This is a genomic window from Actinomadura hibisca NBRC 15177, from assembly GCF_001552635.1.
In the GTDB taxonomy this organism is placed as follows: domain Bacteria; phylum Actinomycetota; class Actinomycetes; order Streptosporangiales; family Streptosporangiaceae; genus Spirillospora; species Spirillospora hibisca.
The window spans coordinates 1-53,996 of record NZ_BCRO01000092.1 but is presented as its reverse complement, the minus strand read 5'-3'; the positions used below and the strand labels follow the sequence as shown (position 1 = coordinate 53,996).

Below are 53,996 nucleotides of genomic sequence, written 5' to 3'. Positions count from 1 at the left end.
GAGCGCGGGCATGGCGCGGAGCGCGGGCATGGCGCGGAGCGCGGGCATGACGCGGAGCGCGGGCATGACGCGGAGCGCGGGCATGACGCGGAGCGTGCCCTTGCCCTTGCGCGGAGCGCCAATTGAGGCAGTTGCGCAGAGCGCGCCTCCAGCTACTCAACAACCAACTCAACCGGAATGTTGCCCCGCGTCGCGTTCGAGTAAGGGCAGACCCGGTGCGCCCGCTCCACCAACTCCCGCCCCGGCTCCCCCTCCAAGCCCTCAGGCAGCTCCACCCGCAGCACCACCGACAGCCCGAAACCCGACTCCACATCCCCGCCGATGCCGACCTCCGCCGTCACCGACACATCCCGCACGTCCTGCTTCGTCTGGCGGGCGACCGCGCCCAGCGCGCTGGCGAAGCACGCGGCGTATCCGGCGGCGAACAGCTGCTCCGGGTTGGTGCCCTCGCCGTTGCCGCCCATCTCGTGCGGCGGGGCCAGGGTCAGGTCGAGTCGGCCGTCGGAGCTGACGGCGCGGCCCTCGCGGCCGTTGGCGGTGGCGACGGCGGTGTACAGGGCGTCCATGGTGAACCCTCTCAATCGGTTGCGTACAACTCAATGTAACACAAGTCAGTTGCATGCAATTGAGTTGTAGGCTGGAACCATGGACAGCCCGACCCCCGACAGCGTTCCCGCCGACGAGCTGCTGCGCCTGGACCGCCAGGTCTGCTTCGCCGTGCACGGTGCCGCGCGCGCCTTCGACGCGGTCTATCGCCCGCTGCTGCGCGAGCTCGGCCTCACCTACCCGCAGTACCTGGTGATGCTGGCGCTCTGGGAGCACGGGACGCTGACGGTGAAGGAGTTGGGGCTCGCGCTCCGGCTGGACTCGGGAACCCTGTCCCCGCTGCTCAAGCGCCTGGAGGGGGCCGGGTTCGTGCGGCGCGAGCGCGATCGCCGCGACGAGCGCTCGGTCACGGTGTCGCCGACGGCGGCGGGCGAGCGGCTGCGCGAGCACGCTCTGGGCGTGCCCCGGGAGATCCTCGCGGCGACCGGGATGGACGGGGAGGGGCTCGCCGAGATGCGCGCGTCGCTGGCCCGGCTCACCGCCGCCCTGGACGCCGTCGCGCCGGGCGGCCGCTGACGCCGCGTCCGCGCCCGGAAACGGGCGGGCAAGTGCGGCGCCCTACAAGATCGGAACGGCCGCTTTTGTCCGGGCGCCCAGCGACCCCGTGATCTTGCGGAACCTAGCCTTCCGGTGCATGGACCCCGAACGCCTGATCTACCCGCTGACGAAGCACGTCGTGCTGGGCCCCGCGTTGCGCGTCACCTGCCGCCCGAAGGTGACCGGCCTGCACCACCTCCCCCGGACCGGTCCGGTGATCCTGGCCGCCAACCACCTGGCGTTCTGCGACTCGTTCGTGCTGCCGCTGGTGGTGCCGCGGCAGGTCTTCTTCCTCGGCAAGCACGAGTACTTCACCCGGCCGGGAAAGGCCGGGCGCGCGCTGGCCGCGCTCTTCCGGGGCCTGGGCGCGATCGCCGTGGACCGCTCGGGCGGGCGTGCCGCGCTCGCCGCGCTGGACGCCTCGGCGGCGGTCCTGGAGCGCGGCGAGGTCTTCGCCATCCACCCCGAGGGCACCCGCTCGCCGGACGGGCGGCTGTACCGGGGGCACACCGGCGTCGCCCGGCTCGCGCTGCGGACCGGCGCGCCCGTCGTGCCGGTGGGACTGATCGGGACCGACCGCATCCAGCCGCGCGGGCAGCGGCTGCCCAGGCCCGGCCGTATCGAGGTCCGCATCGGCGAGCCGTTGCGGTTCGCCGGGCGCGGCCGTGAGAGCCACCGGGACGTGACGCGCGGCGTCACCGACGAGGTCATGGCCGCCATCCGCGCGCTGTCGGGCCAGGAGTACGTGCCGTCCTACGCGCCCCGCCCGGAATCCTCTGCCCGGCCGGAATAACACCGTCAAAACGGGTATGCCGGTGTTGTGCCTCGGAGGAAGGACACCGCCATGCCCGTACGACCCGCAGCAGGCGGCCTGCTGCTCGGCCTCGTCTCGGCCTGCTGTTACGGCTTCTCGGGACCGCTCGCCAGGATGCTCATCGACGCCGGACTCGCCCCGCTCCAGGTGGCGTGGCTGCGCCTGGGCACCGCCGCCCTCGTCCTGGTGGCGGCGGGCCTGCTCGTCCGCCCCCGCTCGCTGGTGGTGCCACGCGGGCAGCGCCGGTTCGCGGCGCTCTACGCGCTGGTCGGCTTCGCCGCCGTCCAGGGGCTCTTCTACGCGACGGTCGCGCGGCTGCCGGTCGGGCTGGCCTCGCTGCTGGAGTACACCTCGCCGGTGATGGTGGTGTTGTGGCTGCGGGTGGCGCGCGGGGTGCGCGTCCCGGCCGTCGCCGCGGTGGGCGCGGTCTGCACGCTGGCCGGGCTGGCCTGCGTGGTCGAGGTGTGGCACGGGCTGCGCGCCGACGCGCTGGGCCTGCTGCTCGGCCTCGCCACGGCGGTGTGCGCGGCGGGCTACTTCCTGCTGACGCAGGACTCGGGCGGGCGGCTCGCGCCGTTCACCGCCATCACCTGGGGCCTGCTCGGCGCGTCCATCGCGCTGCTCCCGGCCGCCCGGCCGTGGGAGCTGCCGTGGGCGACGCTGACCCGGGACGTGACCGCCGCCGGGCACCAGGTTCCCGCGCTGGCGGTGCTCGCATGGCTGGCGCTGGTCGCCACGATCGCCGCCTACTTCGGGAACATGGCGGCGATCCAGCGGTTGTCGGCGGCGGTCGGCTCGTCGGTGTCGTCGGTGGAGGCGGTGGCCAGCGCGGTGCTGGCGTGGGTGCTGCTCGGGCAGGCGCTCGGCCCCGCGCAGATCGCCGGGGGCCTGGTGGTGCTGGCCGGGATCGTGCTGGCCCAGCGCGCCGTGGCCCGCCTGACGACGCCGGACGCGCCGCCGCGCGAGGACCCCGCGCCGGGAACCCGGACGGCGGTCCGGGCGTCCGATGGGTGACACCGGGAAACCGGCCCATCGCGGCGGCCGCGCGTGTACAAGTACCTCCACACGTGCGGGCCCGAGGTGCACAGTGGTCCCGGTGCGCACCCCGCTGACCGGGAGGTACGGTGCTCCGCATCCTGTTCACCCCCGAGGACCTGGCCGGAGTACGGGTCGCGGCCGAACCCGACTTCCTGTGGGAGGTCACCGGCAGCGTGCGGACGCTCCGGCGGCGCGACGGCGCGCGCGTGTTCGGCGAGTGGCGGCGGCAGGTGCGCCACCGGCTGCCCGCCGACGCCCGGTCCCCGCGCCCCCTGCTGGCGTCCGCCGTCCACTCCCCCGAGATCGTTGGGGCCGAGGCCCCGGTCGAGACGTTGACGGGCATCCCGAACGCGCGGCTGCCCGCCGACCTGGGACGTCCGCCGTGGCTGCGGCGGCTGGCCGACGGTGATCCGGACGCGCTGCGGCTGCTGGGCCACCCGATGCGCGCCTACCACGCGGCGGCGGTCGCGCCGTTCTGGGGCCAGGTGCGCTCGCACGTGCACGCCGACCGGACGGTGCGGATGCGCGCGCTGCTCGACGGCGGCGTGCACGGCCTGCTGGCGTCGCTGGGCCCCCGGATGCGCTGGCGGCCACCGGTGCTGGAGGCCGACCACCCGGCCGACCGGACGGTGCGGCTCGACGGCCGGGGCCTGCTGCTGCAACCGGCGTTCTTCTGCTGGCCGACGCCGGTGCCCCTCGCCGATCCCGAACGGCCGCCGGTGCTGGTGTACCCCGTCGAGCACGAGGAGGGCTGGGCGTCCGCCGCCGAGGCGCGGGCGCGGCGGGGCGGCCGAGCCGACCCGCTGGGCGCGCTCATCGGCGGCACCCGCGCGGCGCTGCTGCGCGCGGCCTACACCGGCTGCACCACCGGGGAGCTGGCGCGGCTGCTGGAGGTCACCGCCCCGGCGGTGAGCCAGCACGCGTCGGTGCTGCGCGACGCGGGCCTGCTGTCGACGGTGCGCCGCGCCGGATACTCCCTGCACACCACCACCGTGCAGGGCCGCGCGCTGCTACGCGATTGTGCTCATTGACGTCTAGTTCACGCCGGGCGGGCGTTCGCCGAACTGCCAGCCTTCCGCCAGCCGGTCCTTCACGACCGGAAAGCCTTCCATGTGCCTTCGCTGGGCGGGCGGCAGCCCGAACTTCGCCGGGACCAGCAGCACCACCACGGCCGCGACGATCGCCGCCACGGTCAGGAAGAACGGTCCGCCGTTCACCAGCAGGAGCACTTCGATGATCGCCAGTATCACCAGCAGGACGCCCCGGCCGCCGGTGGGGATGTGCGCGCGGTAGAGGTGCGACGAGCGGCACTCCTGGCAGCGCGGCACCTCGACCGTGCCGTGGTTCCAGGTGACGCGCGTGCTGCCCGCGTAGCCCGGCACGTACTGAACGTTGCCGAACATGTTCTGCTTGAACGTGTGGGCCTCCGACGGCGGGCGCTCCTGGCAGAACCAGCAGCGGCCGAAGGTGAGGTTGCCCTTGACGATCTCCAGGTTCTCCTCGACGCGCGAGCGCGTGGCGCTGGTGACCGCGATCTGGCGGGCGCGCTCGGCGAGCCGTTCGGCGGTGGTCCAGTCGCCGGTCTTGTTGCCGTAGGCGATCATGCAGTTGAGCACCTGGTTGGCGATGCCGTCGCGGGCCCCGGCGAGCGCGGGGTGGTCGGGCAGCAGGGCGGTCTCCAGCAGGCCCAGCGGCGCGGCGGTGTCGGTCAGCAGCCGGTCGGCCACCTGGTCGGCGGTCTCGGGCGCGGACCTCGCCTGCTGCTCGGCGGTCTCGCCGAGGCTGCGGATGCGCGCGGTCTCCGGTGCAAGGAGACGACGTAGGGCGTCCTCGAACAGGTCCGGCCCCAGCGTCGTCTGCTGGGCGCGCAGGACCGGCCGCAGGCTGCCCAGCAACTGGGCTGCGTCGGAGCGGCGGCCGTCGCGCAGCGCGCCCACCACCAGCCGCGCGTTGAGCGACAGCAGCGCGGCCGACAGCTCGGCGCGGAAGCGGCGGGCGGTGTCGAGCTGGAGGCGGGGGTCGTTCAGGCGGTGCGCGCGGCCCTCCAGCAGCCGCCAGACCCCGTCGTCGTTCAGCAGCGCGCGCCACCAGGTGAGGGAGCGCTGCCACGCCCTGCCGTCGAGCCCGTCGCCTTCGAGGGCGCGGGCGTGCAACAGCACCGCCATGTTGTGGGCGGAGGTCGGGGTGTCCTGCTCGGACCAGATCCGTTCGGCCTCGTCGACGTCGCCGCGTCGCAGCGCCGCTATCGCCGGGTCGGGGCCGCCCTCGGCGGTCGGCCAGAACCAGAAGAACTCGTCCACCAGCCGCCGCACCGGGTCGCGCAGCCGTTGGACGGCGGCCTGCCGCTCGGTCGGTTCGGGGCGGCGCAGGAACGGCAGGAGCGGCGCGGCGGCCCCGCCGTTCCCGGCCGCGCTGCCGCCGACCCGTTCCAGGACGCGCGCGCGTTCGTTGAGCCGCCGGATGTCGCGGGCGGTGGCGTCCACGCCCAGTCCGGTGACGGCGAAGGCGTTGTCCTGGTAGAGGTCGGGGCCCAGGTCCTCCAGGAGCCGGGGCAGGTCCATCGTCCCTCCTAGACGGCGGAGATCCGGATGCTGACCGTGCGGGCGGCGCGGCCCCGGTTCGGCGGGACCGCCGGGCCGAGGGCCGACACCGTGACGGCGGCGGTGGGGACGGCCGCGCGCTCGTGCAGGACCTCCCGGACGGTGGCGGCCCGCGCCTCGGCGAGCTCCATGTTCCCCGCGTAGGGGCCGCCCGCGCGGAGCGGCTGGTCGTCGGTGTGGCCGAGGACGGTGAGGCGGAGCCGTCCCGCCTGGGGTTTCAGGCGGTCGGCGAGGCGGGCGAGCAGCGCGCGGCCGTCCCGCGTCAGCGTGGTGTCCCCGGCGAACAGGCCGCGGTCGAAGGTGACGGTGATCTCGCCGGGCGTCCGGCGGGCGCGCACGCCCGGCATCGTCACGTCCAGCCCCGTCAGCACGTCCTCGGCCGAGGCGAGGGAGGGGGCGGGCGCGGACGGTGCGGCGGTCGCGGCGGCCGGGGGCTTCTCGTCGTCGCCGCCGGTCAGCAGCGCGGTGACGACCGCGCCCACCAGTAGACCGGCTATACCGGCGGCCAGGATCGGCGGCAGCCGCCGCCCGGTCCGCATCCGGGCGATGCGGCGGCGGGCCGCGGCGTACTCGGTGTTCTCCGGCGACAACCGCTGCGCCTGCGCCCAGCACTCGTCGGCGCGGGCAAGGTCGCCCTGCTGGGCGTGGACGCGGGCGCGCAGGTCGAGGTAGGCGGTGTCGGGCTCGGTGTCGTGGTACGCCTCGTCCAGCAGTTCCCCGGCCTCGGCGAGCCTGCCGCGCCGCGCCAGCTCGCGCGCCTGCGCGAGGGCCACCTCGCGGATCGCGGTGAGGGCCGCCATCAGTCGCGCCGCACCGTGCTGGACCGGTCGCCGAACGGGTCCGGCGGGGGCGGCGGCACCGGCAACATGTCGCGCAGCTGCGCGTTGATCTGCCGCAGCCGCATCTGGTCGCCGTTGCCCGCCGCGAGCCGTCCTTCGGCCATCAGCCGGTCGGCCTCGGCCGGGTCGCGCATCTCGCCGCGCATCGCGCTGAGGTCCTCGAAGGCGAGCTGCTGGAGCTGGCCGGTGGCCTCCAGCACGTCCAGGACCAGGTCGCGCAGGTTGCCGCCGCGCTGGCGCAGCAGGTCGGCGTCGTGCGCGGCGATCGCCAGCCGCACCGCCGACTCGGTGTCGGCCAGGGTGCGGCGGTGCTCGGCGGTGCCGCCGTGCACGACCAGCTCGGTGGTGAAGCGGAGCATCTCCTCCACCTCGCCGACCAGCTCGGGCCACTCCAGGGCGTCCTCCAGCTCGTCCACCGCGGCCTTGAGGTCCAGCAGGCGCTTGCCGCAGGTGGTGGCGGCGTCGGGGTCGACGCGGGAGGCGCCCAGCAGGCCGTCCACGTCGGCGACGATGCGCTCGCGGTCGACGCGGTCCAGCACCGCCAGCGCGGCCGGGTCGCCGGACTCCACGGCGCGGTCGCGCGCCCCGGCCAGCCGCCGCTTCTCGGTGGCGGCCTCGGCGGCGAGCTCGGCGTGCTCGGGGACGGTCTCGGTGCGCAGGGTGACCGCGTGCTCGAACTCCTCGTCCAGGATCGGCACGTAGGCGCGCGCGACCACCAGCCGCGACTCGTCGATCTCCAGGGTGAGGTCCACCTCGCTGCCCTCGGGCACGTCGCGCGGCACCTGCGCGGCGTCCACCTCCAGGCGGCCGATGCGCCGGTTGCGGTCGGCGTAGCGGTGCTCGCCCTCCAGCAGCGGGATGCGCAACATGCCCTGGCCCTGGCCCCGGCTGATGGCGACGGTGGTGCGCAGCAGCACGCGGCGGCGGGCGGGCAGCGGGGTGCCGCGCTCCAGCAGCCACTCCACCTCGTTGCCGTCCAGGCCGACGCCGACCGAGTGGGTCAGCGGCGGCTGGGTGTCCACGACGCCGACGGTGTAGGTGAGGGTGGCCGGTTCCACCGGGCGGCGGGTCCCGGCCGCGTCGGTCAGCTCGATGGCGAACACGTTGGCGCGGCCCTTATCGGCCCACAGCGTGGTGGCGAACGTGCCGTCGGGGCCCAGTTCGAGGCGGCCGCTGCGCCACGGCGGGCGGGACTGCTCGTTGACGAACTCGATCGCGTGGCCGGTGGTGTCGCCGCCGCCGACCCGGCCGCCGACGAACGGCTCGGTGTCGGGGCCGACCGGCTGGTACTCCAGCTCCACGGTGTAGCCGCCGGCGACCGACGGCACGGCGGGCGCGGTGTACTCCACGCGTTGGGTCCCGGCGAAGATGGCCGCGCCGCGCGCCACCACCGTCACCGGCTCCTGGCTGTGGTCGAGCGCGATGCCGAGGCCCTCGCGCGGGTCGGCCAGGCGTTCGCGCAGGTAGGGCGACAGGGTGGGGCCGCCGACCAGCAGCAGGCGTTCCACGTCGCCGGGCCCGAGGCCCGCCTCGGCCAGCGCCTTGCGGCACAGGTTGATCGAGCGCACCAGGTAGGGCTCGGTGAGGCGCTCCACGTCGGCGCGGCGCAGCTCGTACTCGAACTCGAACGACTGGCCGCGGTCGTCGGTGAGGTCCACCAGGATGTCGGCGCCGTCGTCGCGCGACAGCCGGATCTTGGCCTCCTCGGCGGCCAGCTTCAGCTTGTTGACCGCGCCGACCCAGCGCGGGTTGCCGCGCCCCAGGCCGGTGACCGGGCGCTGCGCGGCCACCGCCGGGATCAGCAGTTCCTCCACGATCTGCCAGTCGATGAGCTTGCCGCCCAGGAAGTTGTCGCCGCGGTGGTTGGCGACGGTGAACTCGCCGTCGCGGACGTTGACGACGGCGGCGTCGAAGGTGCCGCCGCCGAAGTCGTAGACCAGCCAGAACACGTTGTCGGCCTCGCTCTGGAAGCCGTAGGCGAGGGCGGCGGCGGTCGGCTCCTGGAGCAGCGGGGTCTGGGTGAGCCCGGCCAGCTCGGCGGCGCGGCGGGTGGCGTCGCAGGCGCTGAGGTCGAAGGCGGCGGGCACGGTGATCACCGCGGCGCGCAGCTCGTCGCCGGTGCGCTGCGCCACGTCGTTGCGCAGCGACTTCAGCACCTCGGCCGACAGTTCCTCGGGGCCCATCCGCCGCCCGGTGGCCTCGAAGATCTTGGGGGCGCCGGAGGTGCCCATGCGCAGCTTGAACTCCACGCAGGTGTTGCCGGGGTCGAGCTCGCTGCGCTCCTTGGCGGCGCGGCCGACGTAGCGGCGGTCGCGGCGGTCGATCCAGACCGCCGAGGGGGTGGTGTCGAAGCCGTCGTTGTTCTTGACGATCTCGGCGTCCACGCCGCTCAGCACGGCGATGGCGCTGTTGGTGGTGCCGAGGTCGATGCCGTAGTCGATGGTGGCCCTGCTCATGGACGCCCCCCTGTCGTGTCGCCGTGCACCGTCGTGTCACCGTGCGCGGGCGTCTCCCCGCGCGCGGTCGTGTCACCGTGCGCAGTCGTGCCGCCGTGCGCGGGCGCGTCCCCGTTCACCGGCGTGCCGACGATCACCTCGCCGGGGCGCAGCAGCCGCCCGTCCAGGTAGACCGTGGGCCGCACCGCCTCGACGACCTGCTCGCGGCCGAGGCCCGGCGTGGGCTGGAACGCCACCACCTTGATGCGCAGGCCCGGGTCGAACGGCTGGCCCAGGTGGTCCTGCACCTCCACGCCCGCCGCCCCGAGCGCGTCCCAGGCGGCCTCCAGGTGGCGGCTCAGCGCGCGGGAGCCGCCGGACGCGGTGTCGATGCGGTTGCCGAGCCGCCACAGGTGGACGGCGAGGTCGGCGAGCGCGCCCTCGGACGGGACGGCTCCGGGCGGGGCGGTGCCGCCGGGGGTTCCGGGTTTGTCCGCCGGGGCGGGCGCCTGGCCGGGGATCGTGTCGTCGGCCGGGTCCGGTGCCGTGTCGGTGAGGCCGGGCGCATCGCCGGGGCGGTCGTCGCGCGCCGCGGCGAGCGCGGCCAGGGCCTCGGCCGGCCAGTGCGGGGCCGCGATCCTGAACTCGCGCGGCTGCCGCCACTGCCGGAAGGCGGCGCCGATCTCCGTCAGCATCGTCGGTCCCGTCGTGTCACGCGGTGTTGCCCGCACGCGCATCCCCGCACCGGAAGAACTCCCCTGCCCGTCCCGACCAGCATCGGCAAGCGCGGCACGATCCGCAACGGTGCGAAGCAGGGCCTAAAACCCCCTGATCAAAGGGGTCGCGGGCGTGCGGCGCGGGCGGAAAACCGATCGCCCGCCGAAAGAATGATCAGTAGTGTCCCGGCCATGGAACCGCACGGACAGCTCCTCAACGTGGTCGACGTGGAGGCCACCTGCTGGACCGGGCAACCACCGCCCGGCCAGACGAGCGAGATCATCGAGATCGGGCTGTGCGTGGTGGACTTGGCGGCGCGCGAGCGGGTGGCCAAGCACCGCGTCCTGGTGCGGCCGCAACGCTCGGAGGTCAGCGCGTTCTGCACCGGGCTGACCGGCCTCACTCCGCAGGAGGTGGCACGTGGGGTCACCTTCGCCGAGGCGTGTGAGCTGCTGGTCGAGGCCCATGACGCGCGGAAGCGCGCCTGGGCGAGCTGGGGCGACTACGACCGCAAGCAGTTCGAGCGGCAGTGCGGCCCCGGCGGCCCCCGGTATCCCTTCGGCCGGCGGCACACCAACGCAAAGAAGATCTTCACCGAGGCCCACGGCCTGCGGCGGCGCCCCGGCATGGCCCAGGCGCTGGAGCACGCCGGGCTGCCCCTGGAGGGACGCCACCACAGCGGGCCCGACGACGCCTGGAACATCGGCGCGCTGGTGCTGGAACTGGCCGCCCGGGACGCCTGGCCGGGCTGAGCGCGAGCCACCTCACCAGGTCACCGAGGTTTGGCGCGCGTCGCGCGGGCAGTGATGACTCCAGAAGAGGACCATCTGAAGTCAGACGGTGCCCGGCTGCGACGTTGGAGTTGATGTGGAGCTCAATCTCGACCTTCGGCTGCCCCGCGACGCGGCGAGCGTGCCCGCCGTCCGGCAGCTTCTGGACTCCGCGCTGGAGACGCTGGGCGTCGAGGAGTCCATCCGCGGCGACATCGAGCTGATGCTCAGCGAGGCGTGCGGCAACGTGATCCGGCACGCCGAGGCGGGCGACGACTACACCGTGCGCGTCACGATCGTGGACGAGCGCTGCGTCATCAAGGTGATCGACTCCGGCCGCGGCTTCGACGTGGCGGCGGCCGACGGCGACGGGGCGGGCCCCGACAGCAACGCCGAGTCCGGCCGCGGCATGATGATCATGCGGGCGCTCGCCGACGACGTGCGGTTCCGCAGTTTCCCCGAGAGCGGCGCGCTGGTGGCGCTGGAGAAGCACCTGCGCTACGACGCGGGCTCGCTGGGCGGCAAGTTGTCGGAGGCGACCTCCGACCACCCCGGCTCCGACGGCGCGGGGAGCGTGCGGCCGCTGAGCGGCGCCGACCACGAGCTGGAGGAGTTCGCGACCCGGCTGTTCGACATGGCGCGCAACGGCCAGCACGAGCAGCTCGCCACCTATGTGGAGGCGGGCGTGCCCGCCAACCTCAACAACGAGAAGGGCGACACGCTGCTGATGCTGGCCGCCTACCACGGGCAGACCGCCACGGTGCGGGCGCTGGCGGCGGCCGGGGCCGACCTGGAGCGGCCCAACGACCGGGGGCAGCGGCCGCTGGCGGGCGCGGTGTTCAAGAAGGAGCCCGAGGTGGTGCGGGCCCTGCTGGAGCTGGGCGCCGACCCGTGGGCGGGCGAGCCGTCGGCCGCCGACACCGCCCGGATGTTCGGGCACACCGAGATGCTGGGCTGGTTCGAGGAGGCCAGGTCGGGCCAGCGGAGCTGACCCGACCGACCCGGTCGGTCAGCCCGGCCGACCCGGCTGACCAGCCGAGTCGGGACGCCCGCCCCGCACGGTGGGCGGGCGTCCCGCCCCTCAGCGGTCGAAGGCGATCTCGCTCGGCGGGGTGTTCCCCGTGCGGCCGTTCTCGTTGCGCACGCGCAGCACCGGCAGCGGGATGTCGATGCGCTCGGCGCGGAAGCGGCGGTGCAGCCGCTTCACGAACTCGTGCTTGATGCGGAACTGGTCGCCGAACTCGCCGGTCCGCAGGATGACGGTGAAGCCGATGCCCGAGTCGCCGAAGGTGTGGAAGCGCACCAGCACCTCGGCGTCGGCCACGCCGCCCTCGACCTCGGCCATGACCTCCTGGCCGACCTCGATCACGACCTTCTCCACCTGCTCCAGGTCGCTCTCGTAGGCGACGCTCGCCTGGAGGAGCAGGCCCATGTCCTGGGCGGGCCGGTGGTAGTTGGTGAGGATGGTGTCGGAGAAGCGCTGGTTCGGGATGACCTCGATGTTGTCCGACAACGTGCGGATGGAGGTGTTGCGCCAGTTGATGTCGACGACGTACCCCTCCTGGCCGCTGGACAGCCGGATGTAGTCGCCGGGCTCGATGGTCTTGGACGCCAGCACGTGCACGCCCGCGAACAGGTTGGCCAGGGTGTCCTGGAGGGCCAGCGCCACCGCCAGGCCGCCGACGCCCAGCGCGCCGAGCAGCGGCGTGATCGACACCCCGAGGCTCTGCAGCATGACCAGCAGGCCGATGCCGAGCACCAGCACGCGGGTGATGTTGGCGAAGATGGTGACGTTGGCCGCCACGCCCTGGCGCGCCATCGCCACCGAGGTGACGATGCCCGCGATCAGCCGGGCCAGCGCCAGCGACACGATGATGATCGTGATCGCGGTCAGCACCTTGCGGGTGTAGTTCAGCGCGTCGTGGTTGGGGATGAGGATCTCGGCGGCGATCCACGCCCCGCCCAGCAGCGACATCGGCACCGCGAGGTCGTGCAGCAGCTTGGCCGCCAGGTCGTCCCAGGCCCACCGGGTGTCGCCCGCGCGCCGGTTCAGCCGGCCCGCCAGCATCCGCGAGGCCACGGCGATGCCGATCGCGATCACCATGACGACGGACGCGGCGATCGCCTGGCCCCAGTTCCACCACACGGGCATGACGTCGAACACTCCTCGAAGGCAGGGGATTTGGTCCGGGTATCGGCCCGATCGTAGTGAACCGCCGCCCTCCCCGGGGCGCGAAGCGCACGCCCGGGACGAGGGGGGATACGATCAAGGGGATGGTAGGAACGGGGTTGGTGCGCCGGCTGGGGGTCACGGCGCTGGGACTGCGGAACGGCCCCCACCAGGTGACGGTGCGGCGCGATCTGGAGGTGCCCGCCGCCGACGGCGTCGTGCTGCTCGCCGACCACTACGCGCCGGTCGGCGTGGAGCGCGCCCCGACGATCCTGGTGCGCTCGCCGTACGGGCGGCGCGGGCCGTTCGGGCTGATGTGCGGGCAGGGGTTCGCCTCGCACGGGTTCCAGGCCGTGGTGCAGAGCGTGCGCGGCGGGTTCGGGTCCGGCGGGGTGTTCGAGCCGCTGGACGAGCGCGACGACGGCCTCGCCACCGTCGGGTGGCTGAAAGAGCAGCCGTGGTTCGGCGGCACGTTCGCGATGCACGGGCCGAGCTACCTGGGTTACGTGCAGTGGGCGGTCGCCGCCGAGGCCGGGCCGGAGCTGAAGGCGTTGTCGATGCAGGTCACCGCGTCGCAGTTCCGTGACGCGATCAACGTCGGCGGCACGTTCGCGCTGGAGTCCACGCTGATCTGGGTGGACCTGACCGCGCGCATGAAGCACCCGCTGTCGGGGCTGACGACCGGCATCATGTCGCCGCGCCGGGCCCGCCGGGCGGCGCTGTCGGGCAAACCGCTGGCCGAGCTGGACGTGCTGGCGACCGGGCAGCAGCAGAAGTTCTTCCAGGACCTGCTGGTCAGCGGGCCGGACACCCCGTTCTGGGACCGCCGCGACTTCAGCCCCACGGTGTCGGAGGTCTCCGCGCCGGTGAACATGACCGGCGGCTGGTACGACATCTTCCTGCCGTGGCAGCTCAAGGACTACGCGGCGCTGCGCGCGGCGGGCCACCGCCCCTACCTGACGATCGGCCCGTGGTTCCACGCCGACCAGCGGATGATGCGGGGCTCGATCGGCGAGGCGCTGTCGTGGTTCCGCGCGCATCTGCTGGACGACCCGTCCGGGCTGCGCGAGCAGCCGGTCCGGGTGTACGTGACGGGCGCCGAGGAGTGGCGGGAGTTCCCCGACTGGCCGGTGCCGGGAATGCGCGAGCAGCGCTGGAACCTGCAACCGGGCGGCGGCCTCTCCCCCGACGAGCCGCCGGAATCCGAGCCGGACCGCTACCGCTACGACCCGGCGCACCCGACGCCGTTCCTGGGCGGGCCGACGCTGCTGGGCGAGACCCATCCGTCCACCGACCAGCGCAGGCTGGAGCGCCGCCGGGACGTGCTGACCTTCACCTCCGCCGAGCTGGCCGGGCCGCTGGAGGCGATCGGGCCGGTGGCGGCGGAGCTGTTCGTGCGCTCCGACCGCGAGCACACCGACTTCGTGGTGCGGTTGTGCGACGTCGCGCCGGACGGCACGTCGCTGAACCTGTGCGAGGGGATGCGGCGCCTGGTTCCGGGCGTGGACGATCCGGACGAGGACGGGATTCGCCGGGTGGCGGTGGAACTGTGGCCCGCGGGACACCGTTTCCAGGCCGGTCACCGCATCCGGGTGCAGGTGTGCAGCGGGGCCTACCCGCGCGTCGCCCGCAACCCGGGCACCGGCGAGCCGATCGGCACCGCGACGCGGCTGCTCACCGCCGACCAGGAGGTCTTCCACGCGACGGGCCGGGCGTCGTCGATCTCCTTGCCGGTCGTCGAGGGCTGACCCCGGGTCCCGCTACTTCGCGCGGGCGCGCAGGGCCTCCAGCGCCTTGTCGGCGTGCGCGTTCATCCGCACCTCGCTCTTGACGATCTCCAGCACGCGGCGGTCGGTGCCGATGACGAACGTCTGCCGCTTGGTCGGCATGAGCGCGATGCCGCGCTTGACGCCGAACAGCGCGCGGACCGTCCCGTCGGGGTCCGACAGCAGCGGGTAGCCGAAGCCGTGCTTGTCGGCGAACTCCTTCTGCTTGTCCACCGCGTCGGCGCTGATCCCGACGGGGTGCGCGCCGACCTCGGCCAGCTCGGCGACCAGGTCGCGGAAGTGGCACGCCTCGGCCGTGCAGCCGGGCGTCATCGCGGCCGGGTAGAAGAAGAGCACGACCGGGCCCTTCTCCAGCAGGCCGCTCAGCGTGCGCGGCGTCCCGGTCTCGTCGGGCAGCTCGAAGTCCTGGACCACATCACCGACGTTCATGGGCCCGACGCTAGCAGCGCGGTGATCGCGCCCGTCGTCCAGGCTCCGCGCGCGCCGGGCCGGGCGGCGAGGTAGGCGGCGGCGCGGCCGGCGTCCCAGCCGTGCGCCTCGCGCAGCCCGTGGCCGAGCATGGCCAGGTAGGGGGCGGTGGGCGCGTTCAGGGCGGCCTCGGCGGCGGCCTCGGGGGCGGTGAAGGTCAGCATGGGGTGCCCGCCGCGCTCGCCGATCTTGAGGACGGTCTCGTAGCGGCCGGGGCCGAGGCGCTGGCGGCCGGTGCGCAGCACCTCCGACAGGTCGGGGTCGGTACCGGTCCCGCGCCGCATCTCCTGCGCCATGACGTCGCAGAACTGCTGGCGGGTGAGCAGGTAGGCGCGGGCGGCGGCGCGGCCCGGCAGCGCCGGGTCGTAGAACGCCATGCCGCCGCCCCAGGTGAGGGACTCCAGCGCGAAGTAGATCCCGCCCGGCAGGGTGACCGACCGTTCGGCGCGGGCCGGGCGGGTGTCGCGGCAGCCGGTGTAGCGGCGCGCGCCGCCCGCCGGGGTGCCGCCCGCCAGGTAGCAGGCGAACCGCTCCCGGTACAGGTTGGAGCCGTAGGCGACGTACCAGAGGTCCATGCGCGCGCCTGCCTCAGGAGCGCGACGGGTCGGCGACGGTGGCCAGGAACAGCGGCTCCCCGGTGCGCGTGTCGCGGACGACGAGCACGTAGGGCCGGTCGAACACGACCTTCACGCCCGGCGGCGGCGCGGCCAGCGCGCCCACGCCCGCGCCGGTCGCGGCGGCGGCCTCGGTGCCCTTCTCGTCCATGGTCAGCGACGCCGCGTGCCGCACGAACGCCAGCCGGGTCGCCTTGGGCGAGATGCCGGTCAGGTCGGCGTCGCCGGAGAACGCCGTGCCCATCCCGAGGCCGGTCAGCAGCGGTTTCAGGTCGGCGCGCGAGCGGAGTTCGACCTTGGGGACGGTCAGGTCGAGCAGGGTCGGCCTGAGCGCGCCGGTGATCTTGGCGAGGGCGGCGGCGTCCACGCGCGGGCAGGCGGCGGGCCTGTCGGGCAGCAGCGCCGTCATGGCGAGGGCGCCGCCCCGGTAGGGCATGTCGACCGCCGTCCAGCCGGGGACGCGGGCCAGGCCGTACTGCCCGGCCCGGTTCATCGTGGTGGCCTGGACGGTGCGCGCGTCGGCGGTGGTGAACGGGGTCCGGCCGGTGCCGCTCCGCTTGAACTCCGCCGCCCAGCGCGCCTTGAGGTAGACGGCGTCGGTGAGGATCCAGCCCACGTCCCTGGTCACCGCGCCCTCGGGCAGCAGGTCGCTGATCCGGCCCCGGGTGGACTTCTCGACAGCCTCGTTGACGGTGCGGCGCGCGCCGTCCGGGTCGCCCTGGATGTCGAGGAGGTTGAGGCCCGCGTCGTAGGCGGTCGCGACCCGGTTCAGGTAGTCCTGGCTGGGCGGGTTCTGCTTGTCGGACCACACCTGGTCGGTGATGTGCAGGGTGGTGTCGCCGCCGATCCCCTTCATCGCCCGGTTGCGCGCGTTAAGGCCGGGCAGCGGGTCCCCCTTCGGCAACGCGAGGGTGCGGGCCATCGCCTTGGCGGTCTCGCCCCGCGCGCCCAGATGCACCATTCCGAGCCCGCTCGCCACGCTGCTGGGCGACAGCACGACGTTCGCGCGGGGATCCTCCTGGCACCACGCGTGCATCAGGTTGAGCCCGAAAACGGTGTCGGCGCGGGCGAACGGGCGCGGATCGACCGGCGCGACCCGTGCGGACACGCCGCGCACAGTGCGAATTTTTTGCCCCGGCTCGGAGCCGCACGCGGCGAGCGTTCCGAGGGGAAGCGCCGCACCCAGGGAAGCGGCGAAAAGCCTGGTCATCGCAGGTTTCCCGGGCAGCAGAGGCATTCTGCTTGGACGCCGCCCACCGTGATCCGGTTCCCCGAAAAGGCTTGCCCGCACGGCATGTTGGGGTGACCTGCGCCACACGCATGTTTGCGGTGATCACCCATCGGGGATACGTTCAGAGCGACCGCCGCGCGAATCGGTGGGGACTGAACTCCCCCCGCCGCTTCCTTCCTCCTGGGAGGGATTCCCGCTGGCGGGCCACCACGAAGGTGTCTAAGACGCAGATACCTCCAGGTCACTCATGCCCTGAGCCCGGAGGATCACATCATGCGCCGCCCCCTGAACATCGCCTTCGTCTCCGCCGCCGACCTCGACGGCGACAGCGTGCAGGCCATCCACGTCCGGGAACTCGCCAAGGCCCTGGCCCGCCCCGCCACCGAGGGCGCCGAGGGCAACCAGGTCACCGTCTACACCCGCCGCGCCGACGCCGCCGCCCGCGGCCGGACCCGCCTCGCCCCCGGCGCCGCGCTGGTCCAGCTGGACGCCGGGCCCGCCCGCCCGCTGAGCGACGCCGAGGCGCTGGAGCACGTCCGCGACCTCGCCGACGCGCTGCGCCGCCGCTGGTCCGGCGCGCACCGCCCCGACGTCGTGCACGCCCACGGCTGGATCGGCGGCCTGGCCGCCTGCGCCGCCGCCCGCGAGCTGGACATCCCCTTCGTCGCCAGCTACCACGGCCTCGCCGCCGGCGAGCGCCGCCTCGGCCACGAGGTGCACCCGGCCCGGATGCGGCTGGAGCGCGCGATCGGCTGCGGCGCCGACCTGGTGCTGGCCGCCCACACCGGCGAGCGCAACGCGCTGGTCCGCATGGGCGTGCCGCGGCCGCACGTCGGCGTGCTGCCCTACGGCGTGGACGGCGACCTGTTCAGCCAGGTCGGCCCGGCCATGCCGCGCGGCGACCGGGCCCGCCTGGTCACCGTCAGCCGCGACCTGGAGGACGGCGGCGTCGCCACCGCGATCCGCGCCCTGGCCCACGTCCCCGACGCCGAGCTGGCCGTCGCGGGCGGCCCGGCGCGCGAGGAGCTGGAGAACGACCCGGCGGTGCACCGGCTGCGGATGCTGGCCAAGGAGCTGCACGTGGCCGACCGCGTGATCTTCCTGGGCCGGCTGCCCCGCAAGTCGCTGCCCAAGCTGCTGCGCACCGCCCGCCTGGTGTTGTCGCTGGCGCCCTACCAGCCGTCGTCGATGGTGCCGCTGGAGGCCATGGCCTGCGGCGTCCCGGTCGTGGCGACCCCGTCGGGCGGCAACGCCGACAGCGTGCTGGACGGCATCACCGGCCTGCACGTCCCGGCCGACCGGCCCACCATGATCGGCCGCACGCTGCGCAAGCTGCTGGCCGAGGAGACCACGCTGCACGGCTGGGCGATCGCCGCCGCCGACCGCGCCGGGTCGCGCTACTCCTGGACCCGGATCGCCGCCGAGACCCTGCGCTCCTACGACAAGGTGCTGCCGGTCCCGGTGGTCGAGGAGGAGCCCGCGGCCGAGGGCGCCGCCGAGGAGGCCCCGGCGGCCGTCGGGGCCGCCCAGGACAACGAGCTGGCCGCCGCCCTGGCGAGCTGACCCTCGGTCCCGGGACGCCCCCGGGCCGCGCACGGGCCCCCGATCCGTCAGGATCAGGGGGCCCATGCGCTTTCATGGCCTTTGTCCCTGTTGGTGGCCCCGAATGGCATACTCGGGGCGTGGGGGACGGGGAACGCGACCAGGTCGCACAGCAGGTCGCACAGGGCGCGCGGGTCGCACCGCGCGGCGCGCTGATCGGGCGGGCCGCCGAGTTCGGCATGCTCGCCGCCGCGCTGGACAAGGCCGACGGCGGCTCGGCCGGGGTGGCGCTGGTGAGCGGCGACGCCGGGGTGGGCAAGTCCCACCTGACCGGCGCGCTGGCCGCCGCCGCCCGGGAGCGCGGCTGGACCGTGCTGGCCGGGCAGTGCGCCGAGCTGGGCGAGAGCATCCCCTACCTGCCGCTCGCCGACGCGTTGTGGAGCGGCGTGCGCGACCCCGCCGCCGGGCGGGTGCGCGACGCGCTGGGGACGCGGCCGGTGCTGGGGCGGCTGCTGCCCGACGCGGGCGGCGGGCCCGACGGGGTGTCGGAGCTGGGCCAGCAGCAGCTGTTCGGCGCGGTCCTCGGCCTGCTGGGCGAGCTGGGCGCCGACCGGCCGGTGCTGCTGGTGCTGGAGGACCTGCACTGGGCCGACCGCTCGACCCGCCACCTGCTGACGTTCCTGTCCCGGGTGCTCCAGCGCGAGCGGGTCTGCCTGGTCGGCACCTACCGCTCCGACGACCTGCACCGGCGGCACCCGCTGCGGCCGGTGGTCGCCGAGCTGCTGCGGCTGCCGAACGTGGCGGCGGTGGACCTGCGGCCGTTCGGTCCGGGCGAGACCGCCGAGTACCTGGCGTTCCTGGACGGCGGCCGCGCGCCGTCGGCCGAGGAGGCCGCGCGGGTGCACCAGCGGTCGGAGGGCAACGCGTTCTACGCCGCCGAGCTGCACGCGGCCGCCCGCAGCGGCGAGGAGCTGCCCGCCGGGCTCGCCGACCTGCTGCTGGCGCGGATGGAGCGGTTGTCGGACCAGGGCCAGCGGGTGGTGCGGGTCGCGGCGGTCGCGGGCCGCCGCGTCAACGACGAGCTGGTGCGCCGGGTGTCGGGGCTGGACGAGCAGGCCGTGGGCGAGGCGCTGCGCGAGATCGTCTCGCACCAGCTGCTGGTGCCCGACGGCGCGGAGGGCTACCGGTTCCGGCACGCGCTGCTGGCCGAGGCGGTCTACGCCGACCTGCTGCCGGGCGAGCGCACCCGGCTGCACGCGGCGTTCGCGGCGCTGCTGGCCGAGCCGCCCGCGCGCGACCTGCCCCGGGCGGCCGCCGAGCGCGCCCACCACAGCATGGCCGCCCACGACCTGCCGGTGGCGTTCGCTGCGTCGGTGCGGGCCGGGCGCGAGGCCGACGAGATGGGCGCGCCCGACGAGGCCGTGGAGCACTACGACCGGGCGCTGGAGTTGTGGGAGGCGGTGCCCGGCGCCGCGGAGACCGCCGGGACCGACCGCGTCCGGCTGTCGCTGGCGGCGGCGCTGGCGACGGCGCGGGCGGGCGACCGGCGGCCCGCCGTGCACCGGCTGCGCCGCCTGCTGGAGCTCGCCGACCCGGCCGACGTGCGGCTGGGCGTGCGGATCCGGGAGAACCTGGCGTCGAGCCTGTCCGACATCGACGAGGAGGTCGAGGCGCTGGAGGTCGCGCGCGAGGCGGTCGCGATGTTGCCGGCCGATCCGCCCACGCCCGAGCGGGCCGCCGCGCTGGCCGCCTACGTCCGCATCCTCCACTTCCAGCCCGGCCACGAGGCCGTCCCCGAGCTGGCCGCCGAGGCGATGGCCGCCGCCCGCGCGACCGGCGCGGCCGACGCCGAGGCCAGCGCGCTGGTGACGCTGGCGCTCTACCGCGAGTCGCTGGAGGCCGACCCCGAGGCGGTCGGCCTGTTCGGGCGCGCCCGCGACCTGGCGATCGGCACGGGCAACCATCCGGTGGCGCTGCGCGCGGCCTTCCAGTACGCGCGCGCCCTGTTCGAGCGCGGCGACCTGGCCCGCGCGACCGCCGCGGCCGACGAGGGCGTGGCGTTCGCGCTGGCCAACGGCGTGGGCTGGAGCACCTACGGCACCACCATGCGCTGCCTCCAGTACCTGATCCACTACGCGTCCGGCGACTGGGCGCGGGCCGGGCGGCTGGCCGAGGACTTCGCCGTGCAGGCGGTGCGCACGCCCGAGGCGCAGGTGTCGGCGTACGCGCTGTTCACCGAGATCGCCCAGGGCGACCCCGTCGCCGACGAGCGGCTGCGCTGGATCGCGCCGCTGTGGTCGCAGGACACGTTCCTGGCGTTCGTGGCGCGCGGCCTGGCCGCCGAGCACGCGCTGTGGCGGGGCGACACCGGCGGCGGCCTGGCGCACGCGCGCGCGGCGCTGGACGCCCTCTACCCCTACGACGCCGGGGCCGTCCGGGTGGCCGCGACGGCTCTGTGGGCGCTGGCCGACCGCGTCGCGGCCGGTGAGCAGCCGGACCTGGAGGCGGCCGAGGTCCTGGTGAAGCGGGCCCGCGACGCCGCGTCCCTCTCCCCCAACGGCGCGCCGCGCGCCTGGTTCGGCATGGAGGGCAAGGCGTGGCTGGCGCGCGCCGAGGCCGACTATCTCCGCGCGGTCGGCCGCAACGATCCCGAGGCGTGGCGCAGGTCGGCCAAGGCGTTCACCTACGGCGACCCCGACGGCGGGTTCCGGTACGAGGTGGCGCGGTCGCGGTGGCGGCTGGCCGAGGCGCTGGTCGAGCACGGCGACCGCGAGGGGGCGGCCGAGGCGTGGCGGCCCGCCGTGGCGGCGGCCGAGCGGCTGGGGGCCGCGCCGCTGCTGGCGGCGCTGCGCGACCTGGGCACCCGCGCCCGGCTGGAGAACGGCCGCGGCGGCGGCGAGGGGGCGGGGCCGCTGGCCGCGCTCACCGCGCGCGAGCACGAGGTGCTGAAGCTGGTCGCCGAGGGCCTGGGCAACAAGGAGATCGCAGCGGCGCTGTACATCTCGCCCAAGACCGCCAGCGTGCACGTCTCCAACATCATGGGCAAGCTCGGCGTCACGGGCCGCACCCAGGCGGCGGCGATCGCGCACCGGGCGGGCCTGCTCAGCGCAGCAGACCCCGGCCCGGGACCAGGGGCAGGTCCAGGGCGGTGAGCAGCCCGGCGGGCGCTTCGACGACGGCGGGCACGGCGTTCACCAGGCGCATCGCGGTGGCCTTGAGCCCGGCGGTGTTGTGGTCGCCGTCCTCGCCGAGCAGTTGCAGGTCCAGGGTGTAGTTGGGCTCGCCGGTCACCGTGACGCGGTAGCACCCGGCCCCGGCGGGCTGCGGCCAGTCGGGGGCCAGGTCGTCGCGCAGCCGGGTGACGTGCTCCAGCACGACGGCGGGACGGCCGCCGAGCATCCCGCGCACCTCGAAGCGCAGCGCGGCGGCGGTGCCCTTCTCGATCGTGCCGGAGGCCACCTGGAAGGTCTCGGAGGCGGGCAGGCGGGTGTGGTGCTCCACGACCTCGTCCAGCTCGACGCCGAGCCCGGCGGCGATCTGGCGGACGACGCTGCCCCACGCCATGGTGAGCACGCCCGGTTGCAGCAGCATGGGCGTCTCGTCCAGGGGGCCGCCGAAACCCATGATGTCGAACAGCACGGTGCCCTGGTCGTAGGTGGCGTAGTTGAGGACCTCCATGCAGCGGACCTCGTCGATGCGCTCGCTGATGCCGGTCAGCGCCAGCGGCAGCACGTCGTTGGCGAAGCCGGGGTCGATGCCGTTGACGAAGATCGACGTGCCGCCCTCGGCGGCGGCGGCGCGCACCGGGTCGGCCATCTCCGGCGGGACCACGCCGTCGGGGAACTGGAGGAACACCGGGCTGCTGGACACCACGTTCGCGCCCGAGCGCAGGATGCGGCACAGATCGTCGATCGCCTCCATGATCCGCACGTCGGCCATGGCGGTGTAGACGACGCAGTCGGGGCGCAGCGCCAGCGCCTCGGCCTCGTCCCCGGTGGCGGCCACGCCGAGGGAGCGGCCGAGCCCGGCCAGCTCGCCCGCGTCCCGGCCTGCCTTGGCGGGGCTGGACACCCAGACCCCGGCCAGTTCGAGGTCGGGGTGGGCGTCGATCCCGGCCAGGGTGTTGCGGCCGACGTTGCCGGTGCTCCATTGGACGACGCGGTAGGTCATGCGGGGTCTCCTGCGGGCGGTGGGGCGGGCGACGGGTCGCGGGCTACAGGTCGGGCAGGCCGAGGTCGAGGTTGGGGGTGTCGATGCCGCCGTCCACGCGCAGGACCGCGCCGGTGGTGTAGGCGGCGGCCGGGGAGGCGAGGTAGAGGACGGCGGCGGCCACGTCCTCGGGGTCGCCGATGCGGCCGAGCGGGGTGCCGGACTCCATCTGGGTGCGCAGCTCGTCGCTGGACATGACGATGTCGAGCGCGGAGGTGGCGACCGAGCCGACCGCGATGGCGTTGACGCGGACGCGGGGCGCGAGGTCGGCGGCGGCCAGCCGGGTGTAGTGCGCGAGGGCGGCCTTGGCGCTGCCGTAGGCGGCGTAGCCGCGACCGGCGATCCGGCCCATCACCGAGGAGATGTTGACGACGGAGCCGCCGTGCTCCAGCAGGTGCGGGACGGCGGCGCGGGTCAGGGCGTGCGCGTTGCTCACGTTGAACTGGAACGCGTTCTCAAGATGGCGCGGCTCGGTGTCCATGAGGGGCCGGGGCAGCGCGCCGCCGACGTTGTTGACCACGATGTCCAGGCGGCCGAAGCCCTCGGCGGCGCGTCCGGCGAGCGCGGCGGCGGCGTCGGGGTCCGACAGGTCGGCCGGAACGACCAGGGCGCGCCGCCCGGCGGCCTCCACCTCGGCCGCCACCTTGTGCAACTGCTCCTCGGTGCGCGCCGACAGCACCACGTCGGCGCCCGCCTGGGCCAGCGCCACGGCGGTCGCGGCGCCGATGCCCCGGCCCGCGCCGGTGACGACGGCCGCCCGGCCGTCGATGCGGAACCGTTCCCAGATCATCGGCCCACCTCCGTCGTGCCGCCAGCGTAGACGTAAGTAGAACGTGTTTCAATGACCTGGCACGGGCGGCGCCTTGCGCGCGGCGGCGGGCGCTGTCAACCCCCGGGGCCGGTCCCGGGCAACGTTCCCGGAGAGGAGGCCCGGACGCGGGACACGGGGCGCGTCCTGAGGTACACCGGAGGAACGCACCCTGACGCGCCGGAGGTGGTGCCGCGATGTCCCGTCGTCGAGCCCGGCCGCGCGGCCCGCGCCGCGCCTCGTGCCCCAGCGGCAAGGTGCGGTTCCGCGACCGCATCGCCGCGACCCTCGCGCTGGCCACGATCCAGCACGACGACCGTCCCGGCCGCCCCAAGGTGGAGGCGCGCGTCTACCGCTGCCCCTCCTGCGCGGGCTGGCACCTGACCTCCAGCCGCCCGCTCCGGCGCTGAGCCGTCCCGTCCGGCGCTGATACGTCAGGCCGACCCGGGGCCAGGCCGGCCCGGAGGCAGGCTTGGGCGGGGGGTCAGGCCAGCAGGTCGAACTCGGTGCCGACGCCCGCCTCGGCGGCGGCGCGGTAGGCGGTCCAGGCCAGCGCCAGGTCCTGCCAGGGCAGGCCGACCGGCGCGTAGACGGTGATCTCGCGCTCGCGGACGCGGCCGGGCACCTGGCCGCGCAGCAGGTCGCGCAGGGTCCCGGCGGCGTGCTTGACGTCCAGCCCGGCGGCGGCCAGCACGCCCATCTCCACCGACAGCGCCACGTCGTCCACCACCACGCGCGCGGCCTGCACGAGGTCGGGGGCCAGCTCGCACTTGCCGGGCTCGTCGGCGCCCAGCGAGGTGAGGTGCGCGCCGGGGACGACGTCGGCGGCGTGCAGCAGCGGGCGGCGCGCCCACGTCGCGACGACGATGATGTCGGCGCCCTGCGCGGCCACGCGCGGCTCGGCGGCGACCGAGGCGGGCACGTTGAGGCGCGCGCCGTGCCGCTCGGCGAAGTCGGTGGCGCGGCGGGGGTCCAGGTCGCAGACCGTCAGCTCGCGGGCGGCGCGGAGCTGCGACAGGCCCAGCATGACCAGCTCGGCCTGCGCGCCCGCGCCGATCACCGCGACCTTGGCGGCGGCGCGGCGGGCCAGCGCGTGGGTGCCGAGCGCGGCGGCGAGGCCGGTGCGCCAGGCGGTCACCGTGCCCGAGTCCAGCAGCGCCAGCAGCTCGCCGGTCTCCAGGTCGTGCAGGCACACCACGCCGCGCAGCGCGGGCCGCGCGCCGGGGAACTTGGCGTTGACCTTGACGGTGTAGGCGGGCACGCCCTCGATCAGGCCGGGGATCAGCGCGGTGGCGCTGCCCTGGCCGGGCAGGGGGGTGACGACGCGCCGCGCCGCCACCTCCCCGGGCTCGGCGGTGAAGCCGCGGCGCAGCGCGGCCAGGCAGTCGGCCGGGTCCAGCAGCGACTGGAGGTCGGAGCGGTTCAGCAGGAGGGTCACCGGGCCATTGTCCCGTCGTGTCCGGTCCCGGGTCGAGCCGCGGGCCGGACACTACTGCGGGCGGCGACGCTCGGAGACCAGATCGTCCCACTCGGTGACCCAGTTGCGGCCGTCGTCGTCGATGAACGAGCCGGGCGGCGCCTTGACGTGGTGCCGTTGCAGCCACTCCCCCGGCCGCCGCATCGACGGCCGCACGCGCCCGTCGCTCGGCATGAGCTGCGGCGGGATCGGCGCGGGCATGGCCTGGAGCCCCTGGCCCTCGTTGTCCAGCTCCGCCTGGTCCTTCTCCTCGGCCATCCCGATCGGGCCCTGGCGGCGGGCGTTGAAGAACTGGTTGACCGCCGGGTGGGTGCTGGACAGGACCATCTCGCGCGGCCCGAACATGACCAGGCCGCGCCGGAACAGCAGTCCGAGGTTGTCGGGCAGCACGCGGGCGGTGCCGATGTCGTGGGTGACGATCAGGAACGTCGCGCCCAACTCGCAGTTGAGGTCCACGAACAGCTGGTTCAGGTAGGCGGTGCGGACCGGGTCCAGGCCCGAGTCCGGCTCGTCGGCCAGGATGATCTCCGGATCGAGGACCAGCGCGCGGGCCAGTCCGGCGCGCTTCTTCATCCCGCCGGAGATCTCGCCCGGGAGCTTGTCCTCGGCCCCGGTGAGGCCGACCATCTCCATCTTCTCCCGCACGATGTTGCGGATCTCGGTCTCGCCCTTCCTGGTGTGCTCGCGCAGCGGGAAGGCGATGTTGTCGTAGATGCTCATGGAGCCGAACAGGGCGCCGTCCTGGAAGAGCACGCCGAACTGGCGGCGCATCTCGTAGAGCTCGCTCTCGCGCAGCCGGGGCACGTCGCCGTCGCCGACGAACACGTGGCCGCGGTCGGGCCGCAGCAGCCCGATGAGGTTCTTGAGGAAGACGGACTTGCCGGTGCCCGACGGCCCCAGCAGGGCGGAGATCTCACCGGAGGGGATCGTGAAGGTCACGTCCTCCCAGATGGTCTGCCGCCCGAACGACTTCTTGAGCCCTTCCACCCGGATCTCGATGCCCATGGCGACTCCCAGGACGGGTGAACCGGGCACGGGGGTTCCGCGGCTGTTGTCCGGCCCCCGCCGTCTCTGACGATACGTCCGCTTCCGCGGGCGGGACAGACCCGTTCCGGGACCGATATTGGACATTCGGTCCAGTGTGGGGGCGGGCCGTCGCGGGGCATGTTCCCGGTCACTTTGCGGCCGGTGACCCAGAGCCGTCCGCGCGCCTGTGATCACGTGGAATCCAGTGCCGCTACCGAAGGGAACGCCCTGTGATCCACACTGGTCCGCCCCGCTCCCCGGACCGCGAGGTCCCGCCCGTCCCGCGCGGCCCGGCCCGGTGGTTGCGCCGGGTCGGCCACCGCGCGTTCGGCGTGCACGACGCGCAGGCCCGCTCCATGGGCCTGGAGCCGGCCGAGTCGCGGGACGGCCTGCGCCGCCGCTACCGCGACCCCCGGTTCGACCTGCGCGCCGCCTGCCCGGTGCACCGGGGGCCGGTCGGGACCGTCTGCGGGTTCTGCCGCGCGCGGTTCTTCCGGCGGGTGCCGTGAGGGCCGTGCGCCGTCACCCCGTGCCCGTCACCCCGTGCCCGTCACCCCGTGCCCGTCACAGGGACGGCGGGACCTCCAGGGTCCGCATGACCTCGGCGATCACGTCGGCCTGGCGGGGCATCAGGTAGAAGTGGTCGCCCGGGAAGGACCGCAGCGCGAACCGGCCGTCGGTCAGCTCGGCCCAGCGCGCGGCGCGGGCCTCGTCCACGTGCGGGTCGGCGTCGCCGATGAGCGCGGTGAGCGGGGCGTTCAGGCGGGGCGCGGCGGTGTGGGCGTAGTCCTCGATCAGCTTGAAGTCGTTGCGGATGTAGGGCAGGACCAGCTCGCGCAGCTCGGGGTTCTGCAACGCCTCGGCGTCGGTGCCGCCGAGCTTCACGATCGCGTCGACCAGGCCGTCGTCGTCCCGGCCGGCGACGCGCTCGTCGTCGCCGCGGTCGTGCGGCGGGCGCGCGCCGGAGGCGAACACGTGGACCGGCGGGCGGCCCCGCTCCTGGAGCAGGCGGGCGACCTCGTAGGCCAGCACCGCGCCCATGCTGTGCCCGAACAGCGCGAACGGCCGGTCGGTGAGCGGCGCCATGGCCCCCGCGATGAGGCGGACGAGCTGCCCGGCGTCGGTGACCATCGCGTCGCGCATCCGGTCGGCGCGGCCCGGGTACTGCACCGCCTGCACCTCGACGGCCGGGCTGATCTCCTTGGCCCAGCTCCGGTAGAACACCGCCGACCCGCCCGCGTGCGGCAGGCAGAACAGCCGCATCGACGCCCAGGGGCGCGTCTCGGCGCAGCGGAACCAGGTCATGGGATCAGCTCCTGTTCGGACGGGGCGCGCACGACGTCCTGCGCGGCCTCCTGCACGACTTCCCGCACGGCATGCCGCGCGGCGCGCTGGCGCGGGTCGCAGGGCAGCGGCCAGGGGGCGAGGCGCGGGTCGGGCACGGTCTTGGGCGTGGTCGACTCCAGCGCCACCCGGAACCCGCGGCGGCGGTAGTTGGCCAGCGCGTTGGGGTGGTCCAGGGTGCTGGTGCGCAGCCACACGCGGCTGGCCGGGCCCGCGTGCTCGGCCCAGGACGCGCCGCGCTGCCAGGCGCGGCGCACGCACTGCTCGACCAGGTGGCCGCCGTTGCCGTGCCCGACGAAGGCGGGGGTGAGCCCCACCAGGTGGATCTCGGTGTCGCCGCCGGGCTGCGCCTCGATCTCGAAGAACCCGGCGAGCGTGCCCTCGGCCTGCACCAGCCAGGTGCCGAGCTCGGGGCGCGACACCCAGGCGTCCCAGTCGGCGTAGGACCAGCCGAACCGGTCGGTCCAGCACACCCGCGCGCCGACGGCCGCGTACAGCGCCCGGTTGACGTCGGGCGAGGGCACGCGGGCCAGGGAGAAGGCCATCTCGACGGCCGGGGCCGGGGCGGGCCGCAGGTCGGCGGGATCGCGCATCTCCATGGCCCACTCGGTGACGGCGGGGAGCTCGACTCCGCCGGTCACGCCGTCAGTCACCCATCGCCCGGACGAGGCTCCTGGGGCGCATGTCGGTCCAGTTGGCCTCGATGTACTCCACGCACGCGGCGCGGGTGTCCTCGGCCTTGGCGACGGTCCAGCCGGCGGGGACCTCGGCGAACGACGGCCACAACGAGTGCTGGCCCTCGTCGTTGACGAGCACGGAGTAGGTGCCTTCGGGGTCCTCGAACGGGTTGGTCATCTGGGGGTCCTTCCCACGGGGGCGAATACGGAGGGATATGTCAGGTTAGCGGCGTGCCGAGCGGAGCTTGTCCAGCCGGGCGGCCAGCACCGCGCCCATCTCGGCGACGGCGGCGGGCTCCATCAGGTGGTGGTGCTCCACGTCCAGGGGGTAGTCCTCGATCCCGCCGTCCACCAGGCCGCCCCAGTTGGCGCGGGCGGTGGGCGTGTCGGGGGTGCGGCCCTGGAGCGCGGTGAAGAAGACGACGTCGCCGCGGAACGGGCCGGGCCGGTACTCCTCGGCCTGCCGGACGCCGTTCTCGTAGTTGCGGTAGACGTTGACGAGGTCGTTCTCGTCCAGGGTGGCCAGGGCGTCGCCGCGCTCGGCGAGCACCCCCATGATCTGCTCCATGTCCGGGTTGCCGTCGGGGTCGAGCATGGTGGCGTCCACGCCGATGCCCAGGAGCAGTTCGGGCAGCACCTCGCGCTTCTCGGAGTCCAGGTCGAGGCTGTTGTAGGAGTCGATCATCGCCAGGAGGGCGACCTCCTCGCCGTCGGCCTGGAGCCGGGTCGCCATCTCGTAGGCGACCAGGCCGCCGAGCGACCATCCGGCCAGGTGGTAGGGGCCGTGCGGCTGGACGGTGCGGATCAGCGCGAGGTAGTCCGCGGCCATCTCCGCCACCGAGCCGGGCAGCTCGTCCTGGGTGAAGGCGCGCGCCTGGAGGCCGTAGATGGGCTGGTCGGGGCCGAGGTGGCGCTGGAACTGGAAGTAGGGCCAGGCCAGTCCCCCGGCCGGGTGCACGAAGAACAGCGGCGGGCGCGTCCCGGCGGCGCGGATCGGCAGCAGCACCTCGAACCCGGCGCTCGCGGGCACGTCGCCGAGGCGGGTGAGGCCCTCGACGGTCTGGCGGGTGAACACGTCGCGCGGAGTGAACTCCACGCCGTGCTGGCGCGCCTGGGTGACGAGCTTGAGCGCGGTGATGCTGTCGCCGCCCAGGTCGAAGAAGCTGACGTCGGCGCCGACCCGCTCCAGGCCGAGGACCTGCGCGAACAGCCCGCACAGCAGCTCCTCCTCGGCGGTGGCGGGGGCGCGGCCGAGCGCGGCCTCTTCGAAGTCGGGGGCGGGCAGCGCACGGCGGTCGAGCTTGCCGGTGGGGCCGGTCGGCAGGGTGTCCAGCCGCACGAACGCGGCGGGCACCATGTACTCGGGCAGCCGCCCGGCGAGGTGGCGGCGCAGCGCGGCGGCGTCGTAGTCGGCGGCGGGGACGACGTAGGCGGCCAGGCGCTTCACGCCGGGGCTGTCCTCGCGGACGATCACAGCGGCGTTGGCGACGGCCGGGTGGTCGGCGAGGGCCGCTTCGATCTCGCCCAGCTCGATGCGGAAGCCCCGGATCTTCACCTGGAAGTCGGCGCGGTCCACGTATTCGAGCGTGCCGTCGTGCCGCCAGCGCAGCAGGTCGCCCGTGCGGTACATGCGGTCGCCGGGCTTGCCGAACGGGTCGGCGACGAAACGCTCGGCGGTCAGGACGGGCCGGTCCAGGTAGCCGCGCCCCATGCCCGCGCCCGCGATGTACGCCTCGCCGGTGACGCCGGGCGGGACGGCCCGCAGGTTCTCGTCCAGCAGGTAGACGCGCATGTCGTCGATGGGGCTGCCCAGCACCGGCTGCGTCTCGCCATCGGCCAGGGGCGCGCGCATCCCGAGGATGGTGGTGTAGGTGGTGCACTCGGTGGGGCCGTAGACGTTGCCGACCCCGGTGTCCGGGCAGGCGGCCAGGACCTTGCGCATCGCGGCGACCGAGCCCGCCTCGCCGCCGGTCAGCACCTCCTTGAGGTGCGCGAACGCCTGGGGGCGCTCCTCGGCGACCAGGTTGAACAGGGTGGTGGTGATGAACAGGCCGGTGACGTCCTCGGCGGTGACGACCCGCTCCAGCCCGGCGGCGTCGAGGCGGCCGGGCGGGGCGACGACGAGGGTGCCGCCGTGCAGGAGCGGCATCCAGATCTCGTAGGTGGAGGCGTCGAAGGCGTGCGGGGAGTGCATGAGCACGCGGTCGTGGGCGCCGTTGCGCATGGCGGCGTCGTCGGCGAGGTCCACCACGTCGCGATGCCGCACCATGACGCCCTTGGGCAGGCCGGTGGAGCCGGAGGTGAACAGGACGTAGGCGACCTGGTCGGGGTGGACGGTGACCGGGGGCGGCCCGGAGGGTGCGTCGGCGGGGGCTTCCACGTCGCCGTCGAGGACGATGACGTCGGCGGCGGTGTTCAGGCCCTCCACCTGCGCGGCGGTGGTGGGGTCCACCAGCAGGACGGGTGCCTTGACCTCGTTGACGGCCCACTCGACGCGGTCGGGCGGGTAGCTGAGGTGGATCGGCGCGTAGACGCCGCCCGCCTTGACGATCGCGAGGGTCGCCACGACCACGTCGGCCGAGCGGTCCAGCAGCGTCGCCACGCGGGTCTCGGGGCCGACGCCGCGCGCGGCGAGGAAGTGGGCGAGGCGGTCGGCGCGGGCGTCCAGTTCGGCGTAGGTGATGGACGCGCCGTCCGCGCGGATCGCGACGGCGTCGGGCGTCGCGGCGACGTGCGCGGCGAAGCGCTCGGTGATGGTGGCGGGCGGCCGGCCGGCGCGGCCGGTGACCGGGCCCTGCCAGGTGTCGAGCACGAGGGCGCGCTCGGCGTCGTCCAGCACGTCGACGCGGGCCAGCGGCAGGTCGGGGTGGTACGCGATGTGCTCCAGCACGCGGACGAGGCGGCCGACGAGGCGTTCGGCGTCGTCGGCGCTGTAGACGTCGGTGCGGTGGTCGAGGCGCAGCGACAGGCCCTTGCCGGGGACGGCGGCGAGCGCGAGCGGGTAGTGGGTGGCGTCGTAGCCGTCGTGCGGCCGGATCGTCAGGCCGCCCAGGTCGGCGGCCGCCGCGTCGGGGTCGAAGGGGTAGTTCTCCAGCACCGTCATGGTGTCGAACAGCGTGCCGACGCCGGTGAGGCGCTGGATGTCGGTCAGGCCGAGGTGGTGGTGGACCATCAGGTCGGCCTGCTCGCCCTGGAGCCGGGCGAGGGCCTGCGCGACGGTGTCGGCGGGGCGGGCGCGGACGCGGACCGGCAGCGTGTTGATGAACAGGCCGATCATCTGCTCGACGCCGGGCAGCTCGGGCGGGCGGCCCGACACCGCCGCGCCGAACACCACGTCGGTGCGGCCGGTGAGGCGGCCGAGCAGGGTGCCCCAGGCGAGCTGGAGGACGGTGTTGAGGGTGACGCCGTGCGCGCGGGCGCGGGCGTTGAGGGCGGCGGTCAGGTCCTCGTCCAGGACGAGGCGGACGCGGCCGGGCTCGCCCGTACTGGAAGACGGGGCGGGGGCGATGAAGGTGGGCTCGTCCACGCCGTCGAGCGCGTGCCGCCAGGCGTCCTCGGCGGCGGCGCGGTCCTGCCTGGCGACCCAGGCCAGGTAGTTCTTGTACGGGGTGACGCGCGGCATGCCGGTGTCGTCGCCGCGCGTCAGGTACAGCGCGAACAGCTCGGTCTGGAGGATCGGCGTGGACCAGCCGTCCAGCAGGATGTGGTGGTTGGTGAACACCATGCGGTGCCGGTCGTCGCCCAGCTTGATCAGCACGAAGCGCAGCAGCGGGGGCTTCGCCATGTCGAAGGGCGTGGCGCGCTCCCGGTCGGCGATCGCGGCGGCCTCGGCCGCGCGCTCGGCCTCGGGCAGCGCCGACAGGTCGGTCTCCGTCCAGGGCAGCCTGACCTGGCGGTGCACGACCTGGACGGGCGTGCCCTCCTTGCGCTGGCGGAATCCCGAGCGCAGGTTGGCGTGCCGCCGCAGCAGCGTCGCGGCGGCGGCGCGGAGCGCGGCGGCGTCGAGCGGGCCGTCGAGGTCGAAGACGAGCTGCGCGGTGTAGACGTCCTGCCCGGCGTCGTCGTACAGGGCGTGGAAGAACAGGCCCTGCTGGAGGGGCGACAGCGGCAGGACGTCCTCAAGCTGCGACTGCTTCTTCGGCGGGGCGCCCTGCGGCCGGACGGCGTGCTGCTCGGTCATCAGTCGGTCTCCCATTCGCCGTCCAGCTCGGCGGCCAGCTCGTCGATCTCGTCCTGGCTGACGTCCACCAGGGACAGGTCGGACGGGGTGAACCCGCCGACCGGGCCGTCTCCGGCCGGTTCGGTCACGTGCGCGACCAGGCCGCGCAGGGCGGTGAACCAGCGGTCGGCGAGGCCGGTCACCTCGTCCTCGGTGAACAGGGCCCCGGCCCAGGTCCAGGTGGCGGTCAGCTCCGGCCCGGACGGCAGGTCGCGGGTGTGGGCGTTGACCTCCAGCGCGTGCACCAGGCTGAGCCCGTCGTCCTGGCCGCCCGCGAGCGCGGCGTCGGGGGCCGGGGACCAGTCGGCGGCCTCCTGCACGGCGGCGCGGCCCAGGTAGTTGAACGCGAGTTGCGGGTGCGGCAGACCCGCGAAGCGGTCGGCGGCGGCCGGGTTCAGGTGGCGCTGGAGGCCGTGGCCGATGCCGTTGTCGGGGATCTCACGGAGCTGTTCCTTGATCTTCTTGAGCGCGGTGCCGACCGCCGGGCCGCCCTCGGCGACCTCGGCCCAGTCCACGCCGCCCGCGTCCAGCCGGACGGGGTGGATCGCGGTGAACCAGCCGACCGTCCGGGACAGGTCCACGCCCGGGACGATCTCCTCGCGGCCGTGGCCCTCCAGGTCCACCAGCACGGCGCTCCGGTCGGTGACGCCGCGCTCGCGCCGCCACTCGGCGACGGCGAGGGCGAGGCCGGTGAGCAGCACGTCGTTGACGCGGCCGTGGAAGGCGGCGGGCACGTCGGTGAGCAGCGGCCCGGTGACGTCGGCGGGCAGCGTGACGGTGCGGTGCCGCGCGGTGCCGAAGGTGTCGGCGGCCGGGTCCAGGGCGCGCGAGCCGAGCGCCGGGTCGGGGGTCCGGAGCGTCTCCAGCCACAGCGGCAGCTCGGCCGCGCGCTCGGCGTCGGTGGCCTCGGCGGTGAGGCGTTGCGCCCAGCGGCGGAACGAGGTGTTCACCGGCTCCAGCTCGCCGCCGCCCCAGGCGGTGACCAGGTCGGGCAGCAGGATGCGCCAGGAGACGCCGTCCACGACGAGGTGGTGCAGGGTCAGCAGCAGGCGGCCGGAGGCGTCCGGTCCGGCGTCGAACCAGACGAGCTGCGCCATGATCCCGGCTGCGGGGTCCAGGCGGCGGCGCGCGGCCAGGGACTCGGCGGCCAGGGTGGCGTCGTCGATGCCCTCGACGCGGCGGACGAGCGCGGCGGCGTCGACCGTGCCGGGCTCGGCGGTCTCGAAGCGCCACTCGGGGGCGGACCGGTCGAGGCGCAGGCGGAGCATGTCGTGGTGGTCCAGGACGGCCTGGAGCGCGGCGGTGAGCCGGTCCACGCCGAGGCCGGGCGGGACCTGGAGCAACATCCGCTGGCTGTAGTCATCCACCGGGCCGGTGAGTTCCTGGAACCAGCGCATGATCGGCGTGGCGGGGACCGGGCCGACGCCGGTGCCGGGCGGCTCGACCTCGACGCGCCCGCCCTCGCCGACGGGCTGGGCGACGGCGGCCAGCTCCTCGACGGTCTGGTGCTGGAACACCTCGCGCGGCGAGATGACCAGGCCGGACTGGCGGGCCCGGGACACGAGCTGGATGGCGATGATCGAGTCACCGCCCAGATCGAAGAACCCGTCGTCAACACCGACCCGCTCCAGGCCCAGGACCTCGGCGAACAGCGCGGCGAGGGTCTCCTCTTCGGGGGTGCGCGGGGCGCGGCCGGAGACCTTCGTGGCGAAGTCGGGCTCCGGGAGGGCCTTGCGGTCGAGCTTGCCGTTGCCGGTCAGCGGCAGCGCGTCCAGGGGCACGACGGTCGCGGGGACCATGTAGTCCGGGAGCGTCTCGTTGACGAAACGGCGCAGCTCGGCGGAGTCGATCTGCGCGCCGTCGGCGGGCACGGCGTAGGCCAGCATCCGCTGGTCGCGGACGATGACGGCCACGTCGGCGACGGAGGCGTGCCGCGACAGCGCCGACTCGACCTCGCCCAGCTCGATGCGGAAGCCGCGGAGCTGGACCTGCTGGTCAGCGCGGCCCAAGTATTCGAGATTGCCGGACTTGCGCCAGCGGCCGAGGTCGCCGGTGCGGTACATCCGGGTGCCGGGCTTGCCGAACGGGTCGGCCACGAAGCGCTCGGCGGTGAGTGCCCGGCGGTTGAGGTAGCCGCGCGCCAGGCCGTCGCCCGCGACGTACAGCTCACCGACCACGCCCGCCGGGACGGGCTGGAGGCGATCGTCCAGCACGTAAATCCTCAGGTCCGGGATTCCGGTGCCGATGATGCTGCCGGGAGCCGTCGCCGCGTAGGCGCGGTCCAGCGCGACGTACGACACGTGCACCGTGGTCTCGGTGATGCCGTACATGTTGACCAGGGTGGGCGCGTCGTCCGCGTGCCGGGAGTACCAGTCGTCGAGGCGGCCGAGTTCGAGGGCCTCGCCGCCGAAGACGATGTGGCGCAGGGCCAGGTCGAGACCGGGGTTGTCCCGGTCGGCGGCCATGAGCTGGTAGAAGGCGGAGGGAGTCTGGTTGAGGACGGTGACCCGCTCGTCGGCGAGCAGCTTCAGGAAGTCCTCGGGCGACCGCGACGTCAGGTACGGCACGACGACCAGGCGGCCGCCGTACAGCAGCGCGCCCCACAGCTCCCACACCGAGAAGTCGAAGGCGTAGGAGTGGAAGAGCGTCCAGACGTCGTCGGGGCCGAAGTCGAACCACTGCTCGGTGGACTTCAGGAGCCGCACCGCGTTCTGGTGCGGGACGACGACGCCCTTGGGCTTTCCGGTCGAGCCGGACGTGTAGATGACGTAGGCGGGGTGCTCGGGCCGCAGCGGGTGAACGCGGTCGGCGTCGGTCGGGGCGGTGTCGACGCTGCCGAGGGGCTCGGCCTCTTCCAGGAGCAGGCAGGGCAGCGTGTCGGGCAGCGTCCCGGCGGCCTCCCTGACGGTGATCGCCAGGGCGGGGCGCGCGTCCTGGAGCATGTAGGCGATGCGGTCGGCCGGGTAGTCCGGGTCGATCGGCACGTAGGCCGCGCCCGTCTTCAGCACGGCCAGGACCGCCACGACCAGCTCCGCCGAACGCGGCAGCGCCAGCGCCACGAACTGCTCAGGCCCGATGCCCCGCTCGATGAGCTGGTGGGCGAGGCGGTTGGCGCGGACCTCCAGCTCGCCGTAGCCGAGGGTGGTGCCCTCGAACGTGACGGCCGGAGCGTCGGGACGCGCCGCCGCCTGCGCCTCGAACAGCGCCGGGATCGTGGTGCGCTCAGCAGCGCCGATCGCGGTGCCGCCCGCCCACTTGCGCAGCAGCGTTCGGCGCTCGCTGCGCTCCAGGATCTCGGCGGTGCCGATCGGCTCGTCCGGGGCGTCCACCAGCTCGCGCAGCAGCCGCTCGAAGCGGGCGGCGATCGCGGCGGCGGTGTCGGCGTCGAACAGGTCGAGCGCGTACTCCAGGCCCGCTTCGATCCCGGCGGGACGGCCCCGGTCGTCCTGGCGTTCCTCCAGGTAGAGCGACAGGTCGTACTTGGCCGCGCCGGAGCCCAGGGGCTCGGCCCCGCCGGACAGGCCGTCGAGTTCGAGCTTGGCCTCGGGGTTGTTCTGGAACGACAACGACACCTGGAACAGCGGGTGCCGCGCCATCGAGCGGGCCGGGTTCAGCACCTCCACCAGGCGCTCGAAGGGCAGGTCCTGGTGGGCGTAGGCGGCGAGGTCGGTCTCCTTGACCCGCGCGATCAGGTCCTTGAACGACGGGTCGCCGGAGGTGTCGGTGCGCAGCACCAGCATGTTGACGAACATGCCGACCAGGTCGTCCAGGGCCTCGTCGGTGCGGCCCGCGATCGGCGCGCCGATCGGGACGTCGGTGCCCGCGCCCAGGCGGGTGAGCAGCGCCGCGTAGGCGGCCTGCATGACCATGAACAGGCTCGCGCCGGTCTCGCGGGCCAGCGCGAGCAGCGCGGCGTGCAGGTCGGCGTCCAGCTCGAAGGCCAGGGTGTCGCCGCGGTGGGTCTGCGCGGCGGGGCGGGGCCGGTCGGTGGGCAGTTCGAGCTGGTCGGGCAGCCCGGCGAGGGTGTCCTTCCAGTAGGCGAGCTGCTGGGCGGCGAGGCTTTCGGGGTCGTCCTCGTCGCCGAGGAGTTCGCGCTGCCAGAGCGCGTAGTCGGCGTACTGGACGGGCAGCGGGGCCCACTCGTGGGCGTGGCCCTCGGCGCGGGCCGCGTAGGCGAGGATGACGTCGCGGGCGAGCGGGGCCATCGACCAGCCGTCACCGGCGATGTGGTGCAGCACCAGCAGCAGGACGTGCCGTTCTGCGCTTATGGTCGCGCTCTCTTGCTCACTCGTTCCTCGCTCCGCCGCTCGCCGCTCAGGACCCAGCTCGAACAGCCGCACCCGCAGGGGCGGTTCCACCGACAGGTCGAAGCCCGTCCCGGCGACGGCCGCCAGCTCCACCGGCAGGCGCGCCTCGTCGGTGGTGGTGACGGTGAGGCGAGGCGCGGCGGTGGCGGCGTCCAAGACGAGCTGGCGCGCGGTGCCGGAGGTGTCGGGGAAGACCGTGCGCAGCGTCTCGTGCCGGGTGACGACGTCGGCGAGCGCGGCCCGGAGCGCGTCGTGGTCGAGCGCGCCGTCCAGCCGCAGCGCGGCGGGCATGTTGAAGGTCGCGCTCGGCCCCTCGAAACGGTTGAGGAACCACAACCGCTGCTGCGCGTACGACAGCGGCACGGTCCCGGGCCGGTCGGCGCGCACCAGCGGGGGCCGCGCCGCGCCCGTCGCTTCGGCGAGGCGTCCGGCGAGGCCCGCGACGGTCGGGGCCTCGAACAGCGCCCGCACCGGCAGCTCCACGCCGAGCGCGGAGCGGATCTTGCTGATCAGGCGGGTGGCGGTGAGCGAGTCGCCGCCGAGGTCGAAGAACCTGTCGTCCACGCCGACCCGGGCGACACCCAGGATCTCGGCGAACAGCCCGCACAGGATCTCCTCCTGCGGGGAGCGCGGCGCGCGGCTGACGGTGGCGGCGGCGTCGGGCGCGGGCAGCGCGGCGCGGTCCAGCTTGCCGTTCACCGTGAGGGGCAGGGCCTCCAGCAGGGTGATCGACGGGACCATGTAGTCGGGCAGGTGCTCGGCGGCGTGCCGCCGCAGGGCCGCCGCGTCGACGGTGGCGGGCGTGACGTAGGCGGCGAGACGGCCCTCGTGCACGACCACGGCGGCGTGCGCGACGCCCTCGTGCTGGGCGAGGACGTTCTCGACCTCGCCCAGCTCGACGCGGTAGCCGCGGATCTTGACCTGGTCGTCCACGCGGCCCAGGTACTCGATCACGCCGCCGGCGGTGCGCCGCACCAGGTCGCCGGTGCGGTACATGCGGTCGCCGGGCGCGCCGTAGGGGTCGGCGACGAAGCGTTCGGCGGTCAGCGCGGGGCGGCCGAGGTAGCCGCGGGCGAGCTGGACGCCCGCGAGGTACAGCTCGCCGGGCACGCCGGGCGGCACGGGCTGGAGCGCGGCGTCCAGCACGTAGGCGCGGGTGTTGCGGTACGGGGTGCCGATCGCGGGCCGGTCGGCGTCGGCCACGCGGTGGTTCATGGTGTCCACCGTGGATTCGGTGGGGCCGTAGAAGTTGCGGACGGTCACGCCTTCGAGGGCGCGCAGCTCGTCCCACAGCGCATCGCTGATCGCCTCGCCGCCCAGGAGGAGTTGGGCGGGACGATGGTCGGCGGTGAGAAGGCCCGCCTCGCGCAGCGACCGGAAGTGCGAGGGAGTCGTGTTGACCAGGTCGATGCGGGCGGCGGCGATGTAGCGGGCGAACGCGGCGACGTCGCGGCGCGTCTCGTCGTCGATCAGGTGCAGCTCATGGCCGTGCATCATCCACAGCAGGCCATGCCACGAGGTGTCGAACGAGAACGACGCCAGGTGCGCGAACCGCAGCCGCCGTCCTCCGGCCGCTTGGCGAGAACCGGACGAAGGAGGATTCTCGCCAAGCGGCCGGTTCCCGGGGGTCTGGGGGTTGTCCCCCAGAAGTGCTGCTGCCTCGGCGATGGCGGGCTCGAAGAACGCGGCGCGGTGCGCCTCGTAGTAGTTGAGCACGCCGACGTGCGGGACCACGACGCCCTTGGGGCGGCCGGTGGAGCCGGAGGTGTAGATGACGTAGGCGGCGCTGTCGGCGGTCACCGGGCGCGCGCGGTCGGCGTCGGTGGGGTCGTGGGCGGGGCGGCCCGCGACGTCCGGCAGCTCGTCCCGGATGACCAGCGCGGGGGCCGCGTCCTCCAGCATGTAGGCGATGCGGTCGGCCGGGTAGTCGGGGTCCACCGGCACGTAGGCCGCGCCCGCCTTGTGCGCGGCGAGGATCGCCACGATGAACGCGGGCGTGCGCGGCAGCACCAGCGCGACGCGGTCCTCGGCTCCGATGCCGCGCGCGATCAGCTCGTGCGCGAGGCGGTTGGCGTGCTCGTTCAGCTCGGCGTAGGTGAGGCGCCGCTCCCCCGCGATCAGCGCGACGGCGTCGGGCGTGCGGGCGGCCTGCGCCTCGAACAGGTCGGCCAGGGTGCCGGTCGGGACGTCGGCGGCGGTGTCGTTCCAGGCCGCCAGCTGGGCGCGGCCGTCGTCCCCGGCGAGGTCCACGCCGCCGATGGGCTGCTCGGAGTCCTCGGCGAACGCCTCCAGGAAGCCGCGGACGCGGGCCAGCAGCGCTTCCACGGTCGCCGCGTCGTACACGTCGGTGCGGTAGTGCAGCCGCAGCGACAGCTCGTCGCCGGGCAGCGCGACCAGCGACAGCGGGAAGTGCGTGGCGTCGTAGGAGTCGAACCCGGTGATGCGGACGCCGTTGAGGGAACCGTCCATCGACGCGGGGTCGAACGGGTAGTTCTCCAGCACCGTCATCGTGTCGAACAGCGCGCCGCCGTGCCCGCCGACCCGCTGGATGTCGGTGAGGCCGAGGTGGTGGTGCGGCAGCAGCTCGGTCTGCTCGTCCTGAAGGCGTTCCATCAGCGAGCCGAGGGACTCGCCGGGACTGAACCGCACACGGATCGGCAGGGTGTTGATGAACAGGCCGATCATCTGCTCGACGCCGGGCAGCTCGGGCGGGCGGCCCGAGACCGTCGCGCCGAACACCACGTCGTCGCGGCCCAGCAGCCGGGCCAGCGTCAGGCCCCACGCGCCCTGCAGGACGGTGGACAGGGTCGCGCCGTGGCGGCGCGCGGCGCGGCCGAGCTTCTTGGTGAGGCGCGCGTCGAGGGTGATGAGGGTGCGGGCGGGCGGCGCGGGCTTGCGGCCCGCCGCCTCGGGAGCGACGAGGCTGGGCTCGGCCACGCCGTCGAGCGCGTGCCGCCAGGCGTCCTCGGCGGCGGCGCGGTCCTGCTTGGCCAGCCACGCCAGGTAGTTCTTGTACGGGGTGACGCGCGGGAACCCGGTGTCGTGGCCGCCCTGCACGTAGAGCAGGAACAGCTCGGTCGCCAGGATCGGCGTGGACCAGCCGTCCAGCAGGATGTGGTGGTTGGTGAGGATCAGCCGGTGCCGTTCGGGTCCCAGCCGCACCAGCGTGAACCGCAGCAGCGGCGGCGCGGTGACGTCGAAGCGGCGCGTGCGCTCGGCGGCCACGATGGCGTCGGCCTCGGCGTCGTCGGCCGCCTCGACCTCCTCCCAGGGCAGCTCGACGGCGCGCGGGACCACCTGCACGGGGCGCGACAGGTCCTCGTGCCAGAACGCGGCGCGCAGGTTGCCGTGCCGCCGCAGCAGCGTGTCGGCCGAGGCGCGGAGCGCGGCCGTGTCCAGCGGGCCGTCCAGGTCGAGGGAGATCTGGGCGGTGTAGACGTCGGCGTCCCCGGCGTCGAACAGCGCGTGGAAGAAGAAGCCCTGCTGCAACGGCGACAGCGGCAGGATGTCTTCGAGGTCCCCCCGGTTCAAGACTTGTTCCTCCACGCGTCCTGCAGCTTGTCGATCTCGTTCTGGTCCAGCTCCACCAGCAGGTCGGACGGGGTGAACCCGCCCGCCGCGGCGTCGTCACCGGCGGCCACGTGCGCGACCAGGCCGCGCAGCGCCGCGAACCACGCCTCCGCCAGCGCGCGCACCTCGTCCTCGGCCAGCAGCCCGTCCGGCCAGGTCCAGGTGGCCGACAGCTCCGGGCCGCCCGCGAGGTCGCGGGTGATGGCGTTGATCTCCAGGACGTGCGCCATCGGCAACCGCGGGTCCTCCCCGGCCGGGGGCTCCTCGGGGGCCAGCTCCCAGTCGCCGCCGGTGTCGCCGGGCGCGACGCGGCCCAGGTAGTTGAACGCGATCTGCGCGGGCGGCAGGTCGGCCAGCTCCTCGGCGGCGTCCTCGTTGAGGTGGCGCAGCAGGCCGTAGCCGATGCCGTTGTCGGGGACGGCGCGGAGCTGCTCCTTGACCCGCTTCAGCGCCGCCCCGGCGGCCGGGCCGCCGCTCTGGACCTCGGTCCAGTCGGTCGTCCCGGCGTCCAGGCGGACCGGGTGGATGGAGGTGAACCAGCCGACCGTGCGCGACAGGTCCACGCCCGGCACCACGTCCTCGCGGCCGTGCCCCTCCAGGTCGATCAGGACGCCGGTGCCGCGCCCGCCCCGGCCCTTGCGCCAGTGCGCGACGGCGAGGGTGAGGCCGGTGAGCAGGGCGTCGTTGACGCGGCCGTGGAAGGCGGCGGGCACGTCGGTGAGCAGCGGCGCGGTGGCGTCGGCGGGCAGCTCCAGGGTGAGCGATCGGGCGCGGGCGGCGATGTCCACGCGCGGGTCGAGCGCCCGGGGGGCGAGCTTCTGGTCGGGGCCGTCCACGATGTCGAGCCAGGTGTCCAGCTCCTCGGCGCGCGCGGGGTCGGACGCGGCGGCGGTGAGGCGCTGCGCCCAGCGGCGGAACGAGGTGCCGACGGGCTGGAGCCCGCCGCCCGCCCAGGCGGTGACCAGGTCGGGCAGCAGGACGCGCCAGGAGACGCCGTCCACCACCAGGTGGTGCAGCATCACCAGCAGGCGGCCCTGGTCGGGGCCCGCGTCGAACCAGACGAGCTGCGCCATGACCCCGGCGGCGGGGTCGAGGCGGTCGCGGGCGGCGGTGGCCTGCTCGGCGAGGACGGCGGTGCGCTTGTCGGCGTCCAGGCCCGCCACGTCCACGCGGGTGACCAGGCCGTCGGCGGGGACCTCCCCGGCGGGACGGACGACGGGCTGCCAGTGGTCGCCGTCCACGTCCAGGCGCATGCGCAGCACGTCGTGGTGGTCCAGGACGGTCTGGAGCGCGACGGTGAGGCGGTCCGCGCCGAGGTCGGCGGGGGTGCGGAGCACGGTCGCCTGGTGGAACCCGGCGATCAGCTCGGCGTCGCCACCGGCGCGGTCGCGCAGCCAGGCGATGATCGGGGTGACGGGGACCGGCCCGGTGCCGGTGCCCGAGGGCTCGACCTCCAGTTCCTCGCCCTCGCCGACGGGCTGGGCGACGGCGGCCAGCTCCTCGACGGTCTGGTGCTGGAACACCTCGCGCGGCGAGATCACCAAGCCGGACTGGCGGGCCCGGGACACCAGCTGGATCGCGATGATCGAGTCACCGCCCAGATCGAAGAACCCGTCGTCCACACCGACCCGCTCCAGCCCCAGGACCTCGGCGAACAGCGCGGCGAGGGTCTCTTCCTCCGGCGTGCCGGGCAGGCGTGTGGACACCTGGGCGGTGAAGTCGGGGGCGGGCAGGGCCTTGCGGTCGAGCTTGCCGTTGCTGGTCAGCGGCAGCGCGTCCAGGGCGACGACGGTGGCGGGGACCATGTAGTCGGGCAGGTCGCGGCCGACGAAGCGGCGCAGCTCGGCGGGGTCGATCTCTTCGCCGTCGGCGGGCACGGCGTAGGCGACCAGGCGCTTGGCAGTGCCTATGGTCGCGCTCTCTTGCTCACTCGTTCCTCGCTCCGCCGCTCGCCGCTCTATGGGCCGGTCTTCACGGGCGATGACCGCCACGTCAGCAACGGCGGCGTGCTTGGACAGGGCCGCTTCGATCTCGCCCAGCTCGATGCGGAAGCCACGAAGCTGGACCTGCTGGTCAGCGCGGCCCAGGTATTCGAGCCTGCCGTCTGCCAGCCAACGACCAGTGTCACCGGTGCGGTACATCCGGGTGCCAGGCTCGCCGAACGGGTCGGCCACGAACCGCTCGGCGGTCAGCGCGGCGCGGCCGAGGTAGCCGCGCGCCAGGCCCGCGCCCGCCACGTACAGCTCACCCACCACGCCCGCCGGGACAGGCTGGAGGTGCTCGTCCAGCACGTACAGGCGCAGGTCGGGGATGCCGACGCCGATCACGCTGCCGGGCGCGGTGGCGGCGTAGGCGCGGTCCAGGGCGACATACGACACGTGCACCGTGGTCTCGGTGATGCCGTACATGTTGACCAGCGTCGGAGCGTCGTCCGCGTGCCGGGAGTACCAGTCGTCGAGACGGCCCAGCTCCAGGGCCTCGCCGCCGAACACGATGTAGCGCAGCGCCAGGTCGAGGCCGGGGTCGTCCCGGTCGGCGGCCATGAGCTGGTAGAACGCCGACGGCGTCTGGTTGAGGACGGTGACCCGCTCGGCGGCGAGCAACTTCAGGAAGTCCTCAGGCGAACGCGAGGTCAGGTACGGGACCACCACGAGACGGCCGCCGTAGAGCAGCGAGCCCCACAACTCCCAGACGGTGAAGTCGAAGGCGTAGGAGTGGAACAGCGTCCACACGTCGTCGGGCCCGAAGCCGAACCACTGCTCGGTGGACTCCAGCAGCCGCACCACGTTCTGGTGCGGGACGACGACGCCCTTCGGCTTGCCGGTCGAGCCCGACGTGTAGATGACGTACGCCGGGTGGTCCGGGACGAGCGGCCTGATCCGGTCGGCGTCGGTGAGGTCGGTCTCCAGGTAGCCCGCGTGCTCGGCCTCCTCCAGCAGGACGCGCGGCAGTTCCTCGGGCAGCGCCGCGCCCGCCCCGCCGGTGGTGATCGCGACGACGGGCCGCGCGTCCGCCAGCATGTAGGCGATGCGGTCGGCCGGGTACTCGGGGTCGATCGGCACGTACGCCGCGCCCGCCTTCAGCACGGCCAGGACCGCCACGACCAGCTCCGCCGAACGCGGCAGCGCCAGCGCGACGAACTGCTCGGGGCCGATCTCGCGCGCGGCCAGGTAGCGGGCGAGGCGGTTGGCCTCCTCGTTGACCTCGGCGTAGGTGAGGGTGCGGCCCTCGAAGGTGACGGCCGGGGCGTCGGGACGCGCCGCCGCCTGCGCCTCGAACAGCGCCGGGATCGTGGCGCGCTCGGCGGCGGTGGCTGTGCCGCCCGCCCACTCGTCCAGGATCGTGGCGCGCTCGGCGGCGTCCAGGACGTCCACCGCGCCGATGCGGGTGTCCGGGTCGGCCAGCAGCCCGGTCAGGAAACGCTCGAAGCGGGCGATAAGGGTCTCGACGGTCTCCGCGTCGTACAGGTCGAGCGCGTACTCGACCTCGCCGTCCAGCCCGCGCTCGTCCTCGGTGAGGACCATCAGCAGGTCGAAGCGGGACACCGCGGCGCGCAGCGGCTCGACCTCGGCGGTGAAGCCGGGCAGCTCCAGCCGGGCCTCGGGGTTGTTCTGGAAGGTGAGGCCGATCTGGAACAGCGGGTGGCGGCCCAGGTGGCGCGGCGGGTTCAGGACCTCGACCAGGCGCTCGAACGGCACGTCCTGGTGGGCGTAGGCGGCGAGGTCGGTCTCCTTGACCCGCGCCACCAGGTCCCGGAACGTGGGGTCGCCGGAGGTGTCGGTGCGGAAGACCAGCATGTTGACGAACATGCCGACCAGGTCGTCCAGCGCCTCGTCAGTGCGGCCCGCGACCGGGGAGCCGATCGGGACGTCGGTCCCGGCGCCCAGCCGCGTGAGCAGCGCGGCGAACGCGGCCTGCGCGACCATGAACGGGCTCGCGCCCGTCTCGCGGGCCAGCGCGAGCAGCGCGGTGTGCACGTCGGCGTTCAGGCGGAAGCGGGCGGTGCCGCCCCGGTAGGTGGCCTCGGCGGGGCGCGGCCGGTCGGTCGGCAGCTCCAGTTCCTCCGGGAGCCCGGCCAGGGCGTCCTTCCAGTACGCGATCTGCTGCGCGATGAGGCTCTCGGGGTCGTCCTCGGAGCCGAACAGCTCCTGCTGCCAGAGCGTGTAGTCGGCGTACTGGACGGGCAGTGGGGCCCAGCCGGGCGCGCCGCCGCCGACGCGCGCGGCGTAGGCGGTGATGAGGTCCCGGGCGAGCGGCGCGAGCGACCAGCCGTCGGTGGCGATGTGGTGCATCAGCAGCAGCACCACGTGCTCCTGCTCGTCCAGCCGGTACAGGTGGGCGCGGATGGGCGGCTCGGCGGAGATGTCGAAGGCGTGCCCGGCGGCCATGCCGAGCCGGGACGGCAGCTCGGCGGCGGTGGTGCCGGTGGTCTGGAGTTCGGGGCGCGCGGCGGCCGGGTCCAGGATGTGCTGGCGCGGCACGCCGCCGCTGTCGGGCAGCACGGTGCGCAGCGCCTCGTGCCGGGCGACCAGGTCGCCGAGGGCGGCCTGGAGCGCGTCGCGGTCGAGCGCGCCGGTGATGCGCAGCGCGAGCGGCATGTTGTAGGTGGCGCTGGGGCCCTCGAAGCGGTTGAGGAACCACAACCGCTGCTGGGCGTAGGACAGCGGGATCGCGTCGGGCCGCTCGCGCGGCTCCAGCGCGAGCCGTCCGGCCTCGCCGCCGGGCTCGCCCAGCAGCGCGGCCAGGGCGGCGACGGTCGGGGCCTCGAACAGCGCCCGCACGGGCAGCTCGGTCTCCAGGACGCGCCGGACGCGGCTGACGACGCGCATCGCGATGAGCGAGTTGCCGCCCAGCTCGAAGAAGTCGTCGTCGATGCCGACGCGCTCCAGGCCGAGCAGGTCGGCGAAGACGGCGGCGATGGCGCGCTCGCGGTCGTCGCGCGGGGCGCGGTAGGCGGCCTCGGCGGTCCCGGCGATCTCGGGCTTGGGCAGCGCCTTGGTGTCCACCTTGCCGTTGGGGGTGAGCGGCAGCGCGTCCAGCAGGACGACGGCGGCGGGCACCATCGACTCGGGCAGGTGCGCGCGGACGTGGGCGCGCAGTTCGTCGGGGTCGAGGTCCTGGCCGGGCTGCGCGACGACGTAGGCGACCAGGCGCTTGACGGCGGCCTGCGCGGGGTCGGCGACCGGCACCGGCGTGGGGACGGTCGCGGCGCGCTCCTCGATCCCGGGCAGCTCCAGGCCCGAGACGGTGACGGCCGCGCCGGTGGCGACGACCGCCTCCAGGACCTGCCGGTACCAGTCGGCGAACCGCTCGACGGTCGCGCGGTCGAACAGGTCGAGCGCGTACTCGATGACGCCGCCCAGCCCGCCGGAGCCGTCGCGCGGCTCCTCCAGCAGGAACTCCATGTCGAACTTGGCGACCCCGGCGTCCACCGGCTCGACCGCGACCGCCAGGCCGGGCAGCTCGACGGCGGCCTCGGGGTTGTTCTGGAGGGTCAGCATGACCTGGAACAGCGGGTGCCGGGCCAGGGAGCGGGCCGGGTTCAGCACCTCCACCAGGCGCTCGAACGGCACGTCCTGGTGGGCGTAGGCGGCGAGGTCGGTCTCGCGGACGCGGGCCAGCAGCTCGGCGAACGCGGGGTCCCCGGCGGTGTCGGTGCGCAGGACCAGCGTGTTGACGAACACGCCGACCAGCTCGTCCAGCGCCTCGTCGGTGCGGCCCGCGATCGGCGAACCGATCGGGACGTCGGTGCCCGCGCCGAGGCGGGTCAGCAGCGCGGCGAGCGCGGCCTGGAGCACCATGAACAGGCTGACCTGGTGGTCGCGGGCCAGCGCGGTCAGGCCCTGGTGCAGCTCGGGCGGCAGCGTGAACTCGACCTGGCCGCCCCGGTAGGAGGCGCGCTCGGGGCGGGGGCGGTCGGTGGGCAGCGGCGTCTGGTCGGGCAGCCCGGCCAGGGCCTGCTTCCAGTAGGCGAGCTGCTGCGCGGCGAGGCTTTCGGCGTCGTCCTCGTCACCGAGGAGTTCGCGCTGCCAGAGCGCGTAGTCGGCGTACTGGACCGGCAGCGGGGCCCACTCGGGGGCGTGGCCGTCGCGGCGGGCGAGGTAGGCGGTGATGACGTCGCGGGCCAGCGGCGCGAGCGACCAGCCGTCACCGGCGATGTGGTGCATGACGAGCAGCAGCAGGTGCTCGTGCTCTGCGACCCGGTAAAGATGCGCGCGCAGCGGCAGCTCGTTGGCGAGGTCGAAGCCGCGCGTGGCGTCCACGAACAGGGCGCCGTGCAGGTCACCGGCCACGACCTCACCGACCGCCAGGTGCGGTTCGGCCTGCTCGGGCGGCAGGATCCGCTGGACGGGCGTGCCGTCGGCGTCGCCGAACAGGGTGCGCAGCGCCTCGTGCCGGGCGGTGACGTCGCGCAGCGCGGCGCGCATCGCGTCGACGTCGAGCGCGCCGGTGATCCGCAGCGGGATCGGCATGTTGTAGGTCGCGGTGAGACCTTCGAGCTCGTTGAGGAACCACAGGCGTTCCTGCGCGAACGACACCGGCAGCGGGTCCGGGCGCTCGGCGGCGGCGCGCAGCGCGGGCCGCGCCGCGCCCGCGTCGCGCTGGGCGGCGGCGATGTGCCCGGCCAGCCCGGCGACGGTCGGGGCCTCGAACAGCGCGCGCACCGCCAGCTCGACGTCCAGCGCGGCGCGGGCCCGCGACACCACGCGGGTCGCCTTGAGGGAGTCGCCGCCGAAGTCGAAGAAGTCGTCGTGCACGCCGACCCGGGGCAGGCCCAGCACCTCGGCGAAGATCCCGCACAGGATCTCCTCGCGGGCGTCGCGCGGGGCGCGGCCGGTGTCGGAGGCGGTGAACACCGGCGCGGGCAGCGCGGCGCGGTCCAGCTTGCCCGAGGGGTTCAGCGGCATCGCGTCCAGCACCGTGACCGAGGCCGGGATCATGTACTCCGGCAGCGTGCGGGCCAGGTGCTCCTTCACCTCGGCGGGGTCGAGCCCGGCGGCACCGGCCGGGACGACGTAGGCGGCCAGCGCGGTGTCGCCCGCGGCGTCCCGCCGCGCCACCACCGCGCTCTGCGAGACGCCGGGGTGGTCGGCGAGCGCGGACTCGATCTCGCCCAGCTCGATGCGGAAGCCGCGCACCTTGACCTGCTGGTCGGTGCGGCCGAGGTAGTCGAGCTGGCCGTCCTCGTTCCAGCGCACCAGGTCGCCGGTGCGGTACATCCGCTCCCCCGGCGCGCCGAACGGGCAGGCCACGAACCGGTCGGCGGTGATGTCGGGGCGGCGCAGGTAGCCGCGGGCCAGGCCGCCGCCGGCGATGTACAGCTCGCCGGGCACCCCGATCGGGACCGGGTTGAGGGCGGTGTCCAGCACGTACAGGCGCGCGTTGCGCATCGGGCCGCCGAGGGGGGCGCGGGCGGCGGCGTTGCCGTCGTCGAACCAGTCGGTGACGATGACGGTGGTCTCGGTCGGGCCGTAGATGTTGGAGATGCGCGCGCCGGGGACGTGCTCGCGCAGGTCGCGCAGCAGTTGCGGAGACAGCGCCTCGCCGCCGAGCGTGACCTCGTCGGCGGCCAGCTTCAGGCCGCCGCGCGCCAGCATCGCCGCGACCGCCGAGGGCACGCCCGCCAGCAGGGTGCCCTCCCAGCCGCCGCGCTCGGCGACCTCCAGCAGGTCGCGCACCACCTCGACGCGGCCGCCGACGGTGAGCGGGATCATCCACTCGATGATCGACACGTCGAAGTTGAGGGAGCTGGCGAACAGCGTGCGGGCGAAGCGCGCGGCCGGGACGTCGGCGAGGAACGAGGCGCGGAAGTCCACCGCGTTGGCGTGCTGGATCACCACGCCCTTGGGGCGGCCCGTCGAGCCGGAGGTGTAGATGATGTAGGCGGGGTGCTCGGGGCGCAGCGGGCGGCGGCGCTCGGCGTCGGTGAGGTCGGCGTCGCCGTAGGAGGCGAGGTCCAGGACGTCGAGCTCGACGCGCGCGGGGTCGCCGGGCAGCGCCGCGTCGCCGGTGGTGATGACGCAGGCGGGGGCGGCGTCGGCCAGCATGTAGGCGACGCGGTCGGGCGGGTAGGCGAGGTCGATCGGCTGGTAGGACGCGCCCGCCTTCATGGCGGCGAGGGCCGCCACGACCAGGTCGGCGCCGCGGGGCAGGGCGAGGCCGACGAAGTCCTCGGGGCCGATGCCGCGCCCCACCAGGTGGCGGGCCAGGCGGTTGGCGCGGGCGTTCAGCTCGGCGTAGGTCAGCTCGGTGTCGCCCGCGAGCACGGCGGGCGCGCCGGGGTTGCGGGCCGCCTGCTCCTCGAACAGCGCCGTGACGGTGGTGGGCTCGACGTCCAGGTCGGTGTCGTTCCAGCCGGTGAGGACCCTGGCGCGCTCGGCGTCGTCGAGCAGCTCGACCTCGCGCAGCGGGGTGGCGGGGTCGGCCTCGCCGAGGGTGCGCAGGAAGCGCAGGTAGCGGTCCTGGTGCCGGGCGACCTGCTCGCCGGTGTACAGGTCGGGGTGCGCCTCGAAGTCGACGCGCATGCCGTTGCCGTCGAAGTTGTCGTAGATGTTGATGGCGAGGTCTTCGATCGGCCCGATGGTGATGGCGTGCATCCGGGCCGGGATGCCGGCGAAGTCCAGCCGGTAGTCGAAGGCCATGATGTTGATGACCGGGCCGTGCAGGCGGTGCCGCTCCCCCAGCAGCTTCAGGTCGCGCAGCAGGTCCTCGCGGCGGTAGCGCTGGTGGCGCAGCGCGCGGGCGCTCGCGCGGGTGACCGAGCGGACCAGCTCCTCCACCGTCATGTCCGGGGTGACGCGGACCCGCAGCGGCAGGATCGACGACAACATCGCCGGGGTCTGGAGCGCGAGCTGGGTGGTGCGGCCGGTGACGGCGAGGCCGAGGATGACGTCCTCGGTGCCGGTCATGCGGGCGACGTAGGCGGCGGTCGCGGCGATCGCCAGGCCCTGCGTGGCGGTGCGCAGCCGCCGCGACCCGGCCGCGAGCGCGGCGGTCTGGTCGGGCGGGACGACCGCGACGCGGCTGATGAAGTCGGCGGTCGGGGCGGCCAGGTCGTCCGACAGGCCCGCGGCCATGGGCTTGTCGGCGAACCGTTCGGTCCAGTAGGCGCGGTCGCGCTCGAACTTCTCCGACTCGCGGTAGGCGGCCTCTTCCGCCAGCAGCTCGCGGTAGTCGCCGAGGCGGCCCGGCTCGTACTCGCCGCCGCCCGCCAGCGTCGTGTAGATCTCGGCGGCGCGGCGGCTGATGATCGAGCCGCAGAAACCGTCCTGCGCGACGTGATGGGCGCGGATGAACCACCAGTACAGGTCGGGCGCCAGCCGCAACATCGCGGTGATGACGAGGGTGTCGGCGTCCATCGGGAGGGGCTCGCGCATGCGCGCGTCCATCCACGCGCGCGCGGCCGCGCGCGGGTCGTCCGCCGCGCTCAGATCGACCAGCGGAATGGGCTTGGCGGCGTCGGGGGCCAGTTCCTGGTGCACCATTCCGTCGCGCTCGACGAGCCGGACGTGCATGGCCTCGGCCTCGTGCGCGGCGATGCGTCCCACCCGGTCGAACAACGCGTGGTCGAGCGGGCCCTCGATCTCGATGTACTGCGCGATATGGATCGGCGTTTCGGGCGCCAGCTGCTGCGCGTACCAGACGCTCTGCTGAGCGGCGGAGAGAGGAACGTACTCGGTGGACGACATCAAGCAGCACTTTCCCGGTCGGAGGGAGTTTTCTTTACGCCGGAGACGGTGGCCGGCGTTTCGGCCAGGGGGCAGGGAAAAGGAGGGTGAACACCAAAACGTCGGACCGTCCCCGTGTCCCCTTTCCCCCAAGCACCGCCGCGGGAGTCCCGCCGCGCCGATCGTGTCGCACCAGCACGATCGGCGGGCGCGTCCGGCCGCCCGGACCGTCACCGGCCGGGGCCCCGGCGCCCGCGTTTTCCGCCCCCGGCGGCGGGCCGACCGGCGGCCCCTGTTCCCTACTCAGGAGTAGCGAAGGCACAGTTAACCAGCCTGTCACATGCCTCGCAATCCCCTCGAAAGTAGAACTTGACCTCCCGAATTACTCACGATGGTGACAAAGATCCGGCGCTCCGGGGGCGGTCCTGCGACTCCGGACGCTCACCCGGTGACAACGGCCGGCGACCGGACCCGGCCACCGCCATCACCCTGCGTCACCACCGTTACGCTCAGGCCGGATACTCGTGCACCACGACCGCCGCGGCGGCCACGCCCGGGTGCCGCTGGAGCACCGCCTCGATCTCGCCGAGCTCCATCCGCACCCCGGAGATCTTCACCTGCCGGTCGACCCGGCCCAGGTACTGGAGGGTGGGGCGGGGGTCGCCGCCCGCGCCGGGCGGCAGCAGCCGGACCGCGTCGCCGGTGCGGTAGAGGCGGCCGGTCGGGGTGGCCTCGAAGGGGTCCTGGCAGAAGGCGTCGCGGGTGCGCTCGGGGTCGCCGAGGTAGCCGCGGCCGACGCAGACGCCGCCGACGAACAGCTCGCCGGTCTCGTCCAGGTCGCAGGCGCTCCAGGTGTCGTCGTCCTCGCGGCGCAGCACGTAGAGCTGGGAGTTGATGATCGGCACGCCGATGGGCAGCCGCAGCAGCTCCAGGTCGCCGGCGGTCACGGTGTGGTGGGTGACGTCGTCGGAGCACTCGGTGGGGCCGTAGGCGTTGAGCAGCCGGGCGTGCGGCATCGCGGCGAGCCAGCGGCGCGACAGCTCGGTGGGCAGCTCCTCGCCGGTGGCGATCATCCAGCGCAGGGCGGCGAGCGAGCCGGCGGGGGCGTCGGCGAGGTCGTCCAGCAGGTGGCGGACCATGGTGGGGACCAGCTCGACGATGGAGATGCCCTGCCCGTCCACCGCGCGGGCGAAGGCGACCGGGTCGTGGCCGACCTCGTCGCCGATCACGTCCACGCGGCCGCCGATGAGCAGCGGGCAGAGCATCTGCCAGACCGAGATGTCGAAGCCCAGCGGCGCGGTCTGCGCGACGACGTCGGCCCCGGTCAGCTCCAGGTCGACGATCTTGGCGTACAGGTGGTTGATCATCCCCTGGTGCTCGACGACCGCGCCCTTGGGACGGCCCGTCGAGCCCGAGGTGAACAGCACGTACCGGGGCTGGTCGAGCGACTCCAGCCGGGCGGGCCCCTCCCAGGGCGCGCACCCGGCGGCCTCCTGGACGCGCACGACCCGGCACCCGGCCTCGCCCGCGCCCTCCAGCAGCGCCGGGGCGGACTCCCCCTCGTCCACGGTGACCAGCAGGGACGCGCCGGCCTGCCCCAGCACGTCGCGGACGCGCCCGGCGGGCCAGGTCTCGTCGGCGGGCACGTAGAGCGCGCCGACCAGCTCGATCGCGAGGAAGGCGGAGATGACGCTCGCGCACCGGGCACCGCCGACGCCGACGACCTCGCCGGGCCGCACGCCCTCGCGCTCCAGCAGCGCGGCGATGCGGCGGGCCTCGGCGGCGAGCTCGGCGTAGGAGAGCGCGCGCCGGGCGTCGGTCACGGCGGGCCGGTCACGCTCGGCGGCGACGCGCTCCACGCGGGCGATGACCGGATCGGCGAGATCGACCTCGCGGAAGCCGCTCATGCCGTGCCGGGCGGTCAGCTCCCGGGCCCGCTCGACCTCGGCGGGCGGCACGGCGAGCACCGGCAGACCGTCCCGGGCCAGCAGGCGTTCGCCGACGGGTCCGCGAGCATTCATGTTGACTCTCCGTGATGTAGAAATTCTCCACCGTCATCACCGAAACAAGCGGGCGCTCAGCTTATGACGGGAAGCACACCGTATTGCCGCATTAGACCCTACTCGTGGGTAAGTAGGGGGTTGCGAGGTGCCATGCCCGAAGGTACGGTGATGCTCCGCCACGGTTCGGTCAGAACCTCGCGGCGTACTTCGGGGGACGATGGGGGAACGGCCAGAAATTGCTTTCTGGATATTCATCGCACGGGATGACCGAGGATCAAAAGTCCGAGCACCCCACCCCGGCCGACCGAAAATCCCCGAACTCATCAATTGTCATTCATTCAAGGGTGGCAGCGTGCCCATCATAACCTCGCCACAGGATTTCAACGTCGATGATCTCTACATCGACCTGAGGCCGGTCCTGGACCGACCCCTCTACCTCAAGTGCGAGGGTTTCAATTTCGCCGGCTCGGTGAAACTCAAGGCGGCCGCCGCGATGGTCGCCGCCGCCGAGCGCGACGGCACGCTGAATCCCGACTCGATCATCATCGAGTCCTCGTCGGGCAACCTCGGCATCGCCCTCAGCATCATCGCCGCCAGCAAGGGCTACCGCTTCGTGTGCGTGACCGACCCGCGCTGCAACCCCGCGTCGGTGCGGGTGATGCGGGCCCTGGGCGCGGAGGTGCGGGTCATCTCGCACCAGGACGCCAACGGCGGATTCCTGGAAAGCCGCATCCGCTACGTGCGGGGCCTGTGCGAATCGGGCGGCGGCTACGTGTGGCTGAACCAGTACGGCAACGGCAACAACTGGATGGCGCACTACGGCGGCACCGCGCCCGCGATCGACAAGCAGTTCCCCGACCTCGACGTGCTGTTCGTGGGCGCGGGCACGACCGGCACGCTGATGGGCTGCGCGCGCTACTTCCGCGAGCGCGGCCGCCCCGTCACGATCGTGGCGATCGACGCGGTCGGCTCGGTGACCTTCGGCGGCATCCCCGAACGCCGCATGGTCCCGGGCCTGGGCACCAGCACCCGCCCCGAACTGGTGGACGAGTCGTTCATCGACGACGTGGTGCACGTGCCGGAGACCGACACGATCCGGACGGTGCACGCCCTGGCGGCCCGCGGCTTCCTGTTCGGCGGCTCGACCGGGACGGTGGTGTCGGGCGCGTCGCGCTGGCTGGCCGACCGGTACCCGGCGGGCGAGGAGCCGGTCGCCGTCGCGATCGCGCCGGACCTGGGCGAGCGGTACCTCGACTCGATCTATGAGGAGAGCTGGTTGCGCGAGAACTTCGCCGGCCTGCTGTCGGAGTTGTCGTTGCCGGGCGCCGATATCCTCGGCGTCTGATCCCTAGGGTCCTTCACCCCTCTTTGTCCCACCCCCTCGTCCCACGGAGCCAGAAACCATGCCGCAGCCGTCGTTCGCCGTGATCTCCGGAGCCCAGGTCCACGAGGCCGTCAGCGGCCGCGAGGAGCAGGTCACCGCCATGATCGAAGCCGCCTACCGGCTGCACGGCGAGGGCCGGACGGTCAACCCCGACTCCTACTTCCTGCGCTTCCCCGACCAGCCCGCCAACCGGATCATCGCGCTGCCCGCCTCCGTCGGGGGCGAGGTGGACGCGCACGGCATCAAGTGGATCAGCAGCTTCCCCGGCAACGTGGCCAACGGCATCCCGCGCGCCTCGGCCGTGCTGATCCTGAACGACACCGAGACCGGCTACCCGTTCGCGTGCCTGGAGAGCTCGATCATCTCGGCCGCCCGCACCGCGGCCTCGGCGGCCCTGGCGGCCGCGCGCCTGGCCGACGCGCGGGGCGCCCGCCCGCGCAGCGTGGGCTTCTTCGGCGTGGGCCTGATCGCGCGCTACATCCACACCTACCTGGCGGGCAACGGCTTCGAGTTCGACGAACTGCACGTGCACGACCTGTCGCGCGAGCACGCGGAGGGCTTCCAGGGCTACCTGGAGCGCACGGAGAAGGGCCAGGTCACGATCCACGAGAACGCCGAGGACCTGGTGCGCGCCTCGGACCTGATCGTGTTCGCGACGGTGGCGGGCGAACCGCACGTGACCGACCCGGCGTGGTTCGCCCACAACCCGCTGGTGCTGCACGTGTCCCTGCGCGACCTGTCCCCCGAGATCATCCTGGCGTCGTACAACGTGGTGGACGACGTGGAGCACTGCATGAAGGCGAACACGTCCCCGCACCTGGCGGAGCAGCAGGTGGGGAACCGGGACTTCGTGGCGGGGACGCTGTACGACGTGCTGGAGGGAAAGACGAAGCCGCCTGCGGACAAGCCGGTGGTGTTCTCACCGTTCGGCCTGGGGGTGCTGGACCTGGCGGTGGCACGGTACGTGTACGACCAGGTGCGGGGGACGGGGGACTTGCAGGAGGTTCCGGGGTTCTTCCATGAGATGAAGCGCTACGGGTGAGGCGATTCGGGTGAGAGGGGCGGCGGTTGCGCGGCACGCGACCAACAACCCCAGCCCCGAGCCCGAACCATCCCAGCGACCCCGGCCACCGGGG

General features: G+C 74.1%; 33 protein-coding genes. 13 read left to right on the top strand and 20 right to left on the bottom strand.

The window, feature by feature from the left end; translation table 11 throughout:
• Positions 1-152: 152 nt before the first annotated feature.
• A complete protein-coding gene (locus AH6_RS34475; RefSeq protein WP_067488623.1) occupies positions 153-566 on the bottom strand; it encodes an organic hydroperoxide resistance protein in 414 nt (137 codons plus the stop codon).
• A 79-nt stretch (positions 567-645) separates the two neighbouring features.
• Between AH6_RS34475 and AH6_RS34470 the strand changes: the two genes are divergently transcribed.
• The 4 genes from AH6_RS34470 (at position 646) to AH6_RS34455 (ending at position 4,026) form a co-directional block, all read left to right on the top strand.
• Positions 646-1,122 carry a MarR family winged helix-turn-helix transcriptional regulator gene (locus AH6_RS34470; protein WP_067488621.1) on the top strand — a complete coding sequence of 159 codons (477 nt, stop codon included), beginning with the start codon at positions 646-648 and terminating at the stop codon, positions 1,120-1,122.
• A 118-nt stretch (positions 1,123-1,240) separates the two neighbouring features.
• Positions 1,241-1,936: a lysophospholipid acyltransferase family protein gene (locus AH6_RS34465; protein WP_157431904.1), complete on the top strand. Its 696-nt coding sequence runs from the start codon at positions 1,241-1,243 to the stop codon at positions 1,934-1,936.
• Between the two features lie 51 nt (positions 1,937-1,987).
• Positions 1,988-2,971, top strand: a complete 984-nt coding sequence (locus AH6_RS34460; protein WP_067488619.1) for an EamA family transporter — start codon at positions 1,988-1,990, stop codon at positions 2,969-2,971.
• Between the two features lie 110 nt (positions 2,972-3,081).
• Positions 3,082-4,026: an ArsR/SmtB family transcription factor gene (locus tag AH6_RS34455; RefSeq protein ID WP_067488617.1), complete on the top strand. Its 945-nt coding sequence runs from the start codon at positions 3,082-3,084 to the stop codon at positions 4,024-4,026.
• A gap of 3 nt (positions 4,027-4,029) precedes the next feature.
• Here AH6_RS34455 and AH6_RS46255 read toward each other — a convergent pair whose 3' ends face one another.
• The 4 genes from AH6_RS46255 to AH6_RS34435 are packed head-to-tail and all read right to left on the bottom strand — an operon-like array spanning position 4,030 to position 9,564.
• Entirely contained in the window at positions 4,030-5,556 is a 1,527-nt protein-coding gene (locus AH6_RS46255; protein ID WP_067488615.1) for a hypothetical protein, read from the bottom strand.
• 8 nt (positions 5,557-5,564) lie between these two features.
• Positions 5,565-6,395 carry an OmpA family protein gene (locus tag AH6_RS34445; RefSeq protein ID WP_067488613.1) on the bottom strand — a complete coding sequence of 277 codons (831 nt, stop codon included), beginning with the start codon at positions 6,393-6,395 and terminating at the stop codon, positions 5,565-5,567.
• A complete protein-coding gene (locus AH6_RS34440) occupies positions 6,395-8,890 on the bottom strand; it encodes an Hsp70 family protein (RefSeq protein WP_067488611.1) in 2,496 nt (831 codons plus the stop codon). Before AH6_RS34440 ends, AH6_RS34445 begins: the two co-directional genes overlap by 1 nt.
• A complete protein-coding gene (locus AH6_RS34435; protein ID WP_067488609.1) occupies positions 8,887-9,564 on the bottom strand; it encodes a nucleotide exchange factor GrpE in 678 nt (225 codons plus the stop codon). The genes AH6_RS34440 and AH6_RS34435 overlap by 4 nt, the downstream gene beginning before the upstream one ends.
• A 213-nt stretch (positions 9,565-9,777) precedes the next feature.
• On the opposite strand from AH6_RS34435, the gene AH6_RS34430 reads away from it, so the two are divergent.
• Positions 9,778-10,338 carry a 3'-5' exonuclease gene (locus AH6_RS34430; protein WP_067488604.1) on the top strand — a complete coding sequence of 187 codons (561 nt, stop codon included), beginning with the start codon at positions 9,778-9,780 and terminating at the stop codon, positions 10,336-10,338.
• Positions 10,339-10,453: 115 nt separating this feature from the next.
• A complete protein-coding gene (locus tag AH6_RS46975) occupies positions 10,454-11,347 on the top strand; it encodes an ATP-binding protein (protein ID WP_169807960.1) in 894 nt (297 codons plus the stop codon).
• 90 nt (positions 11,348-11,437) lie between these two features.
• On the opposite strand, the gene AH6_RS34420 is transcribed toward AH6_RS46975, so the two are convergent.
• Complete coding sequence (locus AH6_RS34420; RefSeq protein WP_067488601.1) at positions 11,438-12,508, bottom strand: mechanosensitive ion channel family protein; 1,071 nt, start codon at positions 12,506-12,508, stop codon at positions 11,438-11,440.
• Between the two features lie 140 nt (positions 12,509-12,648).
• On the opposite strand from AH6_RS34420, the gene AH6_RS34415 reads away from it, so the two are divergent.
• Positions 12,649-14,274 carry a CocE/NonD family hydrolase gene (locus AH6_RS34415; protein WP_245679596.1) on the top strand — a complete coding sequence of 542 codons (1,626 nt, stop codon included), beginning with the start codon at positions 12,649-12,651 and terminating at the stop codon, positions 14,272-14,274.
• A 12-nt stretch (positions 14,275-14,286) separates the two neighbouring features.
• Here the strand turns inward: AH6_RS34415 and AH6_RS34410 are convergent, their stop codons facing one another.
• From AH6_RS34410 to AH6_RS34400, 3 genes are read right to left on the bottom strand one after another with little or no spacing between them, the layout of a single operon-like run.
• Positions 14,287-14,742, bottom strand: coding sequence for a peroxiredoxin (locus tag AH6_RS34410; protein WP_067488598.1), 456 nt, complete (start codon positions 14,740-14,742; stop codon positions 14,287-14,289).
• A complete protein-coding gene (locus tag AH6_RS34405; RefSeq protein ID WP_067488596.1) occupies positions 14,739-15,356 on the bottom strand; it encodes a histone deacetylase in 618 nt (205 codons plus the stop codon). Before AH6_RS34405 ends, AH6_RS34410 begins: the two co-directional genes overlap by 4 nt.
• A gap of 13 nt (positions 15,357-15,369) precedes the next feature.
• Positions 15,370-16,503, bottom strand: coding sequence for a serpin family protein (locus tag AH6_RS34400; protein ID WP_245679595.1), 1,134 nt, complete (start codon positions 16,501-16,503; stop codon positions 15,370-15,372).
• A gap of 396 nt (positions 16,504-16,899) precedes the next feature.
• Here AH6_RS34400 and AH6_RS34395 point away from each other — a divergent pair, with 396 nt between their 5' ends.
• Positions 16,900-18,189, top strand: a complete 1,290-nt coding sequence (locus AH6_RS34395) for a glycosyltransferase (RefSeq protein ID WP_067488591.1) — start codon at positions 16,900-16,902, stop codon at positions 18,187-18,189.
• Positions 18,190-18,308: 119 nt separating this feature from the next.
• The gene (locus tag AH6_RS46840; protein ID WP_281180298.1) at positions 18,309-21,320 is read left to right on the top strand and encodes a helix-turn-helix transcriptional regulator; all 3,012 of its coding nucleotides are present in this window, start codon (positions 18,309-18,311) and stop codon (positions 21,318-21,320) included.
• Here AH6_RS46840 and AH6_RS34385 read toward each other — a convergent pair.
• On the bottom strand, positions 21,271-22,338 hold the full coding sequence (locus AH6_RS34385; RefSeq protein WP_067488589.1) for an NAD(P)H-dependent amine dehydrogenase family protein: 1,068 nt from the start codon (positions 22,336-22,338) through the stop codon (positions 21,271-21,273). The two genes, AH6_RS46840 and AH6_RS34385, sit on opposite strands and share 50 nt — an antisense overlap.
• A 43-nt stretch (positions 22,339-22,381) precedes the next feature.
• The gene (locus AH6_RS34380; RefSeq protein ID WP_067488587.1) at positions 22,382-23,167 is read right to left on the bottom strand and encodes an SDR family oxidoreductase; all 786 of its coding nucleotides are present in this window, start codon (positions 23,165-23,167) and stop codon (positions 22,382-22,384) included.
• A 215-nt stretch (positions 23,168-23,382) separates the two neighbouring features.
• Here AH6_RS34380 and AH6_RS34375 point away from each other — a divergent pair, with 215 nt between their 5' ends.
• Positions 23,383-23,595: a hypothetical protein gene (locus tag AH6_RS34375; protein ID WP_067488585.1), complete on the top strand. Its 213-nt coding sequence runs from the start codon at positions 23,383-23,385 to the stop codon at positions 23,593-23,595.
• A gap of 74 nt (positions 23,596-23,669) precedes the next feature.
• Here AH6_RS34375 and AH6_RS34370 read toward each other — a convergent pair whose 3' ends face one another.
• Both AH6_RS34370 and AH6_RS34365 read right to left on the bottom strand, forming a co-directional pair.
• Positions 23,670-24,623 (bottom strand): ornithine cyclodeaminase family protein, encoded by a 954-nt coding sequence (locus AH6_RS34370; RefSeq protein ID WP_067488583.1) that lies wholly within the window; start codon positions 24,621-24,623, stop codon positions 23,670-23,672.
• A 51-nt stretch (positions 24,624-24,674) separates the two neighbouring features.
• Positions 24,675-25,667, bottom strand: a complete 993-nt coding sequence (locus AH6_RS34365; RefSeq protein WP_067488582.1) for an ABC transporter ATP-binding protein — start codon at positions 25,665-25,667, stop codon at positions 24,675-24,677.
• A gap of 251 nt (positions 25,668-25,918) precedes the next feature.
• Between AH6_RS34365 and AH6_RS34360 the strand changes: the two genes are divergently transcribed.
• A complete protein-coding gene (locus tag AH6_RS34360; RefSeq protein ID WP_067488580.1) occupies positions 25,919-26,197 on the top strand; it encodes a hypothetical protein in 279 nt (92 codons plus the stop codon).
• A 55-nt stretch (positions 26,198-26,252) separates the two neighbouring features.
• Here AH6_RS34360 and AH6_RS34355 read toward each other — a convergent pair whose 3' ends face one another.
• From AH6_RS34355 to AH6_RS34325, 7 genes are all read right to left on the bottom strand, one after another.
• Entirely contained in the window at positions 26,253-26,993 is a 741-nt protein-coding gene (locus tag AH6_RS34355) for a thioesterase II family protein (RefSeq protein ID WP_067488578.1), read from the bottom strand.
• A complete protein-coding gene (locus AH6_RS34350) occupies positions 26,990-27,673 on the bottom strand; it encodes a GNAT family N-acetyltransferase (RefSeq protein WP_245679594.1) in 684 nt (227 codons plus the stop codon). Before AH6_RS34350 ends, AH6_RS34355 begins: the two co-directional genes overlap by 4 nt.
• Before the next feature lie 4 nt (positions 27,674-27,677).
• Positions 27,678-27,887: an MbtH family protein gene (locus AH6_RS34345; protein WP_067488576.1), complete on the bottom strand. Its 210-nt coding sequence runs from the start codon at positions 27,885-27,887 to the stop codon at positions 27,678-27,680.
• 45 nt (positions 27,888-27,932) lie between these two features.
• On the bottom strand, positions 27,933-31,889 hold the full coding sequence (locus AH6_RS34340) for a non-ribosomal peptide synthetase (protein WP_067488574.1): 3,957 nt from the start codon (positions 31,887-31,889) through the stop codon (positions 27,933-27,935).
• A complete protein-coding gene (locus AH6_RS34335) occupies positions 31,889-39,766 on the bottom strand; it encodes a non-ribosomal peptide synthetase (protein WP_067488572.1) in 7,878 nt (2,625 codons plus the stop codon). The genes AH6_RS34340 and AH6_RS34335 overlap by 1 nt, the downstream gene beginning before the upstream one ends.
• Positions 39,763-49,494, bottom strand: coding sequence for a non-ribosomal peptide synthetase (locus tag AH6_RS34330; protein WP_067488571.1), 9,732 nt, complete (start codon positions 49,492-49,494; stop codon positions 39,763-39,765). The genes AH6_RS34335 and AH6_RS34330 overlap by 4 nt, the downstream gene beginning before the upstream one ends.
• A 488-nt stretch (positions 49,495-49,982) precedes the next feature.
• A complete protein-coding gene (locus AH6_RS34325) occupies positions 49,983-51,494 on the bottom strand; it encodes an amino acid adenylation domain-containing protein (protein ID WP_067488569.1) in 1,512 nt (503 codons plus the stop codon).
• Positions 51,495-51,828: 334 nt separating this feature from the next.
• On the opposite strand from AH6_RS34325, the gene sbnA reads away from it, so the two are divergent.
• The gene (gene sbnA / locus AH6_RS34320) at positions 51,829-52,821 is read left to right on the top strand and encodes a 2,3-diaminopropionate biosynthesis protein SbnA (protein ID WP_067488567.1); all 993 of its coding nucleotides are present in this window, start codon (positions 51,829-51,831) and stop codon (positions 52,819-52,821) included.
• Between the two features lie 58 nt (positions 52,822-52,879).
• Positions 52,880-53,902 carry a 2,3-diaminopropionate biosynthesis protein SbnB gene (gene sbnB / locus AH6_RS34315; RefSeq protein WP_067488566.1) on the top strand — a complete coding sequence of 341 codons (1,023 nt, stop codon included), beginning with the start codon at positions 52,880-52,882 and terminating at the stop codon, positions 53,900-53,902.
• Positions 53,903-53,996: the final 94 nt, after the last annotated feature.

Excerpts from the sequence above, each read along its gene's own strand:
- AH6_RS34475 (WP_067488623.1), bottom strand. The coding sequence starts at position 566 with ATGGACGCCCTGTACACCGCCGTCGCCACCGCCAACGGCCGCGAGGGC.
- AH6_RS34470 (WP_067488621.1), top strand. The coding sequence starts at position 646 with ATGGACAGCCCGACCCCCGACAGCGTTCCCGCCGACGAGCTGCTGCGC.
- AH6_RS34465 (WP_157431904.1), top strand. The coding sequence starts at position 1,241 with ATGGACCCCGAACGCCTGATCTACCCGCTGACGAAGCACGTCGTGCTG.
- AH6_RS34460 (WP_067488619.1), top strand. The coding sequence starts at position 1,988 with ATGCCCGTACGACCCGCAGCAGGCGGCCTGCTGCTCGGCCTCGTCTCG.
- AH6_RS46255 (WP_067488615.1), bottom strand. The coding sequence starts at position 5,556 with ATGGACCTGCCCCGGCTCCTGGAGGACCTGGGCCCCGACCTCTACCAG.
- AH6_RS34445 (WP_067488613.1), bottom strand. The coding sequence starts at position 6,395 with ATGGCGGCCCTCACCGCGATCCGCGAGGTGGCCCTCGCGCAGGCGCGC.
- AH6_RS34440 (WP_067488611.1), bottom strand. The coding sequence starts at position 8,890 with ATGAGCAGGGCCACCATCGACTACGGCATCGACCTCGGCACCACCAAC.
- AH6_RS34435 (WP_067488609.1), bottom strand. The coding sequence starts at position 9,564 with ATGCTGACGGAGATCGGCGCCGCCTTCCGGCAGTGGCGGCAGCCGCGC.
- AH6_RS34430 (WP_067488604.1), top strand. The coding sequence starts at position 9,778 with ATGGAACCGCACGGACAGCTCCTCAACGTGGTCGACGTGGAGGCCACC.
- AH6_RS34420 (WP_067488601.1), bottom strand. The coding sequence starts at position 12,508 with ATGCCCGTGTGGTGGAACTGGGGCCAGGCGATCGCCGCGTCCGTCGTC.
- AH6_RS34410 (WP_067488598.1), bottom strand. The coding sequence starts at position 14,742 with ATGAACGTCGGTGATGTGGTCCAGGACTTCGAGCTGCCCGACGAGACC.
- AH6_RS34405 (WP_067488596.1), bottom strand. The coding sequence starts at position 15,356 with ATGGACCTCTGGTACGTCGCCTACGGCTCCAACCTGTACCGGGAGCGG.
- AH6_RS34395 (WP_067488591.1), top strand. The coding sequence starts at position 16,900 with ATGCGCCGCCCCCTGAACATCGCCTTCGTCTCCGCCGCCGACCTCGAC.
- AH6_RS34385 (WP_067488589.1), bottom strand. The coding sequence starts at position 22,338 with ATGACCTACCGCGTCGTCCAATGGAGCACCGGCAACGTCGGCCGCAAC.
- AH6_RS34380 (WP_067488587.1), bottom strand. The coding sequence starts at position 23,167 with ATGATCTGGGAACGGTTCCGCATCGACGGCCGGGCGGCCGTCGTCACC.
- AH6_RS34375 (WP_067488585.1), top strand. The coding sequence starts at position 23,383 with ATGTCCCGTCGTCGAGCCCGGCCGCGCGGCCCGCGCCGCGCCTCGTGC.
- AH6_RS34365 (WP_067488582.1), bottom strand. The coding sequence starts at position 25,667 with ATGGGCATCGAGATCCGGGTGGAAGGGCTCAAGAAGTCGTTCGGGCGG.
- AH6_RS34355 (WP_067488578.1), bottom strand. The coding sequence starts at position 26,993 with ATGACCTGGTTCCGCTGCGCCGAGACGCGCCCCTGGGCGTCGATGCGG.
- AH6_RS34345 (WP_067488576.1), bottom strand. The coding sequence starts at position 27,887 with ATGACCAACCCGTTCGAGGACCCCGAAGGCACCTACTCCGTGCTCGTC.
- AH6_RS34340 (WP_067488574.1), bottom strand. The coding sequence starts at position 31,889 with ATGACCGAGCAGCACGCCGTCCGGCCGCAGGGCGCCCCGCCGAAGAAG.
- AH6_RS34330 (WP_067488571.1), bottom strand. The coding sequence starts at position 49,494 with ATGTCGTCCACCGAGTACGTTCCTCTCTCCGCCGCTCAGCAGAGCGTC.
- AH6_RS34325 (WP_067488569.1), bottom strand. The coding sequence starts at position 51,494 with ATGAATGCTCGCGGACCCGTCGGCGAACGCCTGCTGGCCCGGGACGGT.
- sbnB (WP_067488566.1), top strand. The coding sequence starts at position 52,880 with ATGCCGCAGCCGTCGTTCGCCGTGATCTCCGGAGCCCAGGTCCACGAG.